Genomic DNA, 55,568 nt, shown 5'->3' with positions numbered 1-55,568 from the left:
CTTCCTTCAGCAGATGCTGTGCCAACACTTCAAATTCAGACATAATTCCTCCAAGGGGTCTAATGGGTGAAACTTTATCACTCATTCAACCCAGAAGGAAATGTTTTATCTGGATATTTAAACAGTGACTACAACGTAATCTAGCACTGGTGATGCTTTGTTAGGCATAGAGAATCATTCTATATACGACTAATGACAGAAAAACAGCAGACAAGTAGTTTGTTCATAAATTAACGCATACTATGTGTCTACGGTTTTCGAGACCGGTCCAATCATCAAACGAAACATAAAATTAGCTCACATTATGAGGAAAAGTATCTTTTTTGTACTATGTAAATTCAAAGGCTTAGCCTCATTTCTCCGATGGTTTTCTCAACACTACTGGTTGTGAGCCCTTGCAATGATCATTAATATACGTCTCACAAATAATTCTTCATAGATATTGCAAAATGGATATTACTGAGTTTCCTTCTGGAGTAATTGAACACCTTGGCTGGTATGTATACCGATTGATTGATCCGAGGGACGGAAGCACCTTCTATGTAGGGAAAGGCAAAGGTAACCGCGTATTTGCCCATATGCGCGGTGAAGTGGCAGCGACTGATGATGACGAGTTACTGAGCAACAAGCTAAAGCAAATTAGAGAAATAAGGTTAGCAGGACTTGAAGTTATCCATGTCATCCATCGACACGGAATGACTGATGAAAAGACGGCGTACGAAGTTGAAGCAGCACTTATTGATGCCTACCCTGGGTTAACGAATATCATGAATGGTGCTGGCAGCAATGAATTCGGCGCCGCGCATGTCAAAGAGTTGATAGCAACATATCAGCCCGAAACCATAACATTTCATCATAAAGCATTAATGATATCCGTTAACAGAAGTGCAAAGGATTCAGAGCTTTATGATGCGGTTCGATTTAGCTGGCGCATTAATGTCTCTCGCGCCAGCCAAGCAGAAATCATTCTTGCTACTGTAAGGGGGATCGTTCGAGGGGTTTTCATTGCTGATAAATGGCTCAAATCAACACGTGAAAATTTCCCTTCGTTGAAATACTGGGACGAGGATCCTGACTTTGAGGCAACACAAAGTTCGCGCTATGGTTTTGAAGGTCGAGAAGCCCCACCTGAAATAGCAAATCTTTATCTTGGAAAAAAAATACCAGATGAATTAAGAAAAAAAGGAGCTATGTCCCCGGTCCGTTACTCACCTAATTTTTGAGTCTTTAAGTGATAAGCATAAACCGCAGCACGTCATGCATACGTCGTGTCTGCGGTTTTTCTTTTTTGCTTACACGGTGTCTGGTTCTTCTGGCCACTCAATATCCGGTGCAGTTGATGTATCAACACGGTTCAGCAACACCCGATACTTTTTCCAGGCTTCCAGCAATGAGGTTTCTTCCTCCGTTGCGATTTCCAGATCTACAGCATCCTGAAGTGGCGCAATATGCTCACTGGCTACCTGCATCAGGCTGTTTTTTGTTTCTTCCGCCTCCCGGATCCGGAACAGTTTTTCTGCTTCTGCATCTTTCACCCAGGCTGTGCCGTTCCACTTCTGAAACTCCCCTTCCGGCGATAACCAGGTAACATTTTCCGGTAACGGACCGAGTTCAGAAATAAATAACGCGTCCCCTGACGCTACGTCATAAACCGTTTTACCCCGATGATCTTCAACGAGATGCCACGATGCCTCATCACTGTTGAAAACAGCCACGAAGCCAGCCGGAATATCTGGCGGTGCAATATCGGTACTGTTTGCTGGCAGACCTGTATGAGGCGGAATATATGCATCACCTTCACCAATAAATTCATTAGTTCCGGCCAGCAGATTATAAATTTTTATGGTCCGTGGTTGTTCACTCATTCTGAATGCCATTATGCAAGCCTCACAATATAGTTAAATGCGATGTTTTTGACGGTGTTTTCCGCGTTACCAGCAGCGTTAACGGTGATGGTGTGTCCATGTGAACCAATCGCAACGGAGTGCGTATGAGCACCAATACCGACAGTATGCGCGTGTGCACCTGCAGATGCTGCTGTGCCGGACAGTGAGTGGCTATGATTACCATCTGTACTGGTATTAGCGAACCACCCCGTAGACATACCTACTGAGCCTTGTACACCCCAGGTATTTTGACCTGAGCTTGTATAACCATATTGATAAGTATCTTTAAAAACACTGGGGTTAAATCGACGGCCATCTCTATGGCTGTGATTACCAGCTGCATTCGTGCTGCCACTTAAACTATGGGTATGCGCACCAGTGTTATTCGTGGATTTAGTGCCGTAATCAAACGACGATGTGGTTTTCGTCCCCAAATCCGTACTGGATGCGCTGGCGCTGTGGATATGCGATTTAATGCCGTCCTGTTCCTGAGACAATACGGCCCGACCACTGGCAGGTTTGCCCTTAATCGTCCAGCCACGCATATCAGGGATCACACCTGACGGATAAGCGGCTGCAAGTTTCGGGTAAGCAGATTTGTCAAAAGTCTGTCCCTGCATCAGGGCATAACCAGACGGAACGGTATCTGATGGCCACGGGATTGGTGCACCGACTGGGTAGCTTTCTGGTGGAAGATTTTTCGAGGTATAAACTTCTGCCCAGCCTTCCTCAAAACCATAGCCATCTCTTGAGGAACGGTAGAACAGACCTCCATTTCTGTAATGCGCCTTCATCTGCAGGGTCCGGCAACTTCCGACTCCGGTATAGAAGTTAACCAGAATATAGCTGTCGCCAGAGCGGGTGACATTGTAAGCGCCTGATTCGGCATTCCAGGGAACGCCACCATCCGCATCGGCATACGTATCCGTTGCCCTTCTGGCAAAAGCAGCCACATGCGCGGCGGTTAAAGTAATATCTCTGGAACCATCAAACTCAACCCCAGAAACCAGTCTTGGCGTTTGCAGCTTTGTTGCTGTCAATGCGTTACCGTTCAGACTTGCAGACAGTTTGGTTCCAATAACCAGTTCGCCGGTTGCGTTATCAATAGCAAACGGTCTTAATGTATTCCAGCCACCATAAACATCACCTTGATTGGTAAGCAGCAGGTAAGTTTTAGCGCCATCATTACGCCATAATGCCCCATACTCCCCACCTATCATTCGAATCTGATTACCACCACGCGCTACAATTTCGTCTGTGGCAAAAAGTTTTTTGCACGACAAGTTATCGTTAACGATTAACGAATGAGACTCATAAAAACCACGCCCACTCTTAAAATCAAGGATAACGTCCGCCGCGATACATTCAGTCGCCGGATTTGTTGCCCCAAACTTATAGGTCGTATCATTAACAACGAGATCAGCACCAGGTGCGGATATTGACAGGCCATCTTCGAGAAACGCAAAAACAGGGAAAGCAGCGCCATCAACATAGAACACAGAGCGCAAATCATCGCCCTTATTACTCATCATTATTGAGTGAATGGCTCGTTCATTGTTTTGATATTGCCAGAACATTCCATAAGCATAACGCCCCCTGTCAGTCCAGCCACCAGGCATAACAAATCCGTTAAACTCGCAGTTATTCATCGGATCGCCTGCGGTTCGCGTTGCCGTGGTGATAATGACCCTTGATGCCAGTTCGCTTACTGAGCCAGCAGAACGCATAACAACAACAGGGTAATATTTTCCAGATGTTGCACCTGCAGGAGCGTTAACCCGCACATAACGCATACCACGCTTATCAGCAAAGTCTGTTTTACTGACCGCGTTAATGTTGTTCAGGAAGCGTCCCTTATCGGGTATATCAGCGCCGTTCTGGTCTTTCTGCAGACGTTTCTCAGCATTGTCATTGGCTGCTTTTACTGCCTTTGGCGTTGCCGCCAGCGTTTCAGACGTGCTGTTGGTCGCACTACTGAGCTGTACTATCCCCTTTTTCGTCGTGCTCGCATCCTCAAGCGCCACGGCGGATGCAATATCCTCTGCCCGTTTTGCCGCTGTCTCAGCGCGCGTTGCTGCAGATTCCGCCGTACTTTTGCTCTGAGCTGCTGCCGTCGCACTGCCAGCTGCCTCTGTCGCCTTCGTGGATGCCGTCGTGGCGCTACCCTTCGCTGCTGACGCCTGTCTGGTCGCCTCATCTTTTGAAGCAGACGCAGATGATGCCGATGACGACGCCGAACTGGCTGACGATGCGGCAGCCGTTTTTGAGGATTCTGCGCTGGTTTCCGACGCTTTCGCGTTCGTCTCGGATGTCTTCGCTGCGGAAGCAGACCTCGCTGCTGCGCTGGCCTGTTCAGTGGCTTCGCCAGCCTTCGTTGTGGCTGTTGAAGCAGACGATGCGGCGCTTTCTGCCGATTTTCCGGCGGCGGTGGCACTGGCTGAGGCCTGCCCGGCACTTGTTGACGCTGCACTGGCAGACGACGCAGCCGCTGTTTTTGAGCCTGCCGCAGCCGAGGCGCTCTGTCCCGCTGCCGTTTCAGAAGACCTGGCGTTCGTCTCTGACGTTTTTGCCGCCTTCGCGGAATTTCCTGCCGCTGTTGCCGAGGAAGCTGCGCTACTGGCGCTCGAGGATACGTTCGTTTCTGATGATTTTGCCGCCTCTTTTGAAGCCGCCGCATCCCGGGCTGAGGTGGCAGCTTCTGACGCTTTCGTAGTCGCGGTGGATGCAGAAGTGGCTGCTGATTGTTGTGACGCTGCAGCATTCGTTTCTGACGTTTTCGCGGCACTGGCACTGGTAGCTGCCGCGCTTTTTGAGGACTCTGCAGCGGCAGCACTTTTTGATGCTTCAGTGGCCTTTGTTGATGCCGTTCCTGCGCTGGAAGTCGCTGACTGAGCCGACGACGCGGCCTGTCCGGCTGACGTGCTGGCTGCGCGTGCTGAGCCTGCAGCATCAGTCGCATGGGTTGCCGCCTCACGGGCTGATGTGCTGGCATCACTGGCTGACTTCTTCGCGGCTGCCGTGTTCTGTGCCACCACGGACGCGTTACGCGCCACCTCTTCCACCATCAGCTCAAAACGGCGCAGTGCCTCCGGACGGGCATCATCCTCCGTCATGGCACCGAGAAAATCATTCAGCGTACCGGGTCGGGAATCTTCATACACTGTGATGGTCCCGGCATGTGACGGCGGGAATCCTTCCACCAACAGAATAACGCTGTACTGACCGTACTCAACGTCCATACTGTAACGCCCGGCTTCATCCGGATTTTCTGAGGCCAGCGTGTTCACCACCACCGTGGTGCTGTTACGTTTTGCTTTCAGCTGGATTGTGCAGTTCTGTACCGGTTTTCCTGTGCCGTCTTTCAGTACACCTGAAATCTTTACTGCCATATTCACCCCACAAAAAAGCCCGCCTGAACCGGCGGGCTGTCATAACACTGTGTTACCTGGCTAATCAGAATTTATAACCGACACCCACGATGAAACCGTCAGTGCGCCAGTCACCGCTGCCGGAGCCTTCATAAGCGACGTCAACGGCCACGGATTCGGTCGGGTTAAACTGCACGCCAGCTCCCCACGCCAGAGACGTGTTGCTGTGGCGACCGTCATCACTTCCGGTCAGCACATCGTGCGTTTTCCCCTTGTTGTCAGTTACGCGGATATAATCTCCGGAGAAAGTCGACACACGGCTGTAAGCCATACCCGCCATCGCATACGCGCTGAACCATTCATTCACGCGCACAGACGGCCCCGCCATCACGCTGAACCAGCGGTTACGCACGGAATCTTCATGCCAGCGGGTATCGCTGTAATGCGTTTTTTGCTCATCTTCAGCGTTGGTATAACTGAATGACGTAATCAGCCCCAGCGTGTCCGTAAACTCATAACGGTATTTCACGTTAATCCCGTTCAGATTATCGCTGCCGGGAGCGTTCGTACGGGCATGAAGATACCCTGCGCTCAGTGTGGCCTGCTGCTCAGACGCCCATGCAGGCGCACCGGATACGGCCAGACAGATGGCTGCGGACAAAATGGCTGCACAAACTTTACGCATAATTACCTCTCGCTTTTCTGCAATAAAAAAGGCGCCATTTCTGGCGCCCGTATATGGGTTATAAAATTCAGCTGATACTGATGCCTGCGGTGGCTTTCTTCATCACCACAACCAGCAAATCGCTGATACTTGCTGTGGGATACCAGTTATTTACCAGCCATGCTGACACCGAAAACTCCAGTGTCATGTGACCGTGACCGGCAGGCATATCAATAACACCACTGTAAATCAGCGTATTATCCAGCGCGGTACGGTTATAAATTTCAGCACCGTTTTTCCGTACTATCAGACGGCATGAGGAGTAAATATCAGTATGCTCTTTCTCATGTTTAGCGCCGCTGAATGCCACCGCCGGAATAACAATCTGCCGGTCAAACGGCTGATCGTCATAAACCCTGACGGTAATGGTTCCTGATGGCCACCGCTCCGGTGCACGGGAGTCCCGGGGGAAAGCTTTGCCCACTGTTTTAACGAGATCGCCTTCAATCTGGTTGGCGGACAATTTTCCCAGAACCCGACAGTTCTCGTTAATCGTGACGTTGTTGAGCGTCCCGGAGTTCGCATTCACGTTACCGCTGATATCGGCATTTTTCGCCGTCAGCCGCCCGTCCGGTGTCAGGGAAAATACCGGTGTATTTCCACCACTGGTAATGGTGGGGGCCGTCAGGCGTTTCAGGAACACGTCGTTCATGAATATCTGGTTGCCCTGCGCCACAAACATCGGCGTTTCATTCCCGTTTGCCGGGTCAATAAACGCGATACGGTTAGCGGCAACCAGAAACTGGCTCAGCTTGCCTTCCTCCGTGTCCTCCATGCTGAGGCCAATACCCGCGACATAATGTTTGCCGTCTTTGGTCTGCTCAATTTTGACGCCCCACATGGCATTCCATTTATCGTTGGCGTCTTTCCACTCTTTCGAAAACTCCTCCAGTTTGCTGGCGTTATCCTCCGTCAGCTCGACTTTTTCCAGCAGCTCTTTACCGAGATGGGATTCGGTTATCTGGCCTTTGAAAAAATCCAGGTAACCTTCCGCATCATCGCTCGCCCGACCGACGGCCTCCACGAATGCCGATTTGCCAACGGTGTTCACACTGCGGATATAAAAGTAATAATCATGGCCCGGTTTGATATTGATACTGGCGGCTATCCAGTACAGTCCCGTACCAAGGTAGCGGGCTGTGGTTTCAACCTGCCTGATATCGGTAATCCGCGTTTCCGAGAACCAGAACTCAAACTGTACCGTCGGGTCATAAACGGCAAGATGCGGCGTGGCGGTTATCTGAAAATAGCCCGGCGTCAGCTCAATCCTCGACGGTGCTGCCGGTGCGGCAATCCGGAACGATACCGACGCCGGATCGCCCTGCTGTCCCCACGCATTTACCGCCCGGACTGTCAGCGTGTACCGCCCCAGCGCCAGTTGCGTGAAGCGGTACGTGGTTTCCGTCGTCCGGGCCGTGCTGACCAGCCGCTCACTGCCGTCATCCGCTGCCACGGTCAGGCGAAGCATAAAGCTCACCCCCTTCACCACCTTCGGCGTGTCCCAGCGGGCCAGTACCTGATACTCCCCGCTGTCTGCGGTGACTTCGGCAGTCAGGTGCTGCACCGCTGGCGGCGTGACACCATTCACCGTGCCGCTCTGGTCGCCGTCAAAGTGCGCCCCGTTATCCACGATGGCCTCTTTTTCCGGCACATGCTGCACGGCGGTGATGGCATACGTGCCGTCGTCGTTCTCACGGATACTCACGCAGCGGAACAGTCGCTGGCGCAGCGTCGGCAGCTTCAGCCCCCATACGCTGTATTCAGCAACACCGTCAGGAACACGGCTCACTTTTACCTTCACGCCGTCGGTGACGGACTGAACCTCCACGCTGACCGGACTCCCCTGCCCGTCAACCAGGCTTATCAGCGTGGTGCCGGAAGATGGCAGCGTGATTTCACGGTCGAGCGTCAGCGTCCGGGTCTGGCTGTTTACCGCCAGCACGCGCCCGCCGGTGCTGATACCGGCATAGTCATCATCGCAGATTTCAATGACATCGCCCGGTACATGGCGAAGCCCTTCGGCACCCACGCTGAAGTCCACGGTCTGCGTTTCCAGCAGTTCTGTTTTAATCAGCCACAGCCCGGCGCGATGTGCCTGCCCCCGGCTGGTACAGCCAAAAGCATCCATCTTCGTGACGTTACGACCGTAACGGGCAATGGCCTGCGTGTCCTCCACAAGCTCTGTCGCCGTCTCCCAGCCGTTATTCGGGTCAATCCAGTTCACCTCAACGGCATTATGGCGGTCCTTCAGGGCGCTGAAGCTGTAGCGGAACGGCGCGCCATCATCCGGCATCACCACATTACTGCGGTTATAGGTCCACACCTTATCTGATGGTCGGTCCTGCACGAACGTCAGCGTCTGCCCGTTCCATACCGGCATACAGCGCATCGCCGAGCAGAAATCACTGAGCACATCCCACGCCTTGCGCTGTGTGGTCAGGTACGCATTACAGGTGATGCGCGGCTCCGTGCCGCCAAAGCCGTCCGGCACCGACTGGTCGCAGTACTGGCCGATGACATACAGCGCCCATTTATCTACATCCGCTGCACCAAGACGTTTCCCCATGCCGTAGCGCGGATGGGTCAGCATATCCCACAGACACCAGGCCATGTTGTTGCTGTATGCCGGTTTAAACGTTCCGTCCCAGATACCGCTGTATTGCCGCGTCTGCGGGTTATAATTCGACGGCACCTGCAGAATACGCCCGCGCAGATGATAATTACGGCTCACCTGCTGGCTGCCGAACTGCTCCGAGTCCACCTGCACGCCGAACAGTGCCGTGTTCGGGTAGCACTGTTTCACATCGATAATTTCGGTGTATGACGACCAGAGCGTTTTGTTCTGCAGCTGGTCTGTGGTGCTGTCCGGCGTCATCCTGCGCATCCGGATACTGAACGGGCGCGGCGGCAGGTTATCCACCACCACCGAGGCCAGATACTGTGAAGTGGTTTTACCCTTAATGGTGATGTCTTTTTCCGTCACCCAGCCACCGTTACGTTGTATCTGAACCAGCAGGCGGACTTCCGATGGATTCCTGTCCCCCTTTGAGGTGGTTTCCACCAGTGCCTGCACGCCGAAAGTAAAACGCAGACGGTCAATGTTTGCCGACGTGATGGTCCGGGTGATCGGCGTGTCATATTTCACTTCTGTACCGAGCACCGTCTCGGAGCCGGAGGATTCAAATCCCTCCGGCGGTGTCTGCTCCTGCTCACCGGCCCGGAACACCACCGTGACGCCGGAGATGTTGGTATTCCCCTCAGTGTCCAGCACCGGCGTACTGTTCAGCAGCACACTTTTTAATCCCTCCACCGGACCTTCAACCGGCCCTTCGCTGATGGCATCGATCACACTCAGCAACTGCGTGGACTTCAGGTTGTCCTTCGCTTCGCGCGGGGTATGCCCCTTACTGCTGCCTTTACCCATTCTTCACGCTCCATAAATGACAAAACCGCCCGCAGGCGGTTTCACATAAAACGTTTTTCATCAGCGACCAATCACCACAACCTGACCACCGTCCCCTTCGTCTGCTGTGCTGATCTCCTGAGATACCACACGTGATCCCACGCGCATTTCACCGTACAGAACGGGCAGAACATTGCCCTGGGCAACCATATTATCCAGTGAAGAAAAATAGGTGTTCTGTTTGCCGTTATCCGTTGTCTGTGTGCGGGGGGTTTTGGGTTTAGGGGCCAGCATCTGTGCAACACCGCCAAGCGTCATACTGGCACCGAGAGAAAACAGCAGATTACTCGCCATAATTCCTACCCCCGGCATCCATATAGCAACCGCCATAACAGCCGCCCCCAGCACAGCCTGAAACACACCGCCACTTTTGGCTCCTGCCAGACGCGGCACGATATGGATCACAGCACCATTTGCCAGCGGTTCATTAAGACGGGCTGATAATTCCGTTTCACCTGTATCACGCCCGGCAATGCGTACCTGATACCAGCCGTCGCTCAGCTTCTGACGAAACGCCGGGATCTGCATGGCCAGCGCCCGGATGGCTTCGGCCCCCGTTTTCACACGCAGATCGATGCGGCGGCCAAATCGTTGTAAATCCCCGTAAAGGCAGATGCGTGCCATGCCTGGTGACGCCAGAGGGAGTGTGTGCGTCGCTGCCATTTGTCGGTATACCTCTCTCGTTTGCTCAGTTGTTCAGGAATATGGTGCAGCAGCTCGCCGTCACCACAGTAAATGGCGGCATGATTCGGCACCGATGAACCAAAGCAGCACAGCAGCACATCGCCCGGTTGTGCTGATGACAACGGCACCTGATACAGCCCTGTGGCCTCCAGATTATCCAGATAGAGATTCTGACCTGATTTCCACCAGTCATCATGTCGGTAAAAATCCGGCAAATCGATACCTGCAAGATGATAGGCATCGCGGAACAGCGTATAACAGTCTGTCACCCCGTGCTCAAAACGCCGCCCGGTGAGATGCGGCACACAGCGGAACTTATGAATCGTCCCCCGGCAGACCAGCCACCACGGCAAATCACTCTGCACCTGCAGCCGCCGGTCGGCCTCACTCAGCCAGGGCAGACCACCGGGGTGGCTGTGGACCAGCGCCACAATCTCACCCTGCATTTCTGCCTGCAGCCAGTCTTCCGGCGACATACGGAAATACGCCTCCGGCTCACCGGAGATATTCACGCAGGGAAAATATCTTTCCTCCTCCGGCGTTCTCACCACGAAGCCGCACGACTCCGCTGGCGCACATCGCCGGGCGTGCGCCAGAATCGCTGATTCTGTCTGTGTCATGGGATTTACTGCGAAAGTTTGTTAATGGAAAGGAAGCCGCCAAAGTTGCCGACGTTATTGCGGAACTTACAACCGCTCAGGCATTTGCTGCATTTATCCTTCGTGATATCGGACGTTGGCTGGTCATATTCATCCGCGACAGCCGGACCGTGATAACCGCACTCATCGCCGCGATAGGTCCAGGTGCAGGTGTTGGCCAGCATGATACGTCCCGGAAAAACAGCGCCGTCCGTTTCCGTCGGCGTGGACAGTACAAAAGAGGCACTCACCGCGCTCAGTTCGCTGCACTGCTCGATGCGCCAGCGACTGATCACCTCCTGCTCCGGATCGGCGTCGCTGTTTCCGTTGACGAAGTTCACCGCATCCAGAAAACGGGCGTAAACCTTACGCCTGACCACCGTTCCGCCGACCAGACTCTGCAGATCTTCCGTCATCCCGGTGACCATGCCATACAGGTTAGAGACTGCCAGCGTGGGGCGCGTACTGGTGCCTTTGCCATTCAGTTCAAAACCACTCCCCTGAATGGGATACGGCTGATACTGTCGCCCCTGCCAGGTGACCGGCTCACCTTTTTCGTTCTGCTCATTACAGAAAAAATAACGTTCTCCACCGATCTCTGTCAGATCGATTTCCCAGAGCACCACGCTGGCCGACTGATCCGCACGGGTGCATTCATTCAGTGTGTCCTGTCGGATATCCTGCATCAGTTCACCACCTGTTCAAACTCTGCGCTGAACTCAACACGCAACATACTGACCCGCGACGACCATTTTGCGCAGGTCACCTTTATCTGCCGATAGCCATAAGGCGGCGTCCACAGAAAGGCCTTCCAGCCCCCGTGCTCAGCCAGAAACGATTCCAGTGCCGTGGCCTCCTCGCGGGGAACAGAAAGCGTCACGCTGTACGTTTTCAGGTCAGCGTTCAGCCCGGCAGGCGCACGCTGAGAATAGCCATCACCAAAGCGCACCTTTCTTACGGAAGGGGCCGAAGCCACATCCATACCGGGTTTCACTTTCCAGCGGAAGGTTTTCATCGTCCACCTCCAGAGAACAGACCACCATCACGGGACTGCTGTTGCATAAAGTCCGCTGCTGCTTTTTTCCCGAGGTCATAAACCACCTTCAGGGCAGCCGGACCTATCTGCCCGTTCGTGCCATCGTTATTGATCTCAATGTTGTACTGCGGGGCAAACATCGCCATACCTGAACCACCAATATCCGCCACAACCCCCAGCTTACCGTCAGCACCACGACGCAGTGGCAGAATGGCTTCAGGCCCAGCTTCCCCCATCACACCTGCACCTTTTGCAAAAGCAAAAAACGTCGGACGGTTAACCACCGTGCCACTGTAACGACTCAAATCAGCAGACTGATAAATCCCCCCATTGGCATTCAGGGAAAGGCTGCTGAGATCAAATCCCAGTACACTGCCAATCCCTTTTATCGATTTCATCATGGTTGCCTGCGCCAGGATTTTCGCCATATCTGACAGCACAGAAGAGGTGAAGGATTTGAAATTGAGTTTGCCGGTAGTGACAAAAGTTGCCAGGCCATTTCCCATGTTGCTGAAGGCTGACGAGAACACCTGTTCTGCTGTTCCTGCCGTATTATCTGCATCCACGGTAAAATCCTGAAATGCACGCAGGACTCCGTTTTTCCAGTTACCCTGCACAACTTCAAGCTGTTGCCAGTAACGGCGATTCTCATTCAGTTGTCGGTTCAGGCTCTCCGTCAGCGCCTGCTCGGCCTTTCTGTAGTCATCCGTGTTATATGTCCCTTTCTGCTCACTATCCCGCCTCAACTGCTCCAGCTGTTGCTGGTATTTCTGGCGAAGACTCAGTTGTACCTGATATCGCTGCCGCTGCTGATCACCCATACCCACCGTGGCGATATCCAGGTCATGTTGCTGACGCTGAGCGCGCTCTTCTTCAGCCAGTTGACTGGTCAGCTGAATTGTTTTTTTCTTCAGCTCGTTGAGTGCCGTCTGTTTCTGAAGCTCCTGCTGTTTTACATCCAGCAGCGTCAGTGCCTGAATCAGTTCATCTTTACGGGCCAGTACACTCTTTTCATCTGCCGTCAGTTTTTTCCCGTCCAGGTCGCTGATGCGCTGCTGCAGAGCCAGAAGCTGTTTATGCGCTTCTGTCATCCTTTCCGTGGCAATGCCTGCTGACTGTCTGGCAGCAGCAATCTGTCCTTCCACCTGTGCCTGTTGCTGACTGTACTGCAGCAATAACCGGGTGGCCTCATCATTACGGGTTTCGCGTGTTTTTTTCTTACCGGATGCCAGGGCTTTCTCGTAACGTTCATTTTCACGTTGTATCGCCGCATCCCTGACAGCCTGATCGGCGTACTGCATGGCATTAATACGCGCAATTTCACGCTGATGTCGTGCTGCTTCCGTTTCATTCATCCGGTTCAGTGCAGCATTTTCAGCATTACGTCGTTTCTGTTGCTCCTGATAATTCCGCTCTGCCTGCTCTTTTGCATCCTGCAAATCCTTCTGGCGTTTTTTCTCCTGAAGATCGTTAAGACGCTGCTGATCGTATTCAACCTGAGAAGATGATGCCGTCCAGGGGAGTCTTTTCGCCCGCGACACTTTCTCCTGTAAAGCGGTAATCTGTTCATCCAGCGAGTCTTCACGACCAATATTCATGGCCGCATCCCAGAAACGACTCCATAAATCAGACAGATACTTCAGCGTACTGCCCAGCGCATTGAGGTTATTATCAATATCCGCAGTACGTCGACCGGTTTCCTCTGCCAGTGCAGACATGGCTATCCGTGCCGCATCACTGGACCGCCCCTGTTCCCCAAGGACGCGTATCTGCTCAAGCTGAGTGGCAGTAAGAAAATGCAGCTCATTGTCCAGAGCCTTCGCGGCATTTACAGGATCATCCTTCAGCCGCTTAAACTGATTTATGGTATCGCTGACCGACTGGCCAACCGATCGCTCCATCTGTGCGGCAGCTCTCGCCACCATACCGATATCGTTTCCACGAAATGCACCACTCCCCACCACCTGAGCCAGCGCACCGGCTGCAGCATGTTGCGTAATACCATTCCCGGAAATAGCACGACTGAGCGTCCACAGCTGCCCGGCAGTGACTCCGGCATAATGCCCCGTCAGCGACAACTGGCGGTTAAATTCTTCCCCCTCCTTCTGACCATCATACCAGGCTTTACCCAGACCATAGACGGCCGCGGCAATACCGCCAATAACCCCGCCCAGCATCATGCCTTTCGGTGACATCAGTGTGTCTATCCATCCGGCACGGTTAGCCAGCGTTATCCCGGATCCCCTCAGCGCCCCTAAATTGCCGCGAGCCAGTTCACCTATCAGAACGCCTATCTCCTGGCGGGCCGCTGCACTTTTCAGACCCAGCGAATGCGTGGCTTTTCCTGCCTGCTCCATTTTGCGGATATACACTTCTGCAGCACTGCTTACCCCCAGCTGGGCAGCCTTAGCACGAAGCAACTCAGAAGAAGAAAGATTCAGGCGGGTTGCCTGCTCTTTAAGCTGACGGATAAACGCCACTTTCTGTCGGGTAGCCTCTGCCTCAGCCTGCGTAAGAACACGGGTTTTCGCCGTAACCTCAGAAATCAGCGCCAGATAATCCTGCTGACCAATCCCGCCACTGTTTCTGGCCTGTCGGATCTGCTGCTGAATACGCTGTAATTCCTGCAGCCCCGCACTGGCCTGTTTCACACTGTCAATCTGACGATAAAACGCGGCAGCCGCTTTATCCTGAGCCTCCGCCAGAGCCATGGCCTGCGCCTGTTCCTCGCGCATTTTCTGGCTCAGTGCCTCCATACGCTGGCGGGTTTGCTCCACCTCGCGGGCCATGCGTTCATGAGCCTGTGCGCTCTTCTCCACCGTCTGCGCATGGACGGATGCGGCTGTTGCAGCCGAAGAAGCCGCCTGCATTGTCTGCCGGGCGGCCTGAGTCTGACGCTCCATAAAACGCTGCATACGGGCAGAAGACCGTTCTGCATCGCTGGCTGCACCATTCAGAAGGTTTTTGATACGGGGAATTTCATTTTTAAACTCTGCCGCATCAATCCCCAAATCAATGACCAGGTTGGCTATCTGGTCCATAACGCACACCTCCGGAAATACCTTCCCCAAGATGCATCAGTTCTTCGTCCGTTCGCTCCGGTATCCCGTTCTCTTCCGGTAAAAGGCTGAAATCAGCCACCGCAGCATCACTGCTACCGGACACCATTCTCACGATCAATGCCTTCAGCGAGGCAAACTGCGCATCCATCCACACATCACTGAAGCTCTGCATCTGGAAATAATCGCCCCATTCACCAAGCTCAGTGGCCGACATTTCCGACAGCATCCGCCGCCAGTCTGCCCGCCGGAACTCCCGGGCAAGCCGCATGACAAACTGCATTTCCCGCGTCAGGACTTTTCCGGCGTCAGCACCTCATGCTCCAAATCCCCGGCATTCTCAATGGCTCCCATACCGCTCAGCGACAGAACCATCTCCGCCCCCGCTCCCAGGGCATCATACGACCATGTTGTAATAACGGATGCGCAAAGCGTCTCAACATCCTGAGACTGTTCCGCATTCCACAGTGAGCGGGAAACCAGCCAGGCATTGATATCCATCCCCATCCGCAGAAAAGCAATCTGTCGTTCAGCCTCCGGCAGTTCTCCCTCTTCGGCATCAAACTTTGCCGTTCGCTGCTGAACAAACGCCAGATATTCAATTCTCTGCAGCCCGGACAGCTCACTGAGCACCACGGACTGCTTTTCATAATTAAACGAGCCCTGTTTCAGAAACATCATGTTCTCCACCTGCAAAAAAGCCCCGGATAACCGGGGCAAATGATGAGTATCGTCCTGTTAACCTGCGGCGCTGACAGCCACCGCAGCCACGGCCACAAAATCGCCGTCAGAAGTCATGCCCACAATGCTGACACTGCCCTGCTTCACGCCTTTCACCGTGGCCACAAGCCCGTTCAGGGTCACCGTGGCAGTCTGTGGATCTGTCGAATGCACACTGATCGCTTTGTCACTGGCTCCGTCAGGTTTTACTGTAAAGGTCAGCGTGGTGGTTGCTCCCACTTTTACACTGGCAGATGCCGGTGCCACCGTCAGCCCGGTAACGCTCACTGTTTCAGTGCCTTCCTCTGCCAGATACGGACGCCCCACACCGCTGATTTTCACTGTGCGGGTCATCACGTCTTTTGAGGCAATGGTTTTACCCAGTGAGCTCAGCCAGCCACGGAAAACATCAACAGTGCCGTTGGGATATTTGATACGAAACGCGCAGACTTCACCGGAGTCGAACAACTGAACCAGTTTTTTCTGCCCGCTGTCACCCGGACGCCAGGCCAGCGTCGCCGAAGTATCACCGACGGATTTCTGCCCCTGGGTTGTCGTTTTCCAGTCTGCATCTTCATCATCGAGATAAGTGTCATCTTCTGCATCAGCGGTCATTTCGCCAGGTTGCAGATCCTTCACCATCGCAAGACGCAGCCAGTCAGTGTCCGATAAAGGGTTCGCAAACGCATCGCCCTTGCCGGTGTACATCCAGAACGTCGTTCCCGCACCTTTCGTTTTTGCCAGTGGATTTGGTGTGGTCATTGCCACCTCCTTAATTCGTGTACGTGATCTGGTACGTGATTTCCGCCATCGCCCAGGTGGCCATCTCATTATCACGTTGATAGTTAAAACCGAGTGGGATCAGGGTGTCGATGAGTCCGGAAAGTGCCGGTACATCATTCAGGGCCGGGAAAATAGTGCTCTCCATCCACATATCCAGCTCTGAATCCGGTGCCTGTGCCCGGATGAAGACAGCAATATGCAGAACAGCCTGCCAGTCATCTTCATCCGTCATTTTTCCGGTGTACTGAGCATCACTCAGCCACACCGCCACGGCAGGCAGTTCCTGCGCATCAATAAATGCCGGAAGCCCGTCAAAAAACGTGGCGCTGTCTCCACACTGTTCCCGAAGGCGTGCCAGTACGGCCTGGCGGATTTGTGTATGTCGGTTCATCGGGTCAGCCATAACCTCAGTTGTTGTTTCAGTGCATACCCCAGCTGTTTCGGCATTTCCGCAGCAATAATGCGGTCGCGGGCATCTTCAAATGCCTGTGTCAGCGGTCCGGACAGCGGGACTTTCACCACATCAATGGGGTAACGATTTTTGCCATCAATACGCCGCATCACATGCCAGCGACCATTCGCCAGTTGCTGAATAAACGCATCCCGGAAAAGATATTTACCCACCTTCAGCACACTGCCACGGTACTGCAGTTTTCCACCACGCCGGGTCAGTCTGACCCGGGCGGTCCCCAGCTTAATGGCAGGCAGATTGCCCCGGTTAACGCGGATCCTGGCCGTCATTTTTCCTGACGGACTGGCTTTAAACACCCGGACACGCTGACGTACCAGTTTCAGGGGTATCCCTTTCACCTGGTTATCTCCCGCAACGGTATTCCCGGCAACCTGCCGGGTGGCAACCGAGACCGCTTTCTGTGCAACACGGTTTATCGCCCATGCGCTGGCCTGTGGCACCATACGGGTATCAAGGCTGTTCAGATTGCGGATGGCATTCTCAAGCCCCTTCATCCCACACCTCTTTACTCAATAAAGATCATTGGCTTACCGTTAAAGCGTTCATGCCGTGTGACCGTCCAATGTTGTCCGTCATAAACAACGCGATCCCCGCGCCGTGGGCGGTATCCCGAAGAAAACACCACCAGAGAGACCGCAGGTCCGGACAGAGCATTCAGCTCTGCCAGTGTTTCTCCCGGGATCACAGTCATATCGACATCATTAATCGAGGCTGTCTTTCCCATCTTTCTGACCGTGATCGCATCCATACGCGCTGCCAGCCGGGAAAAGGGATCAGACATTGAGTTTTACCGGCACTTCTTCTGCACTGGTTCCGGCATCTGCCCAGACAACCCCGACCAGCGGATCAGAGCCGCTGTTAGTCAGCTGAACTTTTCCGGACTTCAGATAAACCTTCTTACCCGTTTTCATGTCATCCGTTTTCAGCTTAGGCAGCATAAACACACCTTCGGTCATGCCGTCGCCTGTTTCACCCTGTTGAATATCGGTCAGCGCCACCGCAAAAATATCACCCACCTGCACCAGATCTCCGCTGCTGATGGCTGCACTGGCAACAATCGCCACCGTTTTTCCTTCTTCTACAAAATTCTTTGCCATAACTGTCTCCGCACAGCCCCGTTCAGGGGCTGATTTCAGGTACAAAAAAAGCCCTTACGGGCCATCAGAGTTGTTATCTGCGACGATTACGCCGTACATTTCACCAGACCGCGGTGATCAACTGGCGCGACACCAGCGTCAATACGCACTTTCGTTGTCACGCCATCCACACTGAAGCCCTCCATCTGATCAATATATGGCGTATCCACACCGTTGAGATAAGCCACTTCAATCGTATCGGAGCCTTTGGACGCAGCCAGGTAGAAGGTGGTCTGGCTGTTATCATCAAGACGAGGCTCTGCAATAACGGTCGCAAAATCTTTCACCGGGTTAATAATACCGGCGTTAATGTCAGCCCCCTTGACACTTGAGGAGCGAATGACCTGGTTAGCAACAGACTCCATCGCCGTCGGTACCAGTACGAACGCAGGACGAATATTCAGATGACGCTCACCCTCTTTCTGAACGCGCATCAACTGGCGGGCTTTATCCAGCGATGCCACGTCCATTGCAGCGCTCTCCAGTACGTTTGCATGTTTCGCTTTATCGAACAGACTTACATTATCTGTGGAGATTTTCGGGTTAGACGTCAGAATGGCATAAACCAGATCGGCAATAGTGGATTTCGCCGCACGGCCCAGTTTCATCGGGACATCGGTCAGCATATTCAGATCATCATTGATAATGGCCTGACGGGTGATACTGAACAGCTCGCCATAGGTCGCCAGTGCAATAGTGGCCTGTTTATCTCCGGTGGTGACGTATTTATATTCCGCCCCTTCACGCACCTGACGCAGAGCACTGAAGCCCCCCATACCCACACGATGGGCAATTTTAAAATCAGACAACTGACCTTTCCGCGTCCACTGTTCATAGGTTTCAGGGGCATCTTCCCAGCCCTGCAGAATGGCTTTGTTCGCAACATCCAGCAGAATATTACCGAAGTCAGACGTACTGTGTGTGAACGCCGCACCGACCATCTGCATCGGGTTATAACTGGAAACCCCAATACCCCGTTCAGTCAGTGACATACGGGCATATTCACGCAGGGTCATCCCGTTGTAGACATTATCACGTTCGGTTTTTTCAAATCCGGCACGCGCCATCAGCGCCTGGCGGATCCCGTCCCCCACAAAATTACCGTTACCGGCATAAATATGAGCCGGGGTATTTTTATTGGATGGCGTGGACTCGCGCCCCATCTCGTTCAACAGCTTTTCGCGGGCCTGCTCCAGCGAACATTCAGGATCGGCAAGACACTGAGCCTGCAGCGCCTGATAACGCCCGCCAAACATGGCAAACAGATCATTAATACCGTTTACACGCGCTTTTTGCTCTGCCAGGACCTGCGCACGGATGCTGTTTTCATCCACCACGGGTGCTGCTGCCTGCACTGGCGTCCGGGAGGCTGCAGGTTCATCATCCTGTACGCGTGGAGCACTGTTGCGTGGCGGAGTAATCATGTTTCGAATGGATTCCGGCATCTTTTTAAATTCCTCTGTACGTTTTGACTGAATACATGCCATTGCCTTAACGGCTGGCGTCACCTGATCAGCAAATCCCTGTGCCAGACATTCGGCACCGGACATCCAGGTCTCATCCGCCAGCATGGCAGCAATTTCATCGGTGGTTTTCCCGGTTTTCTGTGCATAAGCGGGTAACAGAACCGCCTCAACCTTATCGAGCAGGTCGGCATAGGTGCGCATGTCCTCCGCATCACCGCCCGTAAAGCCAAATGGTTTATGAATCATCATGAAGGTGTTTTCCGGCATAATGACCGGGTTTCCCACCATCGCAATGACCGACGCCATTGACGCCGCCACACCGTCGACATAAACGGTAATGGACGCACCATGTGTTTTCAGCGCATTAAAAATGGCGATGCCTTCAAAGACATCGCCACCCGGTGAATTAATATGGAGATTAATGTGGGTGATATCGCCCAGTGCATTCAGATCACTGATAAACTGCTTCGCTGTAACACCCCAGAAACCAATCTCGTCATAAATATAAATATCCGCGTCACTCTGGTGACCAGCCTGCATCCTGAACCAGGAATTATTCTTCGGACTGGTCGTCGGTGTGCTGCGGCTCCTGTCGTTTCGTTGCGGCACTGCTGCCTCCTTTATCACTGGCCGGATCGGTATCAAATACCAGATCCAGCTTGCGGTTTTCATCAATTTCGGCCTTGCGCCGACGTTTGACATCATCCGGATTACGACCACCAGCACGTACCCAGTCTGATTCTGTCGCCGCTCCACCACGAATCTGGATTTTCCAGGCCTCAGCCTCCTTAACAGGGTCAATCCACGGCATCACCGGTCCGGAATACACCGCGGTATACAGTGAAGAACGGTCAAGATCGCGGGGTAGCCTGATAACACCGGATGCCACAGCCTGTTTCAGCCATGCACGATACATCGGGCGGGTGACGGCACCAATAAACCAGTCCTGCAGGATCAGGTAGCCATCAGTAGATTCAACCAGCTCCTGACGCTGGGCGCTGTAAGTGCCGTTATAGTTGCGCGCTGTACTGGAAAAACTCAGACGACTGCCCGCCGCCACGGCACGCAACTGACCATTACGAAAAGTTTCAAGGTTAGGATTGGGGCGATCCGACTTCACCATTCCGATTTCTTCGCCGGGTTTCAGATCGTCGTAAATAATGCCTGGCTGAATGGTAAGCTCGCGTTCCTTATCCTTGCTGCCATTACCATCCGGTTCATAGCTCTGCCCGTCGCCTTTGCGGATGTACATCCCCAGAGCAGCGGCGATCCTTGCTGCAGTCAGCTCATAATCTTCATAATCTTTCAGGGCACTGAGGCGGATCAGCACACCGGACAACAAAGACGTCCCGCGCATCTGGTGCAGACGGCGAACAAATTTAAGATGCAGCATTCGCTCTGCATCCACTTCTTTGGTTTCCATCTGCCGTCCGGATACGGGACGGCTTTTATACACCAGATATTTTTCGGGACGCCCCCAGTCATCAACAAACACGCCCTGATTCAGCCTGTTGCTCTCATCACTGGTCATGGGAATAAAGTCTGGCTCGAGCGCCTCCAGCCAGAAATGAACACCGGCAGAAGGCGTCAGGCTGTTTATGCGCCCGGAAACCATCTGGGCAAACACCTCACCATCGCGCAGCCAGGTACGCAGCATCAGACGTTCCAGCATCGGACGGGTAAACTGCCCGGTGACTTCCGGGCTGACAGACCATTCACTCCATCGGGTGCGAATCTCCGCAGCCAGGTCACGGGCAATGGCCCCATTGCGTAATACCGGATGTGGCTCGACAATAATCCCGTTTTTCCCCACCACCCGTTCTTCCAGCTTGTCAAATACACCAATAACCAGATCGTGGTTGTTATCAAGGTAACGGGCCTGCTCACGTAACGACACGGCCCCGTACTGGCTTAGCTGGTCGGCAGTTCGGTTCTCCCGTCGGGCTTTGTGTGTCCGCGTCGTTTTTACGGCTTCATAAGCCTGGATCACCGCACGGGAACGCAGCCTTGCCGCTTTCCATCCAGGTGAAAAAACGCCAATCACATCATCAAGAATTGCCATCAGAACCTCGCCAGCCGGTACCCGGGATGCCCCCGTCGTCGTGTAATCAGAGCCGCAAGGCGGCGCTCCCACTCCTGCCGTCCCTGCCGGATCTCAGATAAGTTTTCCATGGTCATCTGCTGACCATTAAAGGTGACGGATTTTCCGTCCAGCACCGCCATTTCAGCTTCCATATAACGCTGAATCATGGCTTCGATATCATTCTGGTTCATAACCATCCTCCGGAAGTCAGCCAGGGGTTAACATCGTCAGTTACTGTTTTCTTCCGTTTTTGTTTTTTAACAGGCGTGGATACCGGTTCCGGTGAGGATGACGGTTCGGTACTGTCCTGGACACACTCCAGCCAGGTTTCCCGGCTCGCCCACTCCGGTGCATCCGGCCAGCGGATCTTTTCGTATCCATGCAGAATGACCAGAGCCTCGGCATACACCATCAGGTCAAAAGCTTCGTTGGCACCGCGACCAGGCTTACTCCATTTCCCGTCACTGCTCCGCTCTTCATACGTCAGTTCGTCGTAAAACCAGCTCCCCAGCCAGTCAGGGAAATGCACATAGCCGGGACCTGGCGAGTCACGCCATAACGCGTTATTCACCCGGTCTTTCAGTGCATCCGTCTGAAGAAGCCAGAGCGGCACATCACCTGCGGCCTGCGCCCGTCGGCCCGTTCGTCCGGTGTTATCAGGGAATGTACGAGTGATCAGTTTTGCGCGCCGGATGCTGTCGCCCTTAAACAGGTAAATACGTTTACCAAGGCCATCACGACGGCAACGACGCCAGAATTTATAGGCATTATCAGTGACCCCGTCTTCACCGCCGGAGTCCACCGCCATTGCCATCAGTCGCATTTGTTGAGAAGGATCGGAGGCCAGCGGCCAGCTTTTATGAAAAACATCCGTCAGCAGGACATCCCAGTCTTCCGGATAGCTGGCCGGATCAATTCGCTGGCTCTCCCCGTCGCTGTCACCGCGCAATGACTGCGTGATGTTGTAACGATCAATAATCCAGCGTTCGCCACGGCTGCCATAGCCCGTTACCTGAACCACAAAACGGCGATGACGTCCCGCCTGCACATCCACTGTCGCCACAAGGAAATTAACGCCATCCGGCACACTGTGGGAAGGAACTGGCTCTGCCCGCTGCTCAAGCAGTTCACTTTTTCGTTGCTCCATGCTGGCGCGGGGAAGATAAGGTAATCCCCAGTCGGTGTTGATAACCGCCCTGAGTGTTTCTTCACTTCCGGTTGTCTCGTATTCCTGTTCTGCAGTAAGCAGTTTGTAAACGAGTTGCGAGAGTGTCTGGTAAGCAGCTGCCGGACCCTCCATCCAGAATGACGCAATACGTGAGCGTCGGGGATCACCATAACGACTGCCATCCGCATTGATGGATTCACCATCCCGCAACCAGACCCCACGTCCGTTCAGCTCACGTTTTTGTTCAGGCATAATCCGTCCTGAACAGGAAGGACACTGAATATAAGCCGCCTCACTTGCCAGCACGGGATCGGCAATATCACGGAAACCAGCAACCACATCGCCGCAGGGCTGAAAATACTCACCACAGTGTGGACAGGGCCAGTACCAGCGACGGCGATCGCCACGGTTATAGAGCGACAGTATCCCCGTGGTTGGTGGAGCCTCATGCGGTGAAGTCCGTCGCCATTTCACATCCTTCACATCCCTGCCGGGGGAACTCTCCACCAGCGTCATACCACTGGACATAAATGTGGTGGTACGTTTTGAGGCAAGAGAGAAGGCATCCCCCTCGCCATCAATATCTTCCGGAAAACGGTCATAATCCGTCAGCGCCACGCATTTATAATCTGATGAGGACATGATATTGACTGACGGCCAGCCGATTTTCAGGTAGTTGCCAGCAAGGAATGTTCTGTCATAAACGTTGTTGTCATTTTTGTTCGGACTCAGGCGACTGACCACTTCCGGGCTGACGCGAAACGTTCTGGCAAGTCGTTTTTTGGAGTGTTCGCGGGCTTTTTCCTCCGTCATCTGAATGATCAGCATATCCGCAGGATCGCAAATCACGTTGTAAATCACCCAGCCGTCAATCAGGCCGATAGTCTTGCCGGTTCGTGCCGGACCAACAAATATCACTGCGTCGTATTCACGCGAGGCCAGGCAGTTCATCGGCTCAATAACATACGGTGCCACCAGCGGATCCCACGGGACTGAGTTCCCTGCCCCCATGGGCACCCGCATATACTGAGCAACGGCATCAGCAACCCGCATTCGTCTCGGTGCGCGAAGGATATAACCTGAATCGGTTCGTGCTGCCTTTGCGGTTTCCTGATTCAGCATTACTCCTCCTGCTGTAATTCCTCCTCATCATCCGCACCTGCTTCAGTCACCCGCAGGGCTATCTGATCGCGCAGATCATCAATAATGGACTGAACACGGCTCACAGCGGCAGGCTGCAGACCGCAGTCACGTTCAAGAATATCCGGTAATGTCTCCAGCACCTGCACGACCGCTTTTGCCCAGATGGCAAACTCCCGTCTGACATCACTGGCCGGAATGAGTTGTGCCGTTTCCTGTTCGAACTTAAGACGCTCACGTTCAGACTGATACCAGGCTTTGCGCTCATGCGCGTCCATTTCGCCTTCTGCAACCGGCGGTGGCAATGCCAGAAATGCCGACACAATATCAACCACCCGATAAAGCTTGAGGTTGCTTTCATGCCCCCCTGCAACGGGTAGATTTTGCAGCCTTGCCGCAGCAGTCTGGCGATGTACACCTGACAGTGCCGCCAGTTGACTGATATTCAGCGTCAGATTTTTTAACTCTCGATCCATACCCGCTCCAGAATGTTTTAAACATGCATCTTGCGAACAACTTTAGGCAAACGGTGTTAGTGGTGAACAAAAAACAATCAAAATCGACACCATAAAAATAAAATAACCGTAATATCAATACATTACAGTAGTGGTGATGACGAATGAAATTTCAAAAACTAGCCTTTTTCCGCGACGCTCCCGCCCCGTGGCAGGACACACTGCCGGGAGGACCCATTAAAAACTGCTAAGCTGGGCTCGTTATGGCAACAATTCCATACGAAGTTTTATAAGTAAGAAGTTGCATGCCATCAGGCACCACCGCTGCTGATTACGACCATCAATGTGAACCACAACCAGCGCATCGGGTTACAGATAATTCATATGCTCAACGAGCATAAAGTTCAGAACGTTTAACTTCAGGTGCTTTGTTTTAGCCATACCGTCCGTAACAACATGATGGAAGCGGGTACTTAGAGAACACTATGGATAGAAACTTGCATTACTAATCTCACAATTTATTCATACAGTTATATGATAAATATATTATTAGTTATAACATGTTGAAAATTCATAAAGGAGAATTACCTGTATGTCTAGAGAAGGCTCGTTGGACTTATTGCAAGAAGTTGAAGAAAGTCTTGACATAATGAGACAGACACAGCATATCAAGCCTGTAAAAGTCAAAGCTATTTTGGAAAACTTACGAAGTTCCTTAGAGTATCTCGCTAATGATACCTATGATAAATATATTTCTCCACGCAGTAATGATGAGCGCCCCAAAATATATTTCCCTTACGGAAAAAGAGAGTTTATTGATAAATTTTTCTCAAAGACGCTAAAAATAAACCCACCATCATCTTCTCCATTATATAAAATTTTTACTTCTATACAGGATTATCACACTGGCGAATCTTGGTTGGAAATGATGTGTAATCTCACTAATGAAGTAAAGCACAGACAACCAATCCCCTTAAGAGAAGAGAGTTCTGTTAAAGACCTAAGTGTGAGCGTAGATGGTTTTGGTTTAATCACAGCAGGAAGCTCAGCAAAAATTCTCTTTAAAAACAACCACATCAATGGCAAAAAATTAGAAGACTTTACTTTCGAAAATGGGAAATTACAAAGAAGTGGTAATGGTGTACCTTTAAACATAGTCATTACCGAAGAGAAAAAAATAAGATTCCATGGGAATGACCATGAAGTAATTCCTTTCATTGAATCATGCCTTATTAAAATCAGAATTTTTATTATCGAAGCCTATAATGAGTTAGATAAGATTTGAATTACCCCCTAAACACCACAGCAAGTGGGAATTAACCACCCTATATTAAATATCCCTTTGTGAATGTGTTAAAGCTTATCGTCACAAAGGGATGCCCATTATTAATCTCACTAGGCAATGAATTTCTAATATTAAATTTCATCGCCAGATTTTAAATTTCCTGCAACCTTACTGGCCATGCTCAGATGGTCTGTAACGCAACTCATCAATTTCACGAATACTCGAAAAATTATTATTTCCTTTTTCTATCAACGCCAGTAGCGGCTTAATCCACAAGACAGCTTGGCAGTAGGTCATTGAGCTGGTGGTAGCGGTACGATCATAGGCTTCATTAGGTCTGCCGGTATCGGTGTGCATGGCGCTGGCACGTAAACGGTACGTGTATTCGAGCAACCCACCAGCGATATCAGCAGGAACAGGCAGATCACAGGTTTTTTCACGGCGGAGAATCTCCCGGTATTCGATTACGGTTTTTTCGGTGCTGGTGTCGATCAGGGAGTTAAGACTGTTGGCATGTTCTGCAACCTGATTGAATCGATTGAAGTTGAATGCCTGGGTGGCGATTACCTGCCCCAGCATAGAGTTGTCACTTCGCAGAACGTCGTTATCGCTCTGAAGATTACTGGCGTGAGAGCAACTCTTGACGAGAGCGACCGAAAGGCCAGCAATAACGACAACGCCTATAAGATCCGGATTAATTTTCATTGCTCCAGCCCCCAGCACGCCAGTGCGCTTTCCTGATCGCGCCGCTCGACCTGCCCATAACAGCCATTCTTCTGCCCTTTTGTCAGGCGGCAATCACGCCCACCATCTTTTATCCACCAGCGAATCGCCTCGCATGCCCCCTTACGATCATCGGCATTCAGCCGCTTATAAAACGTCGACGGGAAACACTTACCGGGGCCAATGTTATAGGGACAAAATGACGCTATACCCGCTTTCTGTGGTTCGGTCAGTGGCACTTTAATATTGCGCTCCACCCATGCCAGCGCCTTATCCCGTTCAATGGCGTTAACCTGGTCGCATTTTTCCTTCGACAGTTTCATACCGGGAAAAACGGGTTTTCCATCCACCACCGTGGCACCCCGACAGATGGTCCAGATGCCGGAACCATCGCGGTATGCCGTTGTGTGGTTACCTTCTTTTTCATTCAGAAACTGGTCGAGAATATCAGGCGCAGGCGCACCGACGGCAATCAGTGCCAGAACGGCAGCCGACAGGCCGTATCTGATTTTTACGTTCATGGATATTTATCAGGATTTATCGGTTTCTGAACCCTGGATATGTTTATCTGTCCCGGCCTGTTGAATCAGGCAAGGAATAGTTAAATACAATAGAGAGGATTGTTTATGGACAATAGCACCATTTCTCTACAGGAGTTGCTCGACTGCATTTCCAAGCTTCGGGATGATGTAAATGCCCTTACTGTCGCATTTTCATATCTGGCATTCTCAATTCCCAAGGAACAAATGCAACCAACACTGGCATCGCTCCAGCTTGAATCACTCAACCCCAAATGGTCCCAGCAACAACAAAATTCTTTCAAGTGGCTGGCGGTATTACTGGAAGAAAAATATGCTGGTGAAATTACCATTTCGGCGGAGTCTTCAGAGAACCAGTAATTCTTCCCGGTAGCTTTCCTTTGTAGGTTATCCACACATTCTGCGCCTCTAAAATTATGGGGCGCTTTTCCGGCGACAGCTCATCCCCTTCACATAACCCGGCAGCAACATCCAGGAAGACCTGTCTGATGCTCCTTCTGGCTGCTGCCTCATAAAACTCCAGCGCGGCACCTTCAACACGGTCCAGCGAGATGTCCAGGTCAAAAATTTCACCGTCAAAGCGTTCTTTGTCCCGTAACGCTAAAGTTACCGTAACTTTATTCTCAAAATTGCGGATCCCTTTCACAATCAGTTCATATTTTTGAGTCATTGAATTACTCTCCCCGTGCAGCCTTACGCTTGTCTTCTTTAATCTTGAAATAAAGGTTTGTCAGATACGTCAGCAAGCCAAATACCAGACTACCCAGCACACCTATTGCCGCCCACTGTGAGGGCGTGACTTTATCGAGCAACTGTAAAAACCAGTACCCGGCACTACCTGCTGAGGTGCCATAGGCGACACCCGTTGTTAACTTATCCATGGATTTCATAACCCCACCTCGCAGATGCGGGTGCTGTGTAATGGAAATAAAAAGGCCACCTACGTGGCCACCAGATTATTTCCCCACCAGCTCGTTTATCTCTTTCACTGTCTGGTTAAACCGCTCTGACTCAAGCTCAACACCTAAGGCCCGACGCCCCAGCGCCATTGCTGCTTTTATTGTGGAACCGGATCCCATAAAAAAATCAGCAACCAGATCACCAGGTCGACTACTGGCATTGATTATTTGCCGGAGCATATCCGCAGGTTTCTCACACGGATGTTTACCCGGGTAGAACTGAACGGGTTTATGCATCCAGACATCGGTATAAGGCACGGAGACTGATACGGAGAAATAGCGCCGGAGAGATTTAAACTCATCCAGCAATTCAGAATATTTGCGATTCAGTGAATCATAAGATGCCACCAGCTGGTGGTGTGGTTGTTCCAGTTGTTGTTCCTGAAACTTCTCTGCCGCTATACGGGAAAACAGTGCCTGTAACTTCCGATAGTCAGCCTCATTCGGCAACTGCCACTGACTGGCACCAAACCAGTGGGAAACCATATTTTTCTTACCTGTGGCTTCGGCAATTTGTTTTGCCGTTATACCCAGTTCGGCACGAGCATCCCTGAAATACGATATCAGCGGTGCCATTATGTGCTGTTTGAGTTCCCTTTCTTTTGCCGCATAGCCGTCACTTTTGCCGCGATATGGCCCCTGGTAATGTTCAGCAAACAGAACGCGCTCTGTGGCAGGAAAATATGCGCGCAGACTTTCTTTATTACACCCATTCCAACGTCCGGACGGCTTCGCCCAGATGATATGGTTAAGCACGTTGAAACGTTCACGCATCATGATCTCAATATCAGATGCCAGGCGATGCCCACAGAACAGGTAAAGGCTTCCGGCAGGCTTTAACACCCGCCAGAACTGGGCCAGACAGTGGTCCAGCCACTTAAGGTAATCTTCGTCCCCTTTCCACTGATTGTCCCAGCCGTTGGGTTTCACCTTGAAGTACGGCGGATCGGTAACAATCAGGTCAATGGAATCATCAGGCAGGGACTGAATAAAATGCAGGCAATCAGCGTTGATTAAATCAACACTGTTTATTTTTACAGTATTTTTCATGGATCAGTAAGCGTAACTCTGGTAGGCTCACTCTGCTTTTGCGCTAAAGCAGTGGGCCGTGGTTCGCTTGTGACCAGTAAGCATGAGCGAATGGCTGGCAGGTGCTACCAACACCCACCAGCCGCCCATTTTCACAAATTAAAAGCCCTTCATTGCTGAAGGCGTCTGTAACAGCCGAACTGGTAATCTGCCAGCCCCGCCATAACCAGCTGGGTCAGTATTAACTGACAGCGTTCGCGTGAAAGGTATGTGTTTTGTGCAATCTCCCCGACTGTTGCCGGTTCGATGCTTAATTCATTAAAAACAACTTTCGCCGTTTCTGTCATATCTTGCTGTTTTAGCATGTCTTTTTCCCTTCTGGTTAACATGACATACCAATAACTCTTGTCTAAAAAGCCAGCAAGATAAACAGTCAGTATTCACGACCACCAGCGTGTTTACCGTACTGCACCAATGTTTAATTTATAAAAAAACCGCGAGAACGCGGTAAGTATTGTTAAAAAACCAACAGTAATTTCACTCAACTTATTTAATACATTCTTTTGCTTGCGCATAATAAATTTTATGAGTATTAGCAAGCTTAACGAAGTTATACTTAACTGCCCCTAACAGGGTTCCAACTCTTGTATGCCCTTCCATTAAATGGAGCCCTGTTGTATTACTTTTCAGCAAAGCTCGATCTATAAAAAATGGTGGTTCGCACCATGTGCCAAAATTACACCAATGCGCTTTTATTTCATCATCCATAAATACATCACCTTTACGGGTCATGTAATCTTCAACGACCTCATGCAAAAAATCAGGGCAAGTAGCATTATCCCCGATAGTTAAAAAGTTTTTAGTGGGAAGTTCAATCAATTTCCATTCAATTTGGTCAATATCAAGATCCCCATAAAGCTTCTGAAATCTGTCATCGCCTACCAATCCATAATAAATCTCCTGAATTACAGGAGAGGGGGCAATGATAGAATATTGCTCACGAAGTATTCTTTCAGCCTCAGGAGCTTCAAATATGGTTCTTTCTGAGAAAATAGGCAGAAGATCTCGGTATAACATCCATATCCCCGTGTAAGAAAAAATAATTTAACCCGCTCGGCTGCGGTTTTTTGGACTTATCAACGGTAGACATACAAAGCCCATCGTTGAGAAAATCTTATCCATGTTTTTTGAAAAATGCAAGCATCATGTCGCTATCTTTGGTGAAAATCATTTATCTTGTCACTTTTCTCAATTGCGCTTCAGCATATGCTTCTTCCTGCCAGCACTTTGTAACCAGTTTATCAATGACGTCTGCATATCCTTTGTACCACTGATAATCCGTCAGGTCTGTTACCAGATTCTGGACATGATGCCGCGCCAGTGTGGTCGGTAAACGGCTAAACCGATTTCCATTGCAACGCCCACAAATCTTATAAACAGGCGTGCCATGAAGCCGGGTCCTTTTTTCATCCAGGACAATACCTTTACCCTTACACCCTCTGCACGCTGTGCTGACTTCTCCCTTACCATGACAATGCTGACATAGTTCCTTCACCCACTCTTCCTTGATAACAGATTCCCCGCTTCTGGAGTGTTTCACCACTTCGCGCAATACATTATGAAATCCAGTACCAGCACAATGCTCACAGCGAGCCTTACTTGCCGCAGACCTGGAATAATCAGCAAAGGCAAAATTCACAAGGTAAGGAATAATCTGTAGCCGGGTTTCTTCACTCAATTTATTCAATGTCGGGTTATCCAGTGCCATCGCGTAATTGAGCAGACCTTCAATCGCAAACTGAGGATCCTGAACACCAACTTTTGCCAGGAATAAGGCAAACCCAAGCGGTGCTTTCGACTGCACCATCCCCTGCGCAGCCATCACATCCGTAATTGTTAAACCACCAGAGCCTGTCGCCGGTGCGTCATCGCTCAATTTTGGAGATTTTGGGGAGTAATATTTCGGTAAGGCTTCAAGGTTCATGCTCGTTCTCCACTTACGCCAGTACACCTATTGCCAGCGCACGATCGATAAAACGAAATATCAGCTCCAGCTGGGAGCCATACTTCTCTTCAAATGCCACGGTATCCGCATGCAGCTCGTCGTGATGCTTTCTGCACAAAGGCAACACAAAAAGGTCATGCGCTTTTGTTCCCATTCCACCCTGACCGTGACCTATCAGGTGGTGGGGATCATCAGCGGGCTTTCCACAACATGCACACGGCTGTGTCTTAACCCAGCGCGTGTACTTTTCATTAACCCAGCGGCGACGTTTTGGGCGTAACATAAAAGACTCCGGCGACTCCGGATCCACTTTCAGCGCCAGCACCTTTTTCGCCTTATCCTGGATGATGCTGGTGGCAGGAACCGAAGGCACAAGGTCACTTTCCCGGGTGACAGACGGCACAACAGGCTTCGGTAATCTCAGTGCCTTACGGGCTGCACTTTCCGGTAAGGCGTCCGCCAGGTCATTACGAATCAGCCACCAGCACAGTTCCGGCATTGTCACAACGTGACTGTCATCAAAACCGAGATCCCGACGCACAACAGACAACACCCAGCGGGCACAGTTATCCGTTGCCATTGATTCCAGCCGTTCCGTGAACTGATCGCGCAGCTGGTTATCGCAGTGCCAGCACAGACGGATTGCGCCCGGAGCGTGTCGCATTGTTGTCATGTTCTCGCTGTGCCAGTCGGAATGAAGCCACTGGCAGCCTTTTTCACGAAGTAACCAGCTTTCAAGACATTCCACGCCACCAGCACGACGGATCACTGCCTCATTGCGGAACACGGCCCGAACGGCAGGATCATCCGCCAGCGGTTGTGATGCCGCGGGAACGGCACCACTGGCGAAAGATGAATAACGTTCCGGCTCAGGCTCCAGCAGGACACGCCCCTGCATAAACAAGGGCATCAGCTCTGAACCTGGCCTGAACAATACGATCCCCATACGCGGGGCAATTTCAGGGGTCAGTAGTGCTCTCACGGTCACCTCAATGAACGGTATCGAGCAGCTTTAACAGCTCTGGGAATCGGGATTCGAAGAAATGCGGCTGCGTCTCGCGCGGATTTGCGGGACTGGTGATGTTCTTGCCGAACATGCAGCCTTTCGCCGTCAGCGACCAGAATTTTTTGATGTTGTTAATCGCTGTACGGCTGTATCGTTCGCGCTGTTCGACGATCCCCAGCTTCGCCATCTGGTGATATGCCTGATTAGCCGTAAGGCGGATACCATACTGTTTCAGCAGTGCACTCAGCGACAGCGTAGGGCGACTTGAGCCATCAGGCGCGTCAGCAGGAGCATCAATGGCATAGCGCGGTGCCAGATTCGGTAAGCCAACAGCCTCCTGGAGTTTCTGACAGGCACCAAGCACAGATGAGTTAGACAGGTTTAACTCCCGGCGCATAAAGTCCAGCAGAATCACGCCAGCCTGCATCTTGTCAGCAGCCTGTCCGGATAACTTTTCCGGCGCGCTGGTTACCATATCGAAAGTACGGATCACCTTCAGATGGAATGACGGGCTGATCCACATTGCATAGGCATACACCAGTTCCTTACAGACATACGTTCCCCGTTCATTTCCCCCATGAATCACACTCACCGGGTCAACACCCAAATTCTGGGTGTTGGTTAATTCATGAACAAGCTCAACAGTTTGTTGGCTGGAAAGAAACTTTCCTGGCTCCTTGGTTCTGGCATTTGCACCAGATGCTACTGCTGCGCGATGCAGATCGTTCAGGCTGTAACGCCCATAAGCATCACGACGAACTTCAATACCATCAATGACCATCAGATTATTCATACTTCGTTTCTCCTCTTAATCAGGCAGCTGCACCCGCCGTTTTCTCGTACTTACTGATAGTGATCTCGACCTTCCCTTCCGGGATAACCGGTCCCCACTCCACCAGCATTCTTTTCACCTGACTGTCGTCTTCCCACACCCCCGCGTGGGTCAGGGCGTCAAACAGCGCCTTGTTATAGTTGTCCAGATCGCGGATCCTGTTATCCGGAGGAAACAACACGATCTCCACTGAAGCAGGTGCCGACGTTGGTTTCGGCAGACGACGTAACTGCTCAACTATTGCTGCGCACGCCGCGCTCTGGAATTTTCGCCCCGCCGCGCTTATCAGGCTCTTACCAGCAAACGCCCCTTTGTTGGGGTGTCGCCAGTACGTGTTCACGCTGGGCGGAAAAGGCAGGATCAGCTTCATACTTTCAGGCCCCTCTCATGTAACCAGTGGGTTGCACGCAGCCTTGCGTTTTCCTCACCGGCAAGCAGTGAGCGGATAATCCCGACCGCCTCGCTGTCGTCGTCCTTCACCGCGGTATGAAGCGTGATGCCCCGGGCCACGCCACGCTTTATCGTGATGACGCCTTTTTTCTCCAGTGCGCGAAGATGCTCCACCGCTGCATTCACTGAACGGTATCCCAGCATGGTTGCCACCTCCTGATTGGTTGGCGGGAAGCCACGTTCTTTCTGATAAGAAATCAGCATATCCAGCACCTGCTGCTGACACTGAGTTAACGTCGTCATTAAGCCCCCACGTAATTCCCTGACAGATACCATTCATCACCCGATACAGCGCGCTTGCTGCTTTTCCGTAAGCACCGCTCTCGACGCGCCAGAAAGTTGTTTCGTTCTGGCTGGGAGTGACTTTCACGGAATGCCGCCATCCACACCGTTGCAGCACGACGGTATAAGCCCCTGGACTCCAGCTCTTCAGCCTGGCGGGTCAGGCACAAAATCACCCGGGGATCGTTAGTGCCGACATAGAAATTGCGCACAGGTCTGGTTTCACGAACAGATTGTGGTTCCGGCTCCTGCGCTCTCTCAGTCAGGCGCGGGAAATGTCTGCGTGTATCTCCTTCACAACGGTGAGCCACACACCCACTCTGACGTAACTTGCTTGCTGACTGCAGAACGCGCTGCCGTGAGTAACCAGCAAAAGCATCTGCAATGTCTCCGGAAGTACAGCCCGGATGGGCTTCAATGAATTTCTGAACGTCATTCAAAAGACTCATGATCACCCCCTGAATCCTGCCGGGATCTGGCTGTAGTCCACGTTGTCGTAACTGGCTTTGAAGTACGGGTCTTCACGTTTTTCTGTGTGCGTGCTGACGGACGGCGATAAGCGCAGGGAAAGCTCATCCCATTTTTCCCGCAACTTCGACGGGCTGAGCACGTTACGGCACCAGAACGGATCGCGGCTGACGCGGCTGTACATCTCGCAGATTTGTTTGTGAGTACGACCATCCTGCACACACATCAGGCGAATTTCGTTTGCCCATGCTGTCCAGTTCGGTTCTTTGGGACGAACCACCTCGCCGTCACATTCGGCGGCCTGCTCGTACAGGGCAATGATTTTTTTCCAGAGCCACTGTGCGCAGGTCAAATCATCCTGCGTTCCCCACTGGCGCTTTTTAGGGCTGAATACAACCGCATCAGGATGGCGAGTTAAAAAATCCTGTTCAGCCGTCTGCGTGTCCGGTTGCGAAGCGTCCGGACGAGAAGGTTTTTTATCTGACGGATCATGTTTTGATTTTACTGACGGATCCCCGCCAGATTCTGACGGGTGAAAACCCGCTTTTTTGCCAGATTTCGACGCATCAAATTTTGACGGGTCAGATTTTGATACGTCAGATTTTGACGGGTCAGAATCTGACAGTTGAGAAAATGCCGCTGCCTGAAGCTTCGCAACGTTAAGCTGATAAACATTCGACGCATTGCGGTTACCCTGGCGACGCGCCTTACGCGTTAACCAGCCTTCTGCTTCCAGCCGTGCGATAGCCGTTCTGACGGTACTCATCCCCGCGCCAATCTGGCGGGCAATGGTTTCAATTGATGGCCAGCACACACCTTCGTCATTACTGAAATCAGCCAAGCGGGCCATAATTGCCACGCTGGATAATTTCATGCCTGACGCTGCGCAACCATCCCATACATAGCCGGTTAATTTAGTGCTCATGACCGACCTCTATTTCCCTGAATTTACGACGAAACTGTTCGAGCGGGCTGAAGCACTCATGCTCATAGCCTTCACGGAGGTAGATAACCCGTTGTGTTTCCGGCTCCCAACGAATGACTCTGACGGGCACTCCGTAGTGATCTTTGAACCAGCGGTTAACTTGTCGCAAAGGACTGCCTCCTTCTGCCGGTTGAAATCCCCCACAGCCCACTCTGCAAAGCTGTGGGTTACAATTTCCCTGTCACCTGGTACATTCACTGCATAGCAATACTCCACCTTCGCTTTTCCACCCGGTACAGGAAGCGCAATCAGTTGCGAGCGACGGTAGTGTGTTGTTAAACTGTTCATGCGTTAGTTTCTCCACAGTCACGACACGCCACGGCGCCCGGAGCTGCACACTCGCGGGCGTCATTACTTTCTGAAATGCAAAAAATTTTGTAGACCAGTGCTGCATGCTCCTGCAGCTTCGAAATTGAGAGGTACAACTCGTCGTTAATTGCTGTCTTCTCATGCGGTTCCACTACACCGTCTTCAATTGCTGAACGAATCTGTTTTGAATAACTGCCGATCTGTTCAATGACCTCCAGCAGGCGTTGGTTGATATCGGCGTTGTCCACATCCTCGACGTCAGGAAGAGACACAAAGACGCCATTTGCAGACTGCGCCACAGCATCAGCAATGAAGTGAGTGCCACCAGCACGCTGTAAAACCATTGCCCATCCCAGCGGGAAAATCTGATCGCCATCTGCACGAAGGCGGTTGAATAAAGCGTTTTCTGTTACATCGAGCCAGTCAGCCGCTTCAGCGTAACCACCCGGCAACGCCGCGATAGTTTTTCTGACAGCTTTCACGTACCACTCAGGCTGTTTTTCTATTTTCCAGTGATGCTTACCCACGATTAGCCTCATCGTTCTGTGGTTAAAAATTGAAAGTGTTCTGCTAATCTTTCGGATAGATATCCGGTCTTAAGTCAGATTTCGTAATTGCACCTGACGTGCATTGCTCAAGTTTTTTAGCCAGCACAAAACTGGCTTTTTTATAGCCATTGAAAACCAGCCGTAAGTAGCCAGGTGTTGAGCCAACTTTTCCGGCCAACTCGCCCTGCTGTTCTTTGGTTAAAGAGTCCCAATACGCTTTCATACAATATGTACCTCCGGTGTACATATTACATGATTGAAATGAACCTTCAAGATACTTGTACCTTAACGGTACAAGGGTTTTAATTTCGTTATGAAAACAATCCATGACATCCGGCGGTCTAACGCCAGAAAACTGAGAGATGGTGTTGGCGGGAATTCTTCCTTTGCCACTATGATTGATCGCGAGCCAACCCAGACCAGCAGGTTTATGGGAGATGGTGCTACTAAAAATATCGGTGACAGCATGGCACGACACATCGAAAAATGTTTCGACCTGCCTGTCGGATGGCTCGATCAAGAACACCAGACAACGAACATCACAAAAAAACCTGATGTTTCAATCACTAATAAACAAATCACATTAGTCCCTGTCATATCATGGGTACAGGCCGGAGCATGGAAAGAAGTTGGATATTCTGAGGTTGATTTGAGCACAGCAGAAACGTATCCCTGCCCTGTACCCTGTGGGGAAATGACTTATATCTTGCGGGTGATAGGTGATTCAATGATTGATGAGTACCGCCCGGGAGACATGATTTTTGTCGATCCTGAAGTACCTGCCTGCCACGGTGACGACGTTATTGCATTGATGCACGATACAGGTGAAACCACCTTCAAAAGGTTGATAGAAGATGGGACACAGCGTTATCTCAAAGCGTTAAACCCAAACTGGCCTGAGCCTTACATTAAGATCAACGGTAATTGCTCTATAATTGGTACAGTGATTTTCTCAGGAAAACCAAGAAGATACAAAATCAAAGCCTAATCAATGTTTATGAACCTGCTTCGGCAGGTTTTTTTATACTTGACAATGTACCTTTGAGATACATAATGTACCCAAGCGAAACAACGAACAGGCAGGACGCCCACGAAGTAGCCGCCTGGGGCATATGAAGTCCAGGATGATTCGTTAGCAACAAAAAAGCGCCCTACAGGACGCTTAGCTCTTTAACAATCTGGTCCCCATCAACAAGTAACTGATAACTTGAGGAGATGTGAAATGCACAAAACAGAACCCAAAATCGTCGCGCCTGGCTACACAGATGAGGAAATTTATGAGTGGATGACAAAGAAGCTGGCAGCTATAAACCAGCTTCGTGAAGTGCTGTCTTATCGACAGGAAACAATAGACTCCTTAAAAAAACTGGATCAGGAAATCACGGTTTTATCACAGGATGTTACTTTAGATATTGTGCAGACAAATTAGGATCCCATTCATTTTCGTCAAAATCATCAAAGTGATGAATTTGTGATCTCCAGTCTCGATAATCTAAAAATTTCTGGGCGGTTACGCTTATTTTATCAAGTGTGAGTTCATCCTGAATTGAAAGAAGAAGTTCATCAAATTTCATCTCATTAATCTGTTTTGGCATCCAGTGATGCTTCATCAGAATAAGGTGAACCAGAGCCTTTTTCCCATTCAACTGATTATAGGGAGTGCCGAATTTCTTCCGGTGCTCATGTAAGACAAGGTCCAAAAGAGTAAGTAATGTTGCCCTTGATTCAACTTTGCTTATTTCGACTGATGACACTACCCCACTGATTTCAATGCCCCGATACTTTCCAACATTTTCACAGTGGGATTTGTACAGCGTATAGATATTACCGGACATTTCTTTTCCTTTTGCGTTGTTGGGGATAACCAGATTAACCGAATCCTTGTTGTTGGGGAATAACTAGGTCCACCTCGCCTGATGTGGCTAAAAGCAGGCACATAACAGCTAAGTATTTTCAACCAGAGAGAATCCTTAGCGTTGTGGTGAATGCGGCTCAGCGCACGCGGGTTAAGGTTGAGGCTGACAGTCGACCTTCTGTGGATACCCACCCGCCTGGTGTGCAACCTTCGCCAGGCACCGGGAGGCACCCGGCACCACAACTTTATGCTGTGTGTAGTCTTGGCGGTACCAGCTTGTACCCTTGCTTCCGGCTGGTACCGTCCTTTTTACAAAACAGAGAAGAGCATCACCGGACGACGGGCTCATAACCCAATCCATCCGGGCGGCTGCCACCGCAGGTGTTCTTCTCTGTTTTGTGGAGAAACTAACCGCCCCTACGGGGGCATTTATGGAAATGTAATTGACTCAATAATCGCCGGACGGTGAGGGCTTCCTTTTACCGGAATTCAGCGCGGTGCAGCGCATATACGTGGAGAACAAAATGTCATTTATTAAAACTTTTTCCGGGAAGCATTTTTATTATGACAGGATAAATAAAGACGACATCGTTATTAACGATATCGCGGTTTCCCTTTCAAATATCTGTCGCTTTGCAGGACATCTTTCACACTTCTACAGTGTCGCCCAACATGCGGTGCTTTGCAGCCAGCTGGTGCCGCAGGAATTTGCTTTTGAAGCTTTAATGCATGATGCAACAGAAGCATATTGCCAGGACATCCCCGCACCACTGAAACGACTTCTTCCTGACTATAAACGGATGGAAGAAAAAATAGACGCCGTAATCCGTGAGAAATACGGGTTACCTCCTGTTATGAGCACGCCAGTGAAATATGCCGATCTCATTATGCTGGCAACCGAACGCCGCGATCTCGGGCTTGATGATGGCTCTTTCTGGCCTGTGCTGGAAGGTATCCCGGCAACAGAGATGTTCAACGTGATTCCACTGGCTCCAGGCCATGCCTACGGGATGTTTATGGAACGCTTTAACGAATTATCGGAGTTACGCAAATGCGCATGAATGTTTTCGAAATGGAAGGGTTTCTTCGTGGGAGATGTGTACCGCGAGATCTGAAAGTGAATGAAACGGATGCTGAATACCTGGTGCGTAAATTCGATGCGCTTGAAGCTAAATGTGCAGCACAGGAAAACAAAGTAATACCAGTGTCAACTGAACTGCCACCAGCAAATGAAAGTGTTTTGTTATTCGATGCTAACGGAGAAGGCTGGCTAATTGGCTGGCGTTCTCTCTGGTACACCTGGGGACAAAAAGAAACCGGAGAATGGCAGTGGACATTTCAGGTCGGGGACCTTGAAAACGTCAATATCACTCACTGGGCAGTAATGCCAAAAGCACCGGAGGCTGGAGCATAATGACCACTTTTACCGACAAAGAACTGATTAAAGAAATTAAAGAGCGTATCAGCAGCCTTGACGTGCGAGACGATATTGAGCGCCGTGCTTATGAAATCGCACTCCTATCTCTGGAAGTAGAACCAGATGAACGCGAAGCTTATGAATTATTCATGGAAAAGCGTTTCGGTGACTTAGTAGATCGTCGGAGAGCAAAAAACGGCGATAACGAATACATGGCATGGGATATGACTCTCGGTTGGATCGTCTGGCAGCAACGAGCTGGTATCCATTTTTCAACAATGTCACAACAAGAGGTGAAATAATGGAGCCATACAGCCTCACACTCGATGAGGCCTGTCATTTTCTCAAGATATCCAGACCGACTGCCATTAACTGGATACGCACAGGGCGTCTTCAGGCAACACGCAAAGATCCCACTAAGAATAAATCTCCTTACCTCACAACACGACAAGCCTGCATTGCGGCTCTTCAGTCTCCGCTGCATACTGTCCAGGTGAGCGCGGGTGATGGCATAACAGAGGAAAGAAAATGTCACTCTTCCGCAGAGGTGAAATATGGTACGCCAGTTTCACATTGCCGAACGGTAAAAGATTTAAACAGTCTCTTGGAACAAAGGACAAAAGGCAGGCGACAGAACTCCATGACAAGCTAAAGGCTGAAGCATGGCGGGTCAGCAAACTTGGTGAAATACCTGATATAACGTTCGAGGAAGCTTGTGTCAGGTGGCTTGAAGAGAAAGCACATAAAAAATCACTGGACGATGACAAAAGCCGGATCGGATTCTGGCTTCAACATTTCGCAGGAATGCAACTAAGAGACATTACTGAATCAAAAATTTATTCAGCAATGCAGAAAATGACGAACCGGCGTCATGAGGAAAACTGGAAACTCAGGGCAGAAGCATGCAGAAAAAAAGGGAAACCTGTTCCAGAATACACGCCAAAACCAGCGTCCGTTGCAACGAAGGCTACGCATCTTTCATTTATAAAGGCCCTACTAAGAGCCGCAGAGCGTGAATGGAAAATGCTGGATAAGGCACCAATTATTAAAGTGCCTCAACCAAAGAATAAACGGATCCGCTGGCTGGAGCCCCATGAAGCACAAAGGCTGATTGATGAATGTCCGGAGCCATTAAAGTCTGTTGTTGAATTTGCACTGGCAACAGGCTTAAGACGCTCGAACATCATCAACCTTGAATGGCAACAAATAGATATGCAGCGCCGGGTGGCATGGATAAACCCGGAAGAGAGTAAATCAAACCGCGCAATTGGCGTTGCGCTGAATGATACTGCATGTCGCGTATTGAAAAAACAAATCGGGAATCATCACCGTTGGGTATTTGTGTACAAGGAAAGCTGTACCAAACCAGACGGAACGAAAGCGCCAACAGTAAGGAAGATGCGGTATGACGCAAACACAGCCTGGAAAGCGGCGCTGAGACGGGCTGGTATTGATGATTTCAGATTTCACGACTTGAGACACACCTGGGCAAGTTGGCTGGTTCAAGCCGGAGTCCCGTTGTCAGTGTTACAGGAAATGGGAGGCTGGGAGTCTATCGAAATGGTTCGTCGATATGCTCACCTTGCACCTAATCACCTTACCGAACACGCACGGCAAATAGACTCGATCCTGAACCCATCGGTCCCAAATTTGTCCCAGTCAAAAAATAAGGAAGGTACTAATGATGTGTAACTTATTGATTTTAATGGTGCCGATAATAGGAGTCGAACCTACGACCTTCGCATTACGAATGCGCTGCTCTACCAACTGAGCTATATCGGCCCTGAAAAGGACATGTTCACGAACGTGAATCACGGTGGACAAGGTTAAAACTAACCGGGCGATGCGTCAATGGCCTTGTGAATCAAATGGCTACTTTTGCATCACCCGGTTTTATTTACGCACGAACGGTGTAATCACCAATACCGATCCACTTGTAGGTGGTCAGCGCTTCCAGCCCCATTGGTCCGCGTGCGTGGAGTTTTTGCGTGCTTACCGCCACTTCCGCGCCAAGACCAAACTGACCGCCGTCGGTGAAACGTGTAGACGCGTTAACGTAAACAGCAGAGGAGTCCACTTCATTGACAAAACGCTGGGCATTGCGCATATCACGCGTCAGGATCGCATCGGAGTGTTGCGTCCCGTGTTCACGAATATGGGCGATGGCGTCGTCAAGATCGCTGACGATTTTGACGTTCAAATCTAACGACAGGAATTCATCGTCATACTCTTCCGCCTTAACAGCCACCACTTTCGCAGATCCTGCCTGCAACTGCGCCAGTGCCGCAGCATCGGCGTGTAACGTCACGCCGCTTTCCGCCATTTGCTTGCTTAACGCAGGCAGGAAGTTATCAGCGATGTTTTTATTCACCAGCAACGTTTCTACCGTATTGCAGGTACTCGGACGCTGGGTTTTCGCGTTGACGATCACTTTCAGGGCTGCAGAAATGTCAGCACTTTCATCAACGTAAATATGGCAGACGCCAATGCCGCCAGTGATCACCGGAATTGTCGACTGCTCGCGGCACAGCTTATGCAAACCAGCACCACCACGCGGGATCAACATGTCGATGTATTTATCCATGCGCAGCATTTCACTCACCAGTGCGCGATCCGGATTATCAATCGCCTGCACTGCGCCTGCCGGTAAACCGCAGGATTTCAGGGCGTCCTGAATCACCGCTACCGTTGCAGCGTTAGTGCGACAGGTTTCTTTGCCGCCGCGCAGGATCACCGCGTTACCGGTTTTCAGACACAGCGAAGCGACATCAACTGTCACGTTCGGACGCGCTTCATAAATTACACCTATAACACCCAGCGGCACGCGGCGACGCTCCAGACGCAGACCGCTGTCCAGCACACCTCCATCAATCACCTGCCCTACCGGATCGGCAAGATTACACACCTGCCGCACATCGTCGGCAATGCCTTTCAGGCGCGCGGGCGTTAACGCCAGACGGTCAAGCATCGCTTCGCTAAGGCCATTGGCACGCGCGTCAGCAACATCCTGGGCGTTAGCATCGAGGATGCTTTCGCTCTGTGCTTCCAGCTCATCAGCGATCTTTTCCAGCACGCGATTTTTTTCGCGGCTGGAGAGTTGCGCTAATTTATACGAGGCTTGCTTCGCAGCAATGCCCATTTGTTCCAGCATCGGCCTGCTCCTTAACGGGTAATCATGTCATCACGGTGAACGGCAACCGGGCCGTATTCATATCCCAGTATTGCATCAATTTCTTGCGAGTGGTGTCCGGCAATACGGCGCAATGCATCGCTGTTATAGCGGCTAACGCCGTGAGCAATATCGCGACCTTCGAGGTTGCAAATGCGGATGACTTCACCGCGGGAGAAGTTGCCACTCACGCTTTTAATGCCTTTCGGCAACAGGGAACTGCCGCGTTCAAGAATAGCGGCGGTCGCCCCTTCATCTACAGTAATTTCACCCGCTGGCGGCGCGCCAAAAATCCAGCGTTTGCGGTTTTCAAGCGGAGTAGCCTGGGCATGGAACAACGTACCAACCGGGATACCTCCCATCACGTCGCCAATGACACCTGGCTTGCTACCCGCGGCAATAATGGTATCGATACCCGCACGACAGGCTACGTCAGCCGCCTGCAACTTGGTGCCCATGCCGCCGGTTCCAAGGCCTGAAACGCTGTCACCGGCAATCGCGCGCAGCGCATCATCAATACCGTAAACATCTTTAATCAGTTCCGCCTGAGGATTACTGCGCGGGTCTGCGGTATACAAACCTTTTTGATCGGTCAGCAGCAGCAGTTTATCGGCACCGGCCAGAATTGCCGCTAACGCCGAGAGATTATCGTTGTCGCCAACTTTAATCTCTGCCGTAGCGACAGCATCATTCTCATTAATTACCGGAACGATGTTGTTGTCGAGCAACGCACGCAGGGTATCGCGGGCGTTCAGGAAGCGTTCACGATCTTCCATATCTGCACGCGTCAGCAGCATCTGCCCGACGTGAATACCGTAAATTGAAAACAGTTGTTCCCACAATTGAATCAGTCGGCTCTGCCCTACCGCCGCCAGGAGTTGTTTCGAGGCGATAGTCGCTGGCAGTTCCGGGTAGCCCAGGTGCTCACGTCCGGCGGCAATCGCGCCCGACGTCACAATTACAATCCGATGCCCGGCGGCATGTAGCTGCGCGCACTGGCGAACAAGTTCAACAATATGGGCACGGTTCAGGCGGCGCGATCCGCCTGTTAGCACACTGGTGCCGAGTTTTACCACCAGCGTCTGGCTGTCACTCATGATTCTCTGCCATTCAATGTTAGGAAAAATGATATCAAACGAACGTTTTAGCAGGACTGTCGCCGGTTGCCAACCATCTGCGAGCAAAGCATGGCGTTTTGTTGCGCGGGATCAGCAAGCGTAGCAGCCGTTGTTTACGCTTTTATTACAGATTTAATAAATTACCACATTTTAAGAATATTATTAATCTGTAATATATCTTTAACAATCTCAGGTTAAAAACTTTCCTGTTTCCAACGGGACTCTCCCGCTGAATATTTGTGCGTTAATTAAAATCAGGAATGAAAATGAAAAAGAGCACTCTGGCATTAGTGGTGATGGGCATTGTGGCATCTGCATCCGTACAAGCTGCAGAAGTATATAATAAAGACGGTAATAAACTGGATGTCTATGGCAAAGTAAAAGCCATGCATTATATCAGTGATAATGAGAGTAAAGATGGCGATCAGAGTTATATCCGTTTTGGTTTTAAAGGCGAAACACAAATTAACGATCAACTGACCGGTTATGGTCGTTGGGAAGCGGAGTTTGCCGGAAATAAAGCGGAGAGTGATACCGCACAGCAAAAAACGCGTCTCGCCTTTGCCGGATTGAAATATAAAGATTTAGGTTCATTCGATTATGGTCGTAACCTTGGCGCATTGTATGACGTTGAAGCCTGGACAGATATGTTCCCGGAATTCGGTGGCGACTCCTCCGCCCAGACCGACAACTTTATGACTAAACGCGCCAGCGGCCTGGCGACTTATCGTAACACCGACTTCTTCGGCGTTATTGATGGCCTGAACCTGACCTTGCAATATCAAGGAAAAAACGAAAACCGCGATGTTAAAAAGCAGAACGGCGATGGCTTCGGTACGTCACTGACATATGACTTTGGCGGCAGTGATTTCGCTATCAGCGGTGCCTATACCAACTCTGATCGTACCAACGAGCAGAATCAGCAAAGCCGTGGCACGGGTAAACGCGCAGAAGCGTGGGCTACGGGTCTTAAATACGATGCTAATAATATTTACCTGGCAACCTTCTATTCTGAAACGCGTAACATGACGCCAATTTCTGGCGGCTTTGCCAATAAGACGCAAAACTTTGAAGCAGTCGCACAATACCAGTTCGACTTTGGTCTGCGTCCATCCCTGGGTTACGTATTATCAAAAGGGAAAGATATTGAAGGCATCGGTGATGAGGATCTGGTCAATTATATTGATGTTGGTGCCACGTATTATTTTAACAAAAACATGTCAGCATTTGTTGATTATAAAATCAACCAACTGGATAGCGATAATAAGTTGAATATCAATAATGATGATATTGTCGCGGTTGGGATGACGTATCAGTTTTAATTAATATTGCCGGATGCGAAGCATCCGGCACATTTCACTCACGCCGTTAACTTCACCGGTTCATCGCGAAAATCATCCGCCGGTTCCAGCTTAAAATTCAGCGTCGTCAGCAGTTCACGCAGCTTTTCATGAAACTCACGCAAAGTATGCTCCAGTCGCTCAACCACTTCTGCATCGTTTACCGGAACACTCGTCCAGTCACCTGCTTTATCAAACAGACCGAACTGATAACTGTAGGTAAAACGGGACTCCTGCGCTTCCAGTTCCATCCACCAGCCCCAAAACTCACGCACTTCCGGCGCGGGTTTCACGTTGACGCATACAGCCAGACAATCGAAAAAGAATCGATTATCTTCGCACTTACCTTCACGAATATACGGGCCAAGTGCGGTAAATTTTTTGATCAATCTGCTTTTCGGGTGTCCACTCGGTAACGTCATTGCGATCTCCTGTTGTGATGCAACTGTTTTACCAAATTGACAAAATTTAGCAAATTTTTAACACAATCGTTTTTCGATCCAGTCGGTGATTTCCTGAAGCGCTTTGTCAAAATTCCGATACACCGGATTAAATGGAATTTCTAACAATTTACCGTCGGCAGATGACGAAGTGATTAAGCGGGAATCTTCTTCCGGGCTGAACGGATCGTTCTTCCAGTAACCTGATAACATTGGCGTTGGGCAACGACGTCCCAACAATCCTTGCACTTTTAATGAATAGCGATTCAGCTCCACGCGCAACGCTTCGTCGGAAGCATCATGCATCCCCAAACGGCTGGCCAGTACGTCAAGATACATTTCCGGCACCTGTTGCTGGCACTTAAAATCACTCAACAAGGTGTGAACCACCGGCCCAAGACAGGCAACGGCTTTCAGACGCGGCGATTCAAGGTATGCGAGGCGCACGGCAACGTTAGCACCAAAACGGAAACCAAAGGCTGCGACGCGTGTGTGATCCACCCACGGCACGTTTGGCAACGCCTTTAAAACATGTTGGTGCAGCAAGCTGGAATCCTGGGTGAGTTTCCATTTTGAGGAAAAACCGACCGAAGGCATATCAATAGTCAGCATCGCAATGCCGCGCGGTGCAAAATAGCGCTCATAAAGGGAGTAATAGTCTGTTTGCATCGCATCCAAACCACCACACATTAATACTGTCGGGAATGGGCCATCGCCTTTTGGCATATGCAAAAAGCCAATGATGGGCGCGCCGCCCGGCACAGTAAACTCCATCTGCCGCATGGTGCCAGGCAGACGTTGCGCCGCTTCTTCATACGCGCGATTTGACAACGCCTGTACCTGTTCAGCCAGATCATCGCCCTTCAAGTGCGGATAGGCGGCAATATTGTACAACGTAGCAGCGTGCAGCCAGTGACGCCCGCTGACTTGCGGGTCTTCTTCCGCACAGGCTTTCTGTTGCCACAGCATTGCCTGGGTGGCCCACTCATAAATCCAGTTGCCACCGCGGTAGCCAATCACCGTATCGTATAAATCATTGTCGGTGCGTTCGGCATCGCTCATCACAATACGCGCCTGGACATCGAGGATTTCACGCGGATCAACGCCACGCCAGATCCACATCAGGCGGTTAATCATGCGATACCAGTGAGGAATATTTTTGCCATCGAGGGCCGACTGCACCGACGGTTGCGCACCGCGGTTAAAACGGCGGACTAGCGTCGAGGTTTCAGGGTGTTTAAAGCGGGGTTTGAACAGGGTTTCGCTCAGGTTAGCCTGTGTCATGGATGCAGCCTCCAGGAATACTTACTGGAAGCTATTGTAACCTGCCTGACGTCAAAAAGAACAACGCCCGGCAAAGCCAGGCGTTGAAAAGATTAGCGACCAGAGATAGGCGGAACGAACACCACGCCCATATCCCACGGCTGCTCAATCCAGGTATTTTGCGGGATATCAACAACATAATCATCAACCAGCGGACGACCAGCCGGTTTAGCGAAGATGGTGACAAAGTGCGCTTTTGGATACATTTCACGGATTGCCACCGCAGTACCGCCGGTATCTACCAGGTCATCAATGACGATGAAGCCTTCACCATCGCCTTCTGCGCGTTTCAGTACTTTCAGTTCACGCTGGTTGTCGTGATCGTAGCTGGAAATACATACGGTATCGACATGACGAATACCCAGTTCACGCGCCAGTAAGGCTCCGGGCACCAGACCGCCACGGCTAACGGCAATAATGCCTTTCCATTGTTCTGAAGGCATCAGGCGGCTTGCCAGTTTACGTGCATGAATCTGCAACATGTCCCAGGTGACGATGTATTTTTCGCTCATGTGAAGTGTCCCAGCCTGTTTATCTACGGCTTAAAAAGTGTTCGAGGGGAAAATAGGTTGCGCGAGATTATAGAGATCTGACGCACTAAAAACCAGTATTTCACATAAGTCCGCGTCTTTTTGCGCACTGCTACTACCTGTCGCTGGATAAAGTGGTATTCTCAAACATATCTCGCAAGCCTGACTTGTGCTGACAACATTTTCTGCTAACCCTGTGACCTGCAATACTGTTTTGCGGGTGATCGACAAGGAGACTTAACGTGTCTGAACTGTCTCAATTATCTCCACAGCCGCTGTGGGATATTTTTGCCAAAATCTGTTCTATTCCTCACCCGTCCTACCACGAAGAGCAGCTTGCTGAATACATTGTAGGTTGGGCAAAAGAGAAAGGTTTCCATGTCGAACGCGATCAGGTGGGAAATATCCTGATTCGTAAACCTGCCACTGCAGGTATGGAAAACCGTAAACCGGTCGTCCTGCAGGCTCACCTCGATATGGTGCCACAGAAAAACAACGACACCGTGCACGACTTCACTAAAGATCCTATCCAGCCTTATATTGATGGCGAATGGGTTAAAGCACGCGGCACAACGCTGGGCGCGGATAACGGTATTGGTATGGCCTCTGCGCTGGCGGTTCTTGCCGATGACAACGTGGTTCATGGTCCGCTGGAAGTGCTGCTGACCATGACCGAAGAAGCCGGTATGGATGGCGCGTTCGGCTTACAGAGCAACTGGTTACAGGCTGACATTCTGATTAACACCGACTCTGAAGAAGAAGGTGAAATCTATATGGGTTGTGCGGGTGGTATCGACTTCACCTCTAACCTGCATTTGGATCGTGAAGCGGTTCCGGCTGGCTTTGAAACCTTTAAGTTAACCTTAAAAGGTCTGAAAGGCGGCCACTCCGGCGGTGAAATCCACGTTGGCCTGGGTAATGCCAACAAACTGTTGGTACGCTTCCTGGCAGGTCATGCAGAAGAGCTGGATCTGCGCCTTATCGATTTCAACGGTGGCACACTGCGTAACGCCATTCCGCGTGAAGCCTTTGCGACCATCGCTGTTGCAACCGATAAAGTCGATGCACTGAAATCTCTGGTGAATACCTATCAGGATATCCTGAAAAACGAGCTGGCAGAGAAAGAGAAAAACCTGGCATTGTTGCTGGACTCTGTAGCGAACGATAAAGCTGCACTAATTGCTAAATCTCGCGATACCTTTATTCGCCTGTTGAACGCCACCCCGAACGGCGTTATCCGTAACTCCGACGTGGCAAAAGGCGTGGTTGAAACCTCACTGAACGTCGGTGTGGTGACCATGACCGACAACAACGTAGAAATTCACTGTCTGATCCGTTCACTGATCGACAGCGGTAAAGACTACGTGGTGAGCATGCTGGATTCACTGGGTAAACTGGCAGGCGCGAAGACCGAAGCGAAAGGCGCATATCCTGGCTGGCAGCCGGACGCTAACTCTCCGGTGATGCATCTGGTACGGGAAACCTATCAGCGTCTGTTCAACAAGACGCCGAACATCCAGATTATCCACGCGGGCCTGGAATGTGGTCTGTTCAAAAAACCGTATCCGGAAATGGACATGGTTTCTATCGGGCCAACCATCACTGGTCCACACTCTCCGGATGAGCAAGTTCATATCGAAAGCGTTGGTCATTACTGGACACTGCTGACTGAACTGCTGAAAGAAATTCCTGTGAAGTAATAACGATAACGTCCACGCCTGCGGGCGTGGACTGTTCAAGGATGAAGGGCAGAATTGTATGGCGCTTTACATTGAAATAACAAAGCATTATGAAACCCATGAAAAAGTCGCATATTTGTATAGCTGCGACCATATTTCATGGGGGGAATTTTTGATCACCAAAGAAAATTTCGCGCTGAAATCCGTGAAAGAGCTTGAAGGTGAAAAGCAGAGTTTTTTTATGCTCAGAGCCTGGGGCAAAGTCAGAAGAACATATTTAACCACGAGAGAATTTCCCAAGGAAATATGTTACGCAGCCTGACGTCAGAACAATTTTTTCATGCGTTTTACAATCATCATTTTGACATTACGCTTGCACCACACAGCAATAGCCGCCGTTACCAATATCAACTCCAGTAAAAACGACCAGTGTAATAAAAAATTTAGCCACCACGGCTGATGTACCGCCGTAATATGAAATAGCGCAAACGGTTTATTAACGAAAGGCATTAGCCACCAGATATCCCCAACCAGCGTATCAAGTAATAAATGCACAATACCATTCAGGCAAAATATCACCCCCAACCACGGCGGAAGTTTATTCTTCGCGACGCCAGCCCAGAGTAGCGTCGCAGCCAAAAGTGTGAACCATAGCAATGGCCAATGAGACGGGTAAAGATGATGATGACGTTGCCCGCTATCAATCAGATAGCACCAGAAGAGATCAAAATCGGGTGCAACTGCCCCGACTAAGCCAATAACCATCACCCTCCGCGCATGACGAGCAATCAGCGGCAAGCGTTTTACTAAAGTACAATTTATTAAATATCCAGCCGGAAGATGACCGATAAACATGATGATTCCTTTCGTTTTCACCCGCTGCTTTCACGGAGAAAACGGCGGGACATGTTCCTGAATTACACAGCGATAAAAGCCATCCCTGTAAACGTCCGTCGCGGGTTACCACGTTCAATCTGATGATGGAACATTCGCCGCTGCGATTTCAGCGCCGCACTATTTTCCTGTTGCTGTTGTTCCAGCTTCCAGGCAATCAGCAATCGCGCCAGCCGTCTGTTAGCATGCTGGCTACGTTCCGATTGTACCTTCACACAAATCCCACTTGCCAGATGCGTGGCGCGCACCACCGAGTCGGTTTTATTGACATGTTGACCGCCCGGCCCCGACGAGCGCAACGTCTCATAACGGATCGCATCTGATTGTTCCTGCTCATCAGCGGTAAAACGCCCAATGCCCAGAAACCAGTTTTTACGCCCATGATGAGGTCGATACGGGCTTGGGCAAATCCACTGAATCGTACCACACCAGCGTTCACTTAATGCCCATGCATTATCGCCATCCAAAGAGACCAGCGCCGAACGCAGCGTGTCAGAGTAGCGCCCCGTTTCTGTTTCCAGCACCGTTACCGCGACGCGCTGTTGGGTAGCTTCTTTAATCAGCCTGTCCAGCGCCTTTTTGACGGCAAGACAGCATTCTTCTGGCCCCTGGGCAGAGGAGAGTTGCAACAAGATCATCCTTTTTTCCCTCCACTGTTTTTGAGCGTCAGTACCGGACGCAACCGCGCGACTGGATTAACTAAACCGGCCCGTACCAGGCATTGCACCACGCTTTCTGCTGATTTATAGGCCTGCGGCGCTTCTTCGAAGATGAGTTGTTTATCGCGGCAAATTACCCGGCTGCCAAGTTCAGTACGCGAGAGTTGCGTCACGGTGTATTTCGCCGCCAGACGCCCTTTACACTCGGTACGTCCCCATTTGCGTCCTGCCCCATGCGCCAGCGAATGTAATGTTTCTTCACAAATGACAGGCTGAACCAGCCACGAGAAATCACCGCGTGAGCCGGGGATAACCACCAGACCGCTATCATCTGGCGTTGCCCCTTTACGATGTAACCAGCCTTGTTGATCGCCAATTTGACTCGCGGTAATAAAGTTATGTGCCACATCCAGAACCAGACTTCCCGTCGCCTTCACCTGCTGCATCATACGCAAAGCAATCATCTGGCGATTCATACGCGCAAACGCCAACGCATCGTCATGCTCCGCGATATAACGTAGCGCGTCGTCACAGACTTCTGGCAAGCCATGATGAGAAAACGAGGCAATATGTCGCTGTAAAATAGACTGCCCCAAACCACGCGAGCCGCTATGAACCAGCAGTTGCAAATACCGCGCATCCATACCAGCCAGTGCAAACAACTCAGCGTTGATGATTTGATCAATCTGTTGCAGTTCAGCGAAGTGATTGCCGCCGCCGATGGAACCCAGCGAGCTGCGCCACGGATGCTGTGCAAACGCTGACGGCAGGTTTTCCTCCAGCCAGCTTTCTTCGGCAACATCATCCAGAGCAGACAATCGCTTTTCAAACTTATCGGCATTGTATTTGCGGGCAAGGATATCTGTTTGCCATAGCGCCATGCCGCAACCGATATCATTGCCGACCAGCGCCGGGTAAAAACGCCCAACGGAGAAGAAGGCTGCGCCAATCGGGTAGCCGCGTCCGGGGTGTAAATCTGGCATCCCTACTACGCGTTGCATATCGGGAAGTTTTGCTGTGGTGTGTAATTGTTGGATCGCTGAACTCTCGATCCACAGGTCATCGGATGCGATGGTAAATACCGCATCGGATAAAGGACGAATATATTTGCCCATGTACCATTCCATTTATACTCATCATACTTCAAGTTGCATGAGCTGCGACTCAAATTATTAAGAGTAACAATTAAAAAATCAGAAAATGGCAGACGAATCCAGGGCAAAAAAAAGAATTAATCCTGGAAAGGTCTGCAAAGCGTCATTGATAAAGAATTTGTCATGATTGACCTCCTTGCAGTTTGTGGAATAAGAAAACGCGCACATACCAGGCAGGCAATATTTACATTGCAAGCTGGAATTAATCTGGCTGCTGATAACGCATATAAAAATTAGTCAACCACTCTCCCCGGCATTCAACGTTCTGCTGCTTAACTACCTGAAAACAATAACGTTCAAAAAAGGGTTTCGCCGTTATGCTGGCATTTACTGTAAGTTCGGATTCAGACTTAATCGATGGTTTTAACAAGGCGCTGGCGACACCGCGGCGGGTGTATTTCGGGTCAACAAATAATAAGTCGATATAGCGGTCAATTAGCGTAATAAATCCGACTGGTTGCTCATCAATGACCGCAACCCGCACTTGTGATTGCGCGATTTTTTTCTTCCAGCGTGTTTCATCAATCTGCGCCCAAGCGGCAATTTGCTGCGGAGAATAATGTTGGCTAGCCGTCATCGTAACCGCTCTAAGGAAAATAGCGCATATGTGCTGAAAATCTCCGGGCCGATAGTCTCTTATTGATATGTTATTCATAACCCCAACACCAGTTGTCTTTCCATTTGCGGATCCAGCAACGTCACATGCAAGCCCACCAGCCGCACACCGCGCCCGCTGCGGCGTTCATCCCAGGTTTTACGCGCGGTGGCGATTAGGTCAGCTTTATTCAATCGCGGCCAGACATGTTCCTGAGTGGTTTGCTGAAAATCGTCGAACTTTAACTTCACCCCCTGACGAGCAATCAGCAAATCTGGTTTTACCTTCGCCAGACGGCGTTCCAGCTCCGGGTATAGCCGCTCAATGATCGCTTCACATTCAGACCAGTGATGAATATCTTCCGCCATCGTGCGTTCCACGCCGACGGATTTGCGCAGGCGTTCGCTGTTAACATCGCGCTCATCGATGCCCTGACTACGCTCCCATAAAATGTGACCAAATTTGCCAAAACGTTTGAGCAACATCACCAGATCATACTTTTGCACATCGCCGCAGGTTCGCAGCCCCATCGCTTCCAGTTTTGCCGCCGACACTTTGCCGACACCGGGAATTTTCGCCAGCGGCAGGGTTTGCAGAAATGCCGGAACGTCAGCCGGAGTAATCACAAACTGACCGTTGGGTTTATTCATGTCAGAAGCGATTTTAGCGAGAAACTTTACCGGCGCGACGCCCGCAGACGCCGTCAGTTGCAACTCGTTAAAAATCGTCTGGCGGATTTCCTGGGCAATGAGGGTCGCAGAACCGTGGCAATGTACGCTGTCGGTGACGTCAAGATAGGCTTCATCCAGCGACAGCGGTTCAATGCGCGAAGTGTAGCGCGAGAAGATTTCGCGGATATGATTCGAGGCTTCTTTGTAAGCGTCAAAGCGCCCCGGAAGCAGCGTAAGATGTGGGCATAATTTGAGCGCCATACCGGTCGGCATTGCACTGCGTACACCAAATTTACGCGCGGGATAATTAGCGGTGCTGATCACCCCCCGACGTTCGCGGCTGCCGCCAATAGCAATAGGGATATCGCGCAGGGCGGGATTGTCGCGCATCTCCACCGCTGCGAAAAAACAGTCCATATCCACATGAATGATTTTACGCATTGCTCACCTCTCAACACTGGTAAAGTATACAGTGTTTTCAGGGTTTGAGAAATGCGTAAAGATTCAGCAATCTGCCCCCTTATCGCCGGATGCGACGCTGGCACGTCTTGTCCAGACTACAAGAGGTAGTTTTTGCTACCCGTGCTGTTTATCCAGCTTTTGTACCAACGGCTGCACCACTTTGTCGCCATGCTGGCCAAAATATTGATACAGCGTATCGGACGCGCTTTTGGTCAGCACCATAATCTCAATACGTCGGTTACCCGCGCTTTGCGGATTTTTGGTATCCAGCAACATCTGGTCAGCCATCGCACTCACCTGCATCACTTTATCTTCTGGCATTCCGGCTTCTTCCAGCACGCGACGAGCCGAAAGCGCGCGGTCGCCCGAAAGGTTCCAGTTGTTGTAGATATTGTTTTTATAGGCCATCGCATCGGTATGCCCGGTAATAATAATTTTGTTATCGAGCGAGTCGAACACCGGCGCGAGCTCCACCAGCAGGGTTTTAAAGAACGGCATAATCTTCGCGCTGCCGCGTTCAAACATATTGCGGTTCTGGTCGTCTTTAATCAGCACGCGCAATCCCTGCGGGACAATTTCCATCTCCAGATTCGCTTCCATATGCGCATCGCGGGCGATGATGTTGATATCGGTCGCCAGTTCGCCAAGCTCGGTGGCGGATTTCTTCTTAAGCAGCGCCGTTTTCTCGTTCACATCGCGCACTTTTTTCTCCGTCTCTTCCGGCACCGCCACGGTAGCGGGTTTCGGCGGGTGGGTCGGGCTAATTTTATTTAACGGCGACAATCCACCGCCGTTGAAAATCGACTGCCCGTGCAGCGCGGCGATAATGCTTTCCCGCTCAGATTTACTGACGCTGTTGACAATCAACTTTATCGTCGTCACCAAAGGAGCCGAGCGTATTTCCGAGGTTTCTGCCCGCTTTACCCTGGACGCGATGCCCGGCAAGCAGATGGCGATTGACGCCGATCTTAACGCCGGATTGATCAACCAGGCACAGGCGCAAACCCGGCGTAAAGACGTTGCCAGCGAGGCCGATTTCTACGGCGCGATGGACGGGGCGTCGAAGTTTGTGCGTGGCGATGCCATCGCCGGGATGATGATTCTGGCGATCAACCTGATCGGCGGTGTCTGTATCGGGATTTTCAAATATAACCTGAGCGCCGATGCCGCTTTCCAGCAGTATGTGCTGATGACCATCGGTGACGGGCTGGTGGCGCAGATCCCTTCCCTGCTGCTCTCCACGGCGGCGGCGATTATCGTCACCCGCGTCAGCGATAACGGCGATATCGCCCATGACGTGCGTAACCAGCTCCTGGCAAGCCCGTCGGTGCTCTACACCGCCACCGGAATTATGTTTGTGCTGGCGGTGGTGCCGGGAATGCCGCACCTGCCGTTCCTGATGTTCAGCGCCCTGCTTGGCTATACCGGCTGGCGAATGAGCAAACGCCCGCAGGCGGCGGAGGCGGAAGAGAAAAGCCTCGAAACGCTGACCCGCACCATCACCGAAACCAGCGATCAACAGGTCAGTTGGGAGACAATACCGCTGATCGAGCCTATCAGTTTAAGCCTCGGTTACAAACTGGTGGCGCTGGTGGATAAAGCGCAGGGCAACCCGCTCACCCAGCGTATTCGCGGCGTCCGGCAGGTGATTTCCGACGGCAACGGCGTGCTGTTGCCGGAGATCCGCATTCGGGAAAACTTCCGCCTCAAGCCCAGTCAGTACGCCATTTTCATCAACGGCATTAAGGCTGATGAAGCGGATATTCCGGCGGATAAACTGATGGCCCTGCCCTCCAGCGAAACCTACGGCGAGATTGATGGCGTTCTGGGTAACGACCCGGCGTATGGGATGCCGGTGACCTGGATACAGCCTGCGCAGAAGGCGAAGGCGCTGAATATGGGGTATCAGGTGATCGACAGCGCCAGCGTGATTGCCACCCATGTGAACAAGATTGTGCGCAGCTATATTCCTGATTTGTTTAACTATGATGACATCACGCAGTTGCATAACCGCCTGTCGTCGATGGCTCCGCGACTGGCGGAAGATTTGAGCGCGGCGCTGAACTACAGCCAGTTGCTGAAGGTGTACCGGGCTCTGTTGACCGAAGGCGTTTCCCTGCGCGATATCGTCACCATCGCCACCGTGCTGGTCGCCAGTAGCACGGTGACCAAGGATCATATTCTGCTGGCGGCCGATGTGCGCCTGGCGCTGCGGCGCAGTATTACCCATCCGTTCGTTCGCAAGCAGGAGCTGACGGTGTATACGCTGAATAATGAGCTGGAAAATCTGCTGACCAACGTGGTGAATCAGGCGCAACAGGGCGGCAAAGTGATGCTCGACAGCGTGCCGGTTGACCCGAATATGCTCAACCAGTTCCAGAGTACGATGCCGCAGGTGAAGGAACAGATGAAAGCGGCGGGGAAAGACCCGGTACTGCTGGTGCCGCCGCAGTTACGCCCTTTGCTGGCGCGCTACGCAAGGTTGTTTGCGCCGGGGCTGCATGTGCTGTCGTATAACGAAGTGCCGGATGAGCTGGAGTTGAAGATTATGGGGGCGTTGA

64 protein-coding genes, 1 tRNA gene and 2 pseudogenes (1 of these 67 only partly in view) are annotated in these 55,568 nt (G+C 51.1%); 15 read left to right on the top strand and 52 right to left on the bottom strand.

Annotation, left to right across the window (positions count from 1 at the left end):
- Positions 1 to 43, bottom strand: the 5' portion of a protein-coding gene (locus A1WG_RS07710) for a DNA cytosine methyltransferase (protein WP_001288444.1). The gene continues 1,391 nt to the left of window position 1, outside the view; only the first 43 of its 1,434 coding nucleotides appear in the window; the start codon lies at positions 41 to 43; the stop codon falls past the left edge of the window.
- Between the two features lie 406 nt (positions 44 to 449).
- Here A1WG_RS07710 and A1WG_RS07715 point away from each other — a divergent pair, with 406 nt between their 5' ends.
- Positions 450 to 1,223, top strand: coding sequence for an LEM-3-like GIY-YIG domain-containing protein (locus tag A1WG_RS07715; protein WP_000355482.1), 774 nt, complete (start codon positions 450 to 452; stop codon positions 1,221 to 1,223).
- Between the two features lie 69 nt (positions 1,224 to 1,292).
- Here A1WG_RS07715 and A1WG_RS07720 read toward each other — a convergent pair whose 3' ends face one another.
- From A1WG_RS07720 to A1WG_RS07825, 21 genes are all read right to left on the bottom strand, one after another.
- Positions 1,293 to 1,877, bottom strand: coding sequence for a tail fiber assembly protein (locus A1WG_RS07720; RefSeq protein WP_016242595.1), 585 nt, complete (start codon positions 1,875 to 1,877; stop codon positions 1,293 to 1,295).
- Positions 1,877 to 5,275 carry a prophage tail fiber N-terminal domain-containing protein gene (locus tag A1WG_RS23540; protein WP_024196605.1) on the bottom strand — a complete coding sequence of 1,133 codons (3,399 nt, stop codon included), beginning with the start codon at positions 5,273 to 5,275 and terminating at the stop codon, positions 1,877 to 1,879. The genes A1WG_RS07720 and A1WG_RS23540 overlap by 1 nt, the downstream gene beginning before the upstream one ends.
- A gap of 64 nt (positions 5,276 to 5,339) precedes the next feature.
- Entirely contained in the window at positions 5,340 to 5,939 is a 600-nt protein-coding gene (locus A1WG_RS07735; protein ID WP_016242592.1) for an Ail/Lom family outer membrane beta-barrel protein, read from the bottom strand.
- Positions 5,940 to 6,006: 67 nt separating this feature from the next.
- A complete protein-coding gene (locus tag A1WG_RS07740; RefSeq protein WP_016242591.1) occupies positions 6,007 to 9,402 on the bottom strand; it encodes a phage attachment tail tip protein J in 3,396 nt (1,131 codons plus the stop codon).
- 60 nt (positions 9,403 to 9,462) lie between these two features.
- On the bottom strand, positions 9,463 to 10,065 hold the full coding sequence (locus A1WG_RS07745) for a tail assembly protein (RefSeq protein ID WP_000090847.1): 603 nt from the start codon (positions 10,063 to 10,065) through the stop codon (positions 9,463 to 9,465).
- A complete protein-coding gene (locus A1WG_RS07750; RefSeq protein ID WP_001377947.1) occupies positions 10,002 to 10,745 on the bottom strand; it encodes a C40 family peptidase in 744 nt (247 codons plus the stop codon). Before A1WG_RS07750 ends, A1WG_RS07745 begins: the two co-directional genes overlap by 64 nt.
- 5 nt (positions 10,746 to 10,750) lie before the next feature.
- Positions 10,751 to 11,449, bottom strand: coding sequence for a phage minor tail protein L (locus A1WG_RS07755; protein ID WP_016242590.1), 699 nt, complete (start codon positions 11,447 to 11,449; stop codon positions 10,751 to 10,753).
- Complete coding sequence (locus tag A1WG_RS07760) at positions 11,449 to 11,778, bottom strand: phage tail protein (protein ID WP_000847325.1); 330 nt, start codon at positions 11,776 to 11,778, stop codon at positions 11,449 to 11,451. The genes A1WG_RS07755 and A1WG_RS07760 overlap by 1 nt, the downstream gene beginning before the upstream one ends.
- Positions 11,775 to 14,840 (bottom strand): phage tail tape measure protein, encoded by a 3,066-nt coding sequence (locus tag A1WG_RS07765; RefSeq protein WP_016242589.1) that lies wholly within the window; start codon positions 14,838 to 14,840, stop codon positions 11,775 to 11,777. The genes A1WG_RS07760 and A1WG_RS07765 overlap by 4 nt, the downstream gene beginning before the upstream one ends.
- Positions 14,812 to 15,141, bottom strand: coding sequence for a phage tail assembly protein T (locus A1WG_RS07770; protein ID WP_001161005.1), 330 nt, complete (start codon positions 15,139 to 15,141; stop codon positions 14,812 to 14,814). Before A1WG_RS07770 ends, A1WG_RS07765 begins: the two co-directional genes overlap by 29 nt.
- Positions 15,142 to 15,149: 8 nt before the next feature.
- Positions 15,150 to 15,536 carry a phage tail assembly chaperone G gene (gpG, locus tag A1WG_RS07775; protein WP_001440689.1) on the bottom strand — a complete coding sequence of 129 codons (387 nt, stop codon included), beginning with the start codon at positions 15,534 to 15,536 and terminating at the stop codon, positions 15,150 to 15,152.
- A 60-nt stretch (positions 15,537 to 15,596) separates the two neighbouring features.
- Positions 15,597 to 16,340 carry a phage tail protein gene (locus A1WG_RS07780; RefSeq protein WP_000211109.1) on the bottom strand — a complete coding sequence of 248 codons (744 nt, stop codon included), beginning with the start codon at positions 16,338 to 16,340 and terminating at the stop codon, positions 15,597 to 15,599.
- A gap of 10 nt (positions 16,341 to 16,350) precedes the next feature.
- Entirely contained in the window at positions 16,351 to 16,752 is a 402-nt protein-coding gene (locus tag A1WG_RS07785) for a phage minor tail U family protein (RefSeq protein ID WP_001079400.1), read from the bottom strand.
- The gene (locus A1WG_RS07790; RefSeq protein WP_016242588.1) at positions 16,749 to 17,327 is read right to left on the bottom strand and encodes a phage tail protein; all 579 of its coding nucleotides are present in this window, start codon (positions 17,325 to 17,327) and stop codon (positions 16,749 to 16,751) included. Before A1WG_RS07790 ends, A1WG_RS07785 begins: the two co-directional genes overlap by 4 nt.
- Before the next feature lie 11 nt (positions 17,328 to 17,338).
- Entirely contained in the window at positions 17,339 to 17,614 is a 276-nt protein-coding gene (locus A1WG_RS07795) for a DNA breaking-rejoining protein (RefSeq protein ID WP_001283152.1), read from the bottom strand.
- On the bottom strand, positions 17,607 to 17,930 hold the full coding sequence (locus A1WG_RS07800) for a DUF2190 family protein (RefSeq protein WP_016242587.1): 324 nt from the start codon (positions 17,928 to 17,930) through the stop codon (positions 17,607 to 17,609). Before A1WG_RS07800 ends, A1WG_RS07795 begins: the two co-directional genes overlap by 8 nt.
- A gap of 86 nt (positions 17,931 to 18,016) precedes the next feature.
- Positions 18,017 to 20,044 (bottom strand): ClpP-like prohead protease/major capsid protein fusion protein, encoded by a 2,028-nt coding sequence (locus A1WG_RS07805; RefSeq protein ID WP_016242586.1) that lies wholly within the window; start codon positions 20,042 to 20,044, stop codon positions 18,017 to 18,019.
- A complete protein-coding gene (locus A1WG_RS07810; protein ID WP_000985939.1) occupies positions 19,989 to 21,497 on the bottom strand; it encodes a phage portal protein in 1,509 nt (502 codons plus the stop codon). Before A1WG_RS07810 ends, A1WG_RS07805 begins: the two co-directional genes overlap by 56 nt.
- Positions 21,497 to 21,709 carry a hypothetical protein gene (locus A1WG_RS07815; protein WP_001072973.1) on the bottom strand — a complete coding sequence of 71 codons (213 nt, stop codon included), beginning with the start codon at positions 21,707 to 21,709 and terminating at the stop codon, positions 21,497 to 21,499. The genes A1WG_RS07810 and A1WG_RS07815 overlap by 1 nt, the downstream gene beginning before the upstream one ends.
- Positions 21,706 to 23,808, bottom strand: coding sequence for a phage terminase large subunit family protein (locus tag A1WG_RS07820; RefSeq protein WP_016242585.1), 2,103 nt, complete (start codon positions 23,806 to 23,808; stop codon positions 21,706 to 21,708). Before A1WG_RS07820 ends, A1WG_RS07815 begins: the two co-directional genes overlap by 4 nt.
- Complete coding sequence (locus A1WG_RS07825; RefSeq protein ID WP_000373425.1) at positions 23,808 to 24,302, bottom strand: DUF1441 family protein; 495 nt, start codon at positions 24,300 to 24,302, stop codon at positions 23,808 to 23,810. The genes A1WG_RS07820 and A1WG_RS07825 overlap by 1 nt, the downstream gene beginning before the upstream one ends.
- 571 nt (positions 24,303 to 24,873) lie before the next feature.
- Here A1WG_RS07825 and A1WG_RS07830 point away from each other — a divergent pair.
- Positions 24,874 to 25,566: a hypothetical protein gene (locus A1WG_RS07830; protein ID WP_000085744.1), complete on the top strand. Its 693-nt coding sequence runs from the start codon at positions 24,874 to 24,876 to the stop codon at positions 25,564 to 25,566.
- A gap of 168 nt (positions 25,567 to 25,734) precedes the next feature.
- On the opposite strand, the gene A1WG_RS07835 is transcribed toward A1WG_RS07830, so the two are convergent.
- Both A1WG_RS07835 and A1WG_RS07840 read right to left on the bottom strand, forming a co-directional pair.
- Positions 25,735 to 26,271, bottom strand: coding sequence for a hypothetical protein (locus tag A1WG_RS07835; protein WP_000700651.1), 537 nt, complete (start codon positions 26,269 to 26,271; stop codon positions 25,735 to 25,737).
- Positions 26,268 to 26,810 (bottom strand): lysozyme, encoded by a 543-nt coding sequence (locus A1WG_RS07840; protein ID WP_001101168.1) that lies wholly within the window; start codon positions 26,808 to 26,810, stop codon positions 26,268 to 26,270. Before A1WG_RS07840 ends, A1WG_RS07835 begins: the two co-directional genes overlap by 4 nt.
- Before the next feature lie 105 nt (positions 26,811 to 26,915).
- Between A1WG_RS07840 and A1WG_RS07845 the strand changes: the two genes are divergently transcribed.
- Positions 26,916 to 27,188 carry a hypothetical protein gene (locus tag A1WG_RS07845; protein ID WP_000370545.1) on the top strand — a complete coding sequence of 91 codons (273 nt, stop codon included), beginning with the start codon at positions 26,916 to 26,918 and terminating at the stop codon, positions 27,186 to 27,188.
- Here A1WG_RS07845 and A1WG_RS07850 read toward each other — a convergent pair.
- The 15 genes from A1WG_RS07850 to A1WG_RS07920 form a co-directional block, all read right to left on the bottom strand.
- Entirely contained in the window at positions 27,154 to 27,498 is a 345-nt protein-coding gene (locus A1WG_RS07850; RefSeq protein WP_000192451.1) for a YdfR family protein, read from the bottom strand. The genes A1WG_RS07845 and A1WG_RS07850 overlap by 35 nt on opposite strands.
- Positions 27,499 to 27,502: 4 nt before the next feature.
- Positions 27,503 to 27,718: a phage lysis protein EssD gene (essD, locus tag A1WG_RS07855; RefSeq protein ID WP_000839596.1), complete on the bottom strand. Its 216-nt coding sequence runs from the start codon at positions 27,716 to 27,718 to the stop codon at positions 27,503 to 27,505.
- Between the two features lie 66 nt (positions 27,719 to 27,784).
- The gene (locus tag A1WG_RS07860) at positions 27,785 to 28,837 is read right to left on the bottom strand and encodes a DNA-methyltransferase (RefSeq protein WP_000799656.1); all 1,053 of its coding nucleotides are present in this window, start codon (positions 28,835 to 28,837) and stop codon (positions 27,785 to 27,787) included.
- Between the two features lie 149 nt (positions 28,838 to 28,986).
- Positions 28,987 to 29,181, bottom strand: a complete 195-nt coding sequence (locus A1WG_RS07865) for a hypothetical protein (RefSeq protein ID WP_001355891.1) — start codon at positions 29,179 to 29,181, stop codon at positions 28,987 to 28,989.
- 181 nt (positions 29,182 to 29,362) lie between these two features.
- Entirely contained in the window at positions 29,363 to 29,893 is a 531-nt protein-coding gene (locus tag A1WG_RS07870) for a hypothetical protein (RefSeq protein WP_016242584.1), read from the bottom strand.
- Between the two features lie 154 nt (positions 29,894 to 30,047).
- Complete coding sequence (locus tag A1WG_RS07875) at positions 30,048 to 30,800, bottom strand: antitermination protein Q (RefSeq protein ID WP_016242583.1); 753 nt, start codon at positions 30,798 to 30,800, stop codon at positions 30,048 to 30,050.
- Positions 30,801 to 30,813: 13 nt separating this feature from the next.
- Positions 30,814 to 31,803 carry a DUF968 domain-containing protein gene (locus A1WG_RS07880; protein ID WP_002431700.1) on the bottom strand — a complete coding sequence of 330 codons (990 nt, stop codon included), beginning with the start codon at positions 31,801 to 31,803 and terminating at the stop codon, positions 30,814 to 30,816.
- A 7-nt stretch (positions 31,804 to 31,810) separates the two neighbouring features.
- Positions 31,811 to 32,620: a KilA-N domain-containing protein gene (locus A1WG_RS07885; RefSeq protein WP_001061444.1), complete on the bottom strand. Its 810-nt coding sequence runs from the start codon at positions 32,618 to 32,620 to the stop codon at positions 31,811 to 31,813.
- A gap of 19 nt (positions 32,621 to 32,639) precedes the next feature.
- Complete coding sequence (locus tag A1WG_RS07890; protein WP_000767113.1) at positions 32,640 to 33,029, bottom strand: RusA family crossover junction endodeoxyribonuclease; 390 nt, start codon at positions 33,027 to 33,029, stop codon at positions 32,640 to 32,642.
- Positions 33,026 to 33,352 (bottom strand): LexA family protein, encoded by a 327-nt coding sequence (locus A1WG_RS07895; protein WP_000210170.1) that lies wholly within the window; start codon positions 33,350 to 33,352, stop codon positions 33,026 to 33,028. Before A1WG_RS07895 ends, A1WG_RS07890 begins: the two co-directional genes overlap by 4 nt.
- Positions 33,352 to 33,846, bottom strand: coding sequence for a PerC family transcriptional regulator (locus A1WG_RS07900; protein ID WP_077688247.1), 495 nt, complete (start codon positions 33,844 to 33,846; stop codon positions 33,352 to 33,354). The genes A1WG_RS07895 and A1WG_RS07900 overlap by 1 nt, the downstream gene beginning before the upstream one ends.
- Complete coding sequence (locus A1WG_RS07905; protein ID WP_000104979.1) at positions 33,843 to 34,784, bottom strand: helix-turn-helix domain-containing protein; 942 nt, start codon at positions 34,782 to 34,784, stop codon at positions 33,843 to 33,845. Before A1WG_RS07905 ends, A1WG_RS07900 begins: the two co-directional genes overlap by 4 nt.
- The gene (locus tag A1WG_RS23530; RefSeq protein ID WP_001250269.1) at positions 34,774 to 34,953 is read right to left on the bottom strand and encodes a DUF4222 domain-containing protein; all 180 of its coding nucleotides are present in this window, start codon (positions 34,951 to 34,953) and stop codon (positions 34,774 to 34,776) included. The genes A1WG_RS07905 and A1WG_RS23530 overlap by 11 nt, the downstream gene beginning before the upstream one ends.
- A gap of 175 nt (positions 34,954 to 35,128) precedes the next feature.
- The gene (gene ymfL / locus A1WG_RS07915) at positions 35,129 to 35,680 is read right to left on the bottom strand and encodes a protein YmfL (protein ID WP_000515828.1); all 552 of its coding nucleotides are present in this window, start codon (positions 35,678 to 35,680) and stop codon (positions 35,129 to 35,131) included.
- Positions 35,681 to 35,723: 43 nt separating this feature from the next.
- Positions 35,724 to 35,924, bottom strand: coding sequence for a helix-turn-helix domain-containing protein (locus tag A1WG_RS07920; protein ID WP_000649477.1), 201 nt, complete (start codon positions 35,922 to 35,924; stop codon positions 35,724 to 35,726).
- Between the two features lie 90 nt (positions 35,925 to 36,014).
- Here A1WG_RS07920 and A1WG_RS07925 point away from each other — a divergent pair, with 90 nt between their 5' ends.
- Positions 36,015 to 36,689 carry a LexA family protein gene (locus A1WG_RS07925; RefSeq protein WP_000848748.1) on the top strand — a complete coding sequence of 225 codons (675 nt, stop codon included), beginning with the start codon at positions 36,015 to 36,017 and terminating at the stop codon, positions 36,687 to 36,689.
- A 234-nt stretch (positions 36,690 to 36,923) separates the two neighbouring features.
- Entirely contained in the window at positions 36,924 to 37,130 is a 207-nt protein-coding gene (locus A1WG_RS07930) for a hypothetical protein (protein ID WP_000549623.1), read from the top strand.
- Here the strand turns inward: A1WG_RS07930 and A1WG_RS07935 are convergent.
- On the bottom strand, positions 37,102 to 37,536 hold the full coding sequence (locus A1WG_RS07935; RefSeq protein WP_000016389.1) for an ECs1072 family phage-associated protein: 435 nt from the start codon (positions 37,534 to 37,536) through the stop codon (positions 37,102 to 37,104). The genes A1WG_RS07930 and A1WG_RS07935 overlap by 29 nt on opposite strands.
- Positions 37,537 to 37,679: 143 nt before the next feature.
- On the opposite strand from A1WG_RS07935, the pseudogene A1WG_RS25130 reads away from it, so the two are divergent.
- The 6 genes and pseudogenes from A1WG_RS25130 (at position 37,680) to A1WG_RS07955 (ending at position 40,665) form a co-directional block, all read left to right on the top strand.
- Positions 37,680 to 37,999: pseudogene (locus A1WG_RS25130) on the top strand (hypothetical protein).
- Between the two features lie 81 nt (positions 38,000 to 38,080).
- On the top strand, positions 38,081 to 38,617 hold the full coding sequence (yfdR, locus tag A1WG_RS07940; RefSeq protein ID WP_000008236.1) for a 5'-deoxynucleotidase: 537 nt from the start codon (positions 38,081 to 38,083) through the stop codon (positions 38,615 to 38,617).
- Positions 38,608 to 38,970 carry a phage protein gene (locus tag A1WG_RS07945; protein WP_001242749.1) on the top strand — a complete coding sequence of 121 codons (363 nt, stop codon included), beginning with the start codon at positions 38,608 to 38,610 and terminating at the stop codon, positions 38,968 to 38,970. Before yfdR ends, A1WG_RS07945 begins: the two co-directional genes overlap by 10 nt.
- Positions 38,970 to 39,275 carry a protein YfdT gene (yfdT, locus tag A1WG_RS07950; protein WP_000206732.1) on the top strand — a complete coding sequence of 102 codons (306 nt, stop codon included), beginning with the start codon at positions 38,970 to 38,972 and terminating at the stop codon, positions 39,273 to 39,275. The genes A1WG_RS07945 and yfdT overlap by 1 nt, the downstream gene beginning before the upstream one ends.
- On the top strand, positions 39,191 to 39,625 hold the full coding sequence (locus A1WG_RS25125) for a helix-turn-helix domain-containing protein (RefSeq protein ID WP_122985431.1): 435 nt from the start codon (positions 39,191 to 39,193) through the stop codon (positions 39,623 to 39,625). The genes yfdT and A1WG_RS25125 overlap by 85 nt, the downstream gene beginning before the upstream one ends.
- A complete protein-coding gene (locus A1WG_RS07955; RefSeq protein WP_001132557.1) occupies positions 39,547 to 40,665 on the top strand; it encodes a tyrosine-type recombinase/integrase in 1,119 nt (372 codons plus the stop codon). The genes A1WG_RS25125 and A1WG_RS07955 overlap by 79 nt, the downstream gene beginning before the upstream one ends.
- A gap of 14 nt (positions 40,666 to 40,679) precedes the next feature.
- Here the strand turns inward: A1WG_RS07955 and A1WG_RS07960 are convergent.
- The 3 genes from A1WG_RS07960 to proB form a co-directional block, all read right to left on the bottom strand.
- Positions 40,680 to 40,755, bottom strand: a tRNA-Thr gene (locus tag A1WG_RS07960).
- A gap of 115 nt (positions 40,756 to 40,870) precedes the next feature.
- The gene (proA, locus tag A1WG_RS07965) at positions 40,871 to 42,124 is read right to left on the bottom strand and encodes a glutamate-5-semialdehyde dehydrogenase (RefSeq protein ID WP_000893291.1); all 1,254 of its coding nucleotides are present in this window, start codon (positions 42,122 to 42,124) and stop codon (positions 40,871 to 40,873) included.
- An 11-nt stretch (positions 42,125 to 42,135) separates the two neighbouring features.
- Positions 42,136 to 43,239, bottom strand: coding sequence for a glutamate 5-kinase (gene proB / locus A1WG_RS07970; RefSeq protein ID WP_001515789.1), 1,104 nt, complete (start codon positions 43,237 to 43,239; stop codon positions 42,136 to 42,138).
- 287 nt (positions 43,240 to 43,526) lie between these two features.
- Between proB and phoE the strand changes: the two genes are divergently transcribed.
- On the top strand, positions 43,527 to 44,582 hold the full coding sequence (gene phoE, locus A1WG_RS07975; protein WP_001515788.1) for a phosphoporin PhoE: 1,056 nt from the start codon (positions 43,527 to 43,529) through the stop codon (positions 44,580 to 44,582).
- 38 nt (positions 44,583 to 44,620) lie between these two features.
- On the opposite strand, the gene crl is transcribed toward phoE, so the two are convergent.
- From crl to gpt, 3 genes are all read right to left on the bottom strand, one after another.
- Positions 44,621 to 45,022, bottom strand: coding sequence for a sigma factor-binding protein Crl (gene crl, locus A1WG_RS07980; RefSeq protein WP_000174683.1), 402 nt, complete (start codon positions 45,020 to 45,022; stop codon positions 44,621 to 44,623).
- A 57-nt stretch (positions 45,023 to 45,079) separates the two neighbouring features.
- Positions 45,080 to 46,324 (bottom strand): esterase FrsA, encoded by a 1,245-nt coding sequence (frsA, locus tag A1WG_RS07985; RefSeq protein ID WP_001515787.1) that lies wholly within the window; start codon positions 46,322 to 46,324, stop codon positions 45,080 to 45,082.
- 92 nt (positions 46,325 to 46,416) lie between these two features.
- A complete protein-coding gene (gpt, locus tag A1WG_RS07990) occupies positions 46,417 to 46,875 on the bottom strand; it encodes a xanthine phosphoribosyltransferase (RefSeq protein WP_001291991.1) in 459 nt (152 codons plus the stop codon).
- 260 nt (positions 46,876 to 47,135) lie between these two features.
- Between gpt and pepD the strand changes: the two genes are divergently transcribed.
- Together pepD and A1WG_RS08000 are read left to right on the top strand one after the other, a co-directional pair.
- Positions 47,136 to 48,593: a cytosol nonspecific dipeptidase gene (gene pepD, locus A1WG_RS07995; protein WP_001515786.1), complete on the top strand. Its 1,458-nt coding sequence runs from the start codon at positions 47,136 to 47,138 to the stop codon at positions 48,591 to 48,593.
- A gap of 58 nt (positions 48,594 to 48,651) precedes the next feature.
- Positions 48,652 to 48,894 carry a hypothetical protein gene (locus A1WG_RS08000; RefSeq protein WP_001515785.1) on the top strand — a complete coding sequence of 81 codons (243 nt, stop codon included), beginning with the start codon at positions 48,652 to 48,654 and terminating at the stop codon, positions 48,892 to 48,894.
- Between the two features lie 2 nt (positions 48,895 to 48,896).
- Here the strand turns inward: A1WG_RS08000 and A1WG_RS08005 are convergent, their stop codons facing one another.
- The 6 genes from A1WG_RS08005 to lafU all read right to left on the bottom strand — a co-directional run bounded on the left by A1WG_RS08005 (position 48,897) and on the right by lafU (position 53,889).
- Positions 48,897 to 49,427 (bottom strand): metal-dependent hydrolase, encoded by a 531-nt coding sequence (locus A1WG_RS08005; protein ID WP_001515784.1) that lies wholly within the window; start codon positions 49,425 to 49,427, stop codon positions 48,897 to 48,899.
- 62 nt (positions 49,428 to 49,489) lie between these two features.
- Complete coding sequence (gene prfH, locus A1WG_RS08010; RefSeq protein ID WP_001515783.1) at positions 49,490 to 50,104, bottom strand: peptide chain release factor H; 615 nt, start codon at positions 50,102 to 50,104, stop codon at positions 49,490 to 49,492.
- A complete protein-coding gene (locus tag A1WG_RS08015) occupies positions 50,101 to 51,240 on the bottom strand; it encodes an RNA ligase RtcB family protein (RefSeq protein WP_024191835.1) in 1,140 nt (379 codons plus the stop codon). Before A1WG_RS08015 ends, prfH begins: the two co-directional genes overlap by 4 nt.
- Before the next feature lie 241 nt (positions 51,241 to 51,481).
- Positions 51,482 to 51,934, bottom strand: coding sequence for a GNAT family N-acetyltransferase (locus tag A1WG_RS08020; RefSeq protein WP_071990296.1), 453 nt, complete (start codon positions 51,932 to 51,934; stop codon positions 51,482 to 51,484).
- A complete protein-coding gene (gene dinB / locus A1WG_RS08025; RefSeq protein WP_001226159.1) occupies positions 51,931 to 52,986 on the bottom strand; it encodes a DNA polymerase IV in 1,056 nt (351 codons plus the stop codon). Before dinB ends, A1WG_RS08020 begins: the two co-directional genes overlap by 4 nt.
- A gap of 135 nt (positions 52,987 to 53,121) precedes the next feature.
- On the bottom strand, positions 53,122 to 53,889 hold the full coding sequence (gene lafU / locus A1WG_RS0122070) for a putative lateral flagellar export/assembly protein LafU (protein ID WP_000207585.1): 768 nt from the start codon (positions 53,887 to 53,889) through the stop codon (positions 53,122 to 53,124).
- On the opposite strand from lafU, the pseudogene A1WG_RS08030 reads away from it, so the two are divergent.
- Positions 53,855 to 55,568 (top strand): annotated as a pseudogene (locus A1WG_RS08030) (flagellar biosynthesis protein FlhA); the annotation flags it as partial. The gene lafU and the pseudogene A1WG_RS08030 sit on opposite strands and share 35 nt — an antisense overlap.

It is taken from the genome of Escherichia sp. KTE96 (genome assembly GCF_000408525.1).
Classification (GTDB): domain Bacteria; phylum Pseudomonadota; class Gammaproteobacteria; order Enterobacterales; family Enterobacteriaceae; genus Escherichia; species Escherichia marmotae.
This window is presented reverse-complemented; position numbering and strand designations above follow the sequence as displayed.

Bases quoted from the DNA above. Each gene is read 5' to 3' on its own strand.
- A1WG_RS25125 (WP_122985431.1), top strand. From the start codon at position 39,191: ATGGGATATGACTCTCGGTTGGATCGTCTGGCAGCAACGAGCTGGTAT.
- A1WG_RS07800 (WP_016242587.1), bottom strand. From the start codon at position 17,930: ATGGCAAAGAATTTTGTAGAAGAAGGAAAAACGGTGGCGATTGTTGCC.
- A1WG_RS07905 (WP_000104979.1), bottom strand. From the start codon at position 34,784: ATGAGCACTAAATTAACCGGCTATGTATGGGATGGTTGCGCAGCGTCA.
- gpG (WP_001440689.1), bottom strand. From the start codon at position 15,536: ATGTTTCTGAAACAGGGCTCGTTTAATTATGAAAAGCAGTCCGTGGTG.
- gpt (WP_001291991.1), bottom strand. From the start codon at position 46,875: ATGAGCGAAAAATACATCGTCACCTGGGACATGTTGCAGATTCATGCA.
- A1WG_RS07840 (WP_001101168.1), bottom strand. From the start codon at position 26,810: ATGAACGTAAAAATCAGATACGGCCTGTCGGCTGCCGTTCTGGCACTG.
- A1WG_RS08015 (WP_024191835.1), bottom strand. From the start codon at position 51,240: ATGGGCAAATATATTCGTCCTTTATCCGATGCGGTATTTACCATCGCA.
- A1WG_RS07860 (WP_000799656.1), bottom strand. From the start codon at position 28,837: ATGAAAAATACTGTAAAAATAAACAGTGTTGATTTAATCAACGCTGAT.
- A1WG_RS08020 (WP_071990296.1), bottom strand. From the start codon at position 51,934: ATGAATAACATATCAATAAGAGACTATCGGCCCGGAGATTTTCAGCAC.
- A1WG_RS07930 (WP_000549623.1), top strand. From the start codon at position 36,924: ATGCACAAAACAGAACCCAAAATCGTCGCGCCTGGCTACACAGATGAG.
- yfdT (WP_000206732.1), top strand. From the start codon at position 38,970: ATGACCACTTTTACCGACAAAGAACTGATTAAAGAAATTAAAGAGCGT.
- A1WG_RS07820 (WP_016242585.1), bottom strand. From the start codon at position 23,808: ATGCTGAATCAGGAAACCGCAAAGGCAGCACGAACCGATTCAGGTTAT.
- A1WG_RS07815 (WP_001072973.1), bottom strand. From the start codon at position 21,709: ATGAACCAGAATGATATCGAAGCCATGATTCAGCGTTATATGGAAGCT.
- phoE (WP_001515788.1), top strand. From the start codon at position 43,527: ATGAAAAAGAGCACTCTGGCATTAGTGGTGATGGGCATTGTGGCATCT.
- A1WG_RS07755 (WP_016242590.1), bottom strand. From the start codon at position 11,449: ATGCAGGATATCCGACAGGACACACTGAATGAATGCACCCGTGCGGAT.
- A1WG_RS07790 (WP_016242588.1), bottom strand. From the start codon at position 17,327: ATGAAGGGGCTTGAGAATGCCATCCGCAATCTGAACAGCCTTGATACC.
- A1WG_RS07780 (WP_000211109.1), bottom strand. From the start codon at position 16,340: ATGACCACACCAAATCCACTGGCAAAAACGAAAGGTGCGGGAACGACG.
- A1WG_RS07735 (WP_016242592.1), bottom strand. From the start codon at position 5,939: ATGCGTAAAGTTTGTGCAGCCATTTTGTCCGCAGCCATCTGTCTGGCC.
- A1WG_RS07720 (WP_016242595.1), bottom strand. From the start codon at position 1,877: ATGGCATTCAGAATGAGTGAACAACCACGGACCATAAAAATTTATAAT.
- proA (WP_000893291.1), bottom strand. From the start codon at position 42,124: ATGCTGGAACAAATGGGCATTGCTGCGAAGCAAGCCTCGTATAAATTA.
- A1WG_RS07810 (WP_000985939.1), bottom strand. From the start codon at position 21,497: ATGGCAATTCTTGATGATGTGATTGGCGTTTTTTCACCTGGATGGAAA.
- A1WG_RS07885 (WP_001061444.1), bottom strand. From the start codon at position 32,620: ATGAATAATCTGATGGTCATTGATGGTATTGAAGTTCGTCGTGATGCT.
- dinB (WP_001226159.1), bottom strand. From the start codon at position 52,986: ATGCGTAAAATCATTCATGTGGATATGGACTGTTTTTTCGCAGCGGTG.
- A1WG_RS07825 (WP_000373425.1), bottom strand. From the start codon at position 24,302: ATGGATCGAGAGTTAAAAAATCTGACGCTGAATATCAGTCAACTGGCG.
- essD (WP_000839596.1), bottom strand. From the start codon at position 27,718: ATGAAATCCATGGATAAGTTAACAACGGGTGTCGCCTATGGCACCTCA.
- A1WG_RS07945 (WP_001242749.1), top strand. From the start codon at position 38,608: ATGCGCATGAATGTTTTCGAAATGGAAGGGTTTCTTCGTGGGAGATGT.
- A1WG_RS07845 (WP_000370545.1), top strand. From the start codon at position 26,916: ATGGACAATAGCACCATTTCTCTACAGGAGTTGCTCGACTGCATTTCC.
- A1WG_RS07835 (WP_000700651.1), bottom strand. From the start codon at position 26,271: ATGAAAATTAATCCGGATCTTATAGGCGTTGTCGTTATTGCTGGCCTT.
- crl (WP_000174683.1), bottom strand. From the start codon at position 45,022: ATGACGTTACCGAGTGGACACCCGAAAAGCAGATTGATCAAAAAATTT.
- A1WG_RS07875 (WP_016242583.1), bottom strand. From the start codon at position 30,800: ATGAACCTTGAAGCCTTACCGAAATATTACTCCCCAAAATCTCCAAAA.
- A1WG_RS07890 (WP_000767113.1), bottom strand. From the start codon at position 33,029: ATGAAGCTGATCCTGCCTTTTCCGCCCAGCGTGAACACGTACTGGCGA.
- A1WG_RS07865 (WP_001355891.1), bottom strand. From the start codon at position 29,181: ATGCTAAAACAGCAAGATATGACAGAAACGGCGAAAGTTGTTTTTAAT.
- A1WG_RS07920 (WP_000649477.1), bottom strand. From the start codon at position 35,924: ATGAAAGCGTATTGGGACTCTTTAACCAAAGAACAGCAGGGCGAGTTG.
- proB (WP_001515789.1), bottom strand. From the start codon at position 43,239: ATGAGTGACAGCCAGACGCTGGTGGTAAAACTCGGCACCAGTGTGCTA.
- A1WG_RS07925 (WP_000848748.1), top strand. From the start codon at position 36,015: ATGAAAACAATCCATGACATCCGGCGGTCTAACGCCAGAAAACTGAGA.
- A1WG_RS23540 (WP_024196605.1), bottom strand. From the start codon at position 5,275: ATGGCAGTAAAGATTTCAGGTGTACTGAAAGACGGCACAGGAAAACCG.
- yfdR (WP_000008236.1), top strand. From the start codon at position 38,081: ATGTCATTTATTAAAACTTTTTCCGGGAAGCATTTTTATTATGACAGG.
- A1WG_RS07795 (WP_001283152.1), bottom strand. From the start codon at position 17,614: ATGTCTGATCCCTTTTCCCGGCTGGCAGCGCGTATGGATGCGATCACG.
- A1WG_RS07830 (WP_000085744.1), top strand. From the start codon at position 24,874: ATGTCTAGAGAAGGCTCGTTGGACTTATTGCAAGAAGTTGAAGAAAGT.
- A1WG_RS07750 (WP_001377947.1), bottom strand. From the start codon at position 10,745: ATGACACAGACAGAATCAGCGATTCTGGCGCACGCCCGGCGATGTGCG.
- A1WG_RS07895 (WP_000210170.1), bottom strand. From the start codon at position 33,352: ATGACGACGTTAACTCAGTGTCAGCAGCAGGTGCTGGATATGCTGATT.
- A1WG_RS07765 (WP_016242589.1), bottom strand. From the start codon at position 14,840: ATGGACCAGATAGCCAACCTGGTCATTGATTTGGGGATTGATGCGGCA.
- A1WG_RS08005 (WP_001515784.1), bottom strand. From the start codon at position 49,427: ATGTTTATCGGTCATCTTCCGGCTGGATATTTAATAAATTGTACTTTA.
- A1WG_RS07770 (WP_001161005.1), bottom strand. From the start codon at position 15,141: ATGCAGTTTGTCATGCGGCTTGCCCGGGAGTTCCGGCGGGCAGACTGG.
- A1WG_RS07935 (WP_000016389.1), bottom strand. From the start codon at position 37,536: ATGTCCGGTAATATCTATACGCTGTACAAATCCCACTGTGAAAATGTT.
- A1WG_RS07785 (WP_001079400.1), bottom strand. From the start codon at position 16,752: ATGAACCGACATACACAAATCCGCCAGGCCGTACTGGCACGCCTTCGG.
- A1WG_RS07745 (WP_000090847.1), bottom strand. From the start codon at position 10,065: ATGGCACGCATCTGCCTTTACGGGGATTTACAACGATTTGGCCGCCGC.
- frsA (WP_001515787.1), bottom strand. From the start codon at position 46,324: ATGACACAGGCTAACCTGAGCGAAACCCTGTTCAAACCCCGCTTTAAA.
- A1WG_RS07740 (WP_016242591.1), bottom strand. From the start codon at position 9,402: ATGGGTAAAGGCAGCAGTAAGGGGCATACCCCGCGCGAAGCGAAGGAC.
- A1WG_RS07715 (WP_000355482.1), top strand. From the start codon at position 450: ATGGATATTACTGAGTTTCCTTCTGGAGTAATTGAACACCTTGGCTGG.
- A1WG_RS07870 (WP_016242584.1), bottom strand. From the start codon at position 29,893: ATGTTATACCGAGATCTTCTGCCTATTTTCTCAGAAAGAACCATATTT.
- prfH (WP_001515783.1), bottom strand. From the start codon at position 50,104: ATGATCTTGTTGCAACTCTCCTCTGCCCAGGGGCCAGAAGAATGCTGT.
- A1WG_RS08000 (WP_001515785.1), top strand. From the start codon at position 48,652: ATGGCGCTTTACATTGAAATAACAAAGCATTATGAAACCCATGAAAAA.
- A1WG_RS07760 (WP_000847325.1), bottom strand. From the start codon at position 11,778: ATGAAAACCTTCCGCTGGAAAGTGAAACCCGGTATGGATGTGGCTTCG.
- A1WG_RS07850 (WP_000192451.1), bottom strand. From the start codon at position 27,498: ATGACTCAAAAATATGAACTGATTGTGAAAGGGATCCGCAATTTTGAG.